The 57,671-nt window shown below is 49.9% G+C and carries 55 protein-coding genes (2 of these 55 cut by a window edge); all 55 read left to right on the top strand.

Annotated features, from left to right (window positions below; genetic code table 11):
• Positions 1–324: the 3' portion of a chemotaxis protein CheW gene (locus IEX98_RS21090; RefSeq protein WP_188891184.1), read on the top strand. Its footprint begins 138 nt before the window's first position; 324 of the gene's 462 nt are visible here — the last part of the coding sequence; the start codon falls outside the window, past its left edge; it ends in the stop codon at positions 322–324.
• Position 325: 1 nt separating this feature from the next.
• Positions 326–946, top strand: a complete 621-nt coding sequence (locus IEX98_RS21085; RefSeq protein WP_188891183.1) for a chemotaxis protein CheC — start codon at positions 326–328, stop codon at positions 944–946.
• Positions 943–1,437: a chemotaxis protein CheD gene (locus IEX98_RS21080; protein ID WP_188891182.1), complete on the top strand. Its 495-nt coding sequence runs from the start codon at positions 943–945 to the stop codon at positions 1,435–1,437. Before IEX98_RS21085 ends, IEX98_RS21080 begins: the two co-directional genes overlap by 4 nt.
• Positions 1,438–1,443: 6 nt before the next feature.
• A complete protein-coding gene (locus IEX98_RS21075) occupies positions 1,444–1,911 on the top strand; it encodes a hypothetical protein (RefSeq protein WP_188891181.1) in 468 nt (155 codons plus the stop codon).
• 4 nt (positions 1,912–1,915) lie between these two features.
• The gene (locus IEX98_RS21070; RefSeq protein WP_188891180.1) at positions 1,916–2,686 is read left to right on the top strand and encodes a FliA/WhiG family RNA polymerase sigma factor; all 771 of its coding nucleotides are present in this window, start codon (positions 1,916–1,918) and stop codon (positions 2,684–2,686) included.
• Positions 2,687–2,701: 15 nt separating this feature from the next.
• Positions 2,702–4,108, top strand: a complete 1,407-nt coding sequence (locus tag IEX98_RS21065) for a DUF342 domain-containing protein (protein WP_188891179.1) — start codon at positions 2,702–2,704, stop codon at positions 4,106–4,108.
• Positions 4,109–4,137: 29 nt separating this feature from the next.
• The gene (locus IEX98_RS21060; RefSeq protein ID WP_188891178.1) at positions 4,138–4,452 is read left to right on the top strand and encodes a hypothetical protein; all 315 of its coding nucleotides are present in this window, start codon (positions 4,138–4,140) and stop codon (positions 4,450–4,452) included.
• 35 nt (positions 4,453–4,487) lie between these two features.
• A complete protein-coding gene (locus tag IEX98_RS21055) occupies positions 4,488–5,069 on the top strand; it encodes a DUF6115 domain-containing protein (protein WP_188891177.1) in 582 nt (193 codons plus the stop codon).
• Positions 5,062–5,646 carry a hypothetical protein gene (locus tag IEX98_RS21050; protein ID WP_188891176.1) on the top strand — a complete coding sequence of 195 codons (585 nt, stop codon included), beginning with the start codon at positions 5,062–5,064 and terminating at the stop codon, positions 5,644–5,646. Before IEX98_RS21055 ends, IEX98_RS21050 begins: the two co-directional genes overlap by 8 nt.
• 202 nt (positions 5,647–5,848) lie before the next feature.
• Positions 5,849–6,547 (top strand): 30S ribosomal protein S2, encoded by a 699-nt coding sequence (rpsB, locus tag IEX98_RS21045; protein WP_042160518.1) that lies wholly within the window; start codon positions 5,849–5,851, stop codon positions 6,545–6,547.
• A 213-nt stretch (positions 6,548–6,760) separates the two neighbouring features.
• Positions 6,761–7,411 (top strand): translation elongation factor Ts, encoded by a 651-nt coding sequence (tsf, locus tag IEX98_RS21040; RefSeq protein ID WP_188891175.1) that lies wholly within the window; start codon positions 6,761–6,763, stop codon positions 7,409–7,411.
• 124 nt (positions 7,412–7,535) lie between these two features.
• Positions 7,536–8,264 (top strand): UMP kinase, encoded by a 729-nt coding sequence (pyrH, locus tag IEX98_RS21035; protein WP_229692300.1) that lies wholly within the window; start codon positions 7,536–7,538, stop codon positions 8,262–8,264.
• Positions 8,264–8,818 (top strand): ribosome recycling factor, encoded by a 555-nt coding sequence (gene frr, locus IEX98_RS21030; protein ID WP_188891174.1) that lies wholly within the window; start codon positions 8,264–8,266, stop codon positions 8,816–8,818. The genes pyrH and frr overlap by 1 nt, the downstream gene beginning before the upstream one ends.
• A gap of 58 nt (positions 8,819–8,876) precedes the next feature.
• Positions 8,877–9,638 carry an isoprenyl transferase gene (locus IEX98_RS21025; RefSeq protein ID WP_188891173.1) on the top strand — a complete coding sequence of 254 codons (762 nt, stop codon included), beginning with the start codon at positions 8,877–8,879 and terminating at the stop codon, positions 9,636–9,638.
• A 25-nt stretch (positions 9,639–9,663) separates the two neighbouring features.
• Complete coding sequence (locus IEX98_RS21020; RefSeq protein WP_188891172.1) at positions 9,664–10,458, top strand: phosphatidate cytidylyltransferase; 795 nt, start codon at positions 9,664–9,666, stop codon at positions 10,456–10,458.
• A 99-nt stretch (positions 10,459–10,557) separates the two neighbouring features.
• Complete coding sequence (locus IEX98_RS21015; RefSeq protein ID WP_188891171.1) at positions 10,558–11,694, top strand: 1-deoxy-D-xylulose-5-phosphate reductoisomerase; 1,137 nt, start codon at positions 10,558–10,560, stop codon at positions 11,692–11,694.
• A gap of 86 nt (positions 11,695–11,780) precedes the next feature.
• Positions 11,781–13,058, top strand: coding sequence for an RIP metalloprotease RseP (gene rseP, locus IEX98_RS21010; RefSeq protein ID WP_188891170.1), 1,278 nt, complete (start codon positions 11,781–11,783; stop codon positions 13,056–13,058).
• A 7-nt stretch (positions 13,059–13,065) separates the two neighbouring features.
• Positions 13,066–14,514 carry a proline--tRNA ligase gene (gene proS / locus IEX98_RS21005; protein ID WP_188891169.1) on the top strand — a complete coding sequence of 483 codons (1,449 nt, stop codon included), beginning with the start codon at positions 13,066–13,068 and terminating at the stop codon, positions 14,512–14,514.
• A gap of 51 nt (positions 14,515–14,565) precedes the next feature.
• Positions 14,566–18,888 (top strand): PolC-type DNA polymerase III, encoded by a 4,323-nt coding sequence (locus tag IEX98_RS21000; RefSeq protein ID WP_188891168.1) that lies wholly within the window; start codon positions 14,566–14,568, stop codon positions 18,886–18,888.
• 183 nt (positions 18,889–19,071) lie between these two features.
• Positions 19,072–19,533 carry a ribosome maturation factor RimP gene (rimP, locus tag IEX98_RS20995; RefSeq protein ID WP_188891167.1) on the top strand — a complete coding sequence of 154 codons (462 nt, stop codon included), beginning with the start codon at positions 19,072–19,074 and terminating at the stop codon, positions 19,531–19,533.
• 49 nt (positions 19,534–19,582) lie between these two features.
• Complete coding sequence (gene nusA / locus IEX98_RS20990) at positions 19,583–20,683, top strand: transcription termination factor NusA (RefSeq protein WP_188891166.1); 1,101 nt, start codon at positions 19,583–19,585, stop codon at positions 20,681–20,683.
• A 46-nt stretch (positions 20,684–20,729) separates the two neighbouring features.
• Positions 20,730–21,044, top strand: a complete 315-nt coding sequence (gene rnpM / locus IEX98_RS20985; RefSeq protein ID WP_188891165.1) for an RNase P modulator RnpM — start codon at positions 20,730–20,732, stop codon at positions 21,042–21,044.
• Positions 21,031–21,384 carry a L7Ae/L30e/S12e/Gadd45 family ribosomal protein gene (locus tag IEX98_RS20980; protein ID WP_188891164.1) on the top strand — a complete coding sequence of 118 codons (354 nt, stop codon included), beginning with the start codon at positions 21,031–21,033 and terminating at the stop codon, positions 21,382–21,384. Before rnpM ends, IEX98_RS20980 begins: the two co-directional genes overlap by 14 nt.
• Entirely contained in the window at positions 21,353–24,133 is a 2,781-nt protein-coding gene (gene infB, locus IEX98_RS20975; RefSeq protein ID WP_188891163.1) for a translation initiation factor IF-2, read from the top strand. The genes IEX98_RS20980 and infB overlap by 32 nt, the downstream gene beginning before the upstream one ends.
• Positions 24,134–24,140: 7 nt before the next feature.
• A complete protein-coding gene (rbfA, locus tag IEX98_RS20970; RefSeq protein WP_188891162.1) occupies positions 24,141–24,494 on the top strand; it encodes a 30S ribosome-binding factor RbfA in 354 nt (117 codons plus the stop codon).
• On the top strand, positions 24,494–25,480 hold the full coding sequence (locus IEX98_RS20965) for a DHH family phosphoesterase (protein ID WP_188891161.1): 987 nt from the start codon (positions 24,494–24,496) through the stop codon (positions 25,478–25,480). Before rbfA ends, IEX98_RS20965 begins: the two co-directional genes overlap by 1 nt.
• Positions 25,481–25,482: 2 nt before the next feature.
• Complete coding sequence (gene truB / locus IEX98_RS20960; protein ID WP_188891160.1) at positions 25,483–26,385, top strand: tRNA pseudouridine(55) synthase TruB; 903 nt, start codon at positions 25,483–25,485, stop codon at positions 26,383–26,385.
• Between the two features lie 67 nt (positions 26,386–26,452).
• Complete coding sequence (locus IEX98_RS20955; RefSeq protein ID WP_229692303.1) at positions 26,453–27,394, top strand: bifunctional riboflavin kinase/FAD synthetase; 942 nt, start codon at positions 26,453–26,455, stop codon at positions 27,392–27,394.
• 165 nt (positions 27,395–27,559) lie between these two features.
• Positions 27,560–27,829, top strand: coding sequence for a 30S ribosomal protein S15 (rpsO, locus tag IEX98_RS20950; protein ID WP_042160574.1), 270 nt, complete (start codon positions 27,560–27,562; stop codon positions 27,827–27,829).
• A 182-nt stretch (positions 27,830–28,011) separates the two neighbouring features.
• A complete protein-coding gene (gene pnp / locus IEX98_RS20945) occupies positions 28,012–30,093 on the top strand; it encodes a polyribonucleotide nucleotidyltransferase (RefSeq protein ID WP_188891255.1) in 2,082 nt (693 codons plus the stop codon).
• A gap of 203 nt (positions 30,094–30,296) precedes the next feature.
• Positions 30,297–31,301 carry a polysaccharide deacetylase family protein gene (locus IEX98_RS20940; RefSeq protein ID WP_188891158.1) on the top strand — a complete coding sequence of 335 codons (1,005 nt, stop codon included), beginning with the start codon at positions 30,297–30,299 and terminating at the stop codon, positions 31,299–31,301.
• A gap of 91 nt (positions 31,302–31,392) precedes the next feature.
• Complete coding sequence (locus tag IEX98_RS20935; RefSeq protein WP_188891157.1) at positions 31,393–32,658, top strand: M16 family metallopeptidase; 1,266 nt, start codon at positions 31,393–31,395, stop codon at positions 32,656–32,658.
• Positions 32,639–33,082: a dUTP diphosphatase gene (gene dut, locus IEX98_RS20930; RefSeq protein ID WP_081735083.1), complete on the top strand. Its 444-nt coding sequence runs from the start codon at positions 32,639–32,641 to the stop codon at positions 33,080–33,082. The genes IEX98_RS20935 and dut overlap by 20 nt, the downstream gene beginning before the upstream one ends.
• 334 nt (positions 33,083–33,416) lie before the next feature.
• Positions 33,417–34,316, top strand: a complete 900-nt coding sequence (gene dpsA / locus IEX98_RS20925; protein WP_188891156.1) for a dipicolinate synthase subunit DpsA — start codon at positions 33,417–33,419, stop codon at positions 34,314–34,316.
• Positions 34,313–34,906, top strand: coding sequence for a dipicolinate synthase subunit B (locus tag IEX98_RS20920; RefSeq protein WP_188891155.1), 594 nt, complete (start codon positions 34,313–34,315; stop codon positions 34,904–34,906). Before dpsA ends, IEX98_RS20920 begins: the two co-directional genes overlap by 4 nt.
• A gap of 64 nt (positions 34,907–34,970) precedes the next feature.
• A complete protein-coding gene (locus IEX98_RS20915; protein WP_188891154.1) occupies positions 34,971–36,005 on the top strand; it encodes an aspartate-semialdehyde dehydrogenase in 1,035 nt (344 codons plus the stop codon).
• 58 nt (positions 36,006–36,063) lie between these two features.
• Complete coding sequence (gene dapG / locus IEX98_RS20910; RefSeq protein WP_188891153.1) at positions 36,064–37,275, top strand: aspartate kinase; 1,212 nt, start codon at positions 36,064–36,066, stop codon at positions 37,273–37,275.
• Positions 37,276–37,323: 48 nt separating this feature from the next.
• Entirely contained in the window at positions 37,324–38,196 is an 873-nt protein-coding gene (gene dapA / locus IEX98_RS20905; RefSeq protein WP_188891152.1) for a 4-hydroxy-tetrahydrodipicolinate synthase, read from the top strand.
• Between the two features lie 1,189 nt (positions 38,197–39,385).
• Positions 39,386–41,065 carry a ribonuclease J gene (locus tag IEX98_RS20900; RefSeq protein WP_188891151.1) on the top strand — a complete coding sequence of 560 codons (1,680 nt, stop codon included), beginning with the start codon at positions 39,386–39,388 and terminating at the stop codon, positions 41,063–41,065.
• 151 nt (positions 41,066–41,216) lie between these two features.
• Positions 41,217–41,975, top strand: coding sequence for a ClpP family protease (locus IEX98_RS20895; protein WP_188891150.1), 759 nt, complete (start codon positions 41,217–41,219; stop codon positions 41,973–41,975).
• The gene (locus tag IEX98_RS20890) at positions 41,975–42,217 is read left to right on the top strand and encodes a YlzJ-like family protein (RefSeq protein ID WP_188891149.1); all 243 of its coding nucleotides are present in this window, start codon (positions 41,975–41,977) and stop codon (positions 42,215–42,217) included. The genes IEX98_RS20895 and IEX98_RS20890 overlap by 1 nt, the downstream gene beginning before the upstream one ends.
• Before the next feature lie 62 nt (positions 42,218–42,279).
• A complete protein-coding gene (locus IEX98_RS20885; RefSeq protein ID WP_188891148.1) occupies positions 42,280–45,048 on the top strand; it encodes an FtsK/SpoIIIE family DNA translocase in 2,769 nt (922 codons plus the stop codon).
• A gap of 133 nt (positions 45,049–45,181) precedes the next feature.
• Positions 45,182–45,991, top strand: coding sequence for a spore cortex-lytic enzyme (sleB, locus tag IEX98_RS20880; RefSeq protein ID WP_188891147.1), 810 nt, complete (start codon positions 45,182–45,184; stop codon positions 45,989–45,991).
• A 165-nt stretch (positions 45,992–46,156) separates the two neighbouring features.
• Positions 46,157–47,431, top strand: a complete 1,275-nt coding sequence (gene yfmF, locus IEX98_RS20875) for an EF-P 5-aminopentanol modification-associated protein YfmF (protein WP_188891146.1) — start codon at positions 46,157–46,159, stop codon at positions 47,429–47,431.
• Between the two features lie 5 nt (positions 47,432–47,436).
• On the top strand, positions 47,437–48,723 hold the full coding sequence (gene yfmH, locus IEX98_RS20870; protein ID WP_188891145.1) for an EF-P 5-aminopentanol modification-associated protein YfmH: 1,287 nt from the start codon (positions 47,437–47,439) through the stop codon (positions 48,721–48,723).
• Positions 48,720–49,466 (top strand): elongation factor P 5-aminopentanone reductase, encoded by a 747-nt coding sequence (gene ymfI / locus IEX98_RS20865; RefSeq protein WP_188891144.1) that lies wholly within the window; start codon positions 48,720–48,722, stop codon positions 49,464–49,466. The genes yfmH and ymfI overlap by 4 nt, the downstream gene beginning before the upstream one ends.
• 82 nt (positions 49,467–49,548) lie before the next feature.
• A complete protein-coding gene (locus tag IEX98_RS20860; RefSeq protein WP_188891143.1) occupies positions 49,549–49,794 on the top strand; it encodes a DUF3243 domain-containing protein in 246 nt (81 codons plus the stop codon).
• Positions 49,795–49,990: 196 nt separating this feature from the next.
• Complete coding sequence (locus IEX98_RS20855; protein WP_188891142.1) at positions 49,991–50,758, top strand: DUF3388 domain-containing protein; 768 nt, start codon at positions 49,991–49,993, stop codon at positions 50,756–50,758.
• Between the two features lie 18 nt (positions 50,759–50,776).
• Positions 50,777–51,688, top strand: coding sequence for a helix-turn-helix domain-containing protein (locus IEX98_RS20850; protein WP_188891141.1), 912 nt, complete (start codon positions 50,777–50,779; stop codon positions 51,686–51,688).
• A gap of 64 nt (positions 51,689–51,752) precedes the next feature.
• Positions 51,753–52,244 (top strand): YajQ family cyclic di-GMP-binding protein, encoded by a 492-nt coding sequence (locus tag IEX98_RS20845; RefSeq protein ID WP_188891140.1) that lies wholly within the window; start codon positions 51,753–51,755, stop codon positions 52,242–52,244.
• Between the two features lie 229 nt (positions 52,245–52,473).
• Positions 52,474–53,049, top strand: a complete 576-nt coding sequence (gene pgsA / locus IEX98_RS20840; RefSeq protein ID WP_188891139.1) for a CDP-diacylglycerol--glycerol-3-phosphate 3-phosphatidyltransferase — start codon at positions 52,474–52,476, stop codon at positions 53,047–53,049.
• Between the two features lie 89 nt (positions 53,050–53,138).
• Positions 53,139–54,395 carry a competence/damage-inducible protein A gene (locus IEX98_RS20835; protein ID WP_188891138.1) on the top strand — a complete coding sequence of 419 codons (1,257 nt, stop codon included), beginning with the start codon at positions 53,139–53,141 and terminating at the stop codon, positions 54,393–54,395.
• Positions 54,396–54,621: 226 nt separating this feature from the next.
• Positions 54,622–55,677 (top strand): recombinase RecA, encoded by a 1,056-nt coding sequence (recA, locus tag IEX98_RS20830; RefSeq protein ID WP_188891137.1) that lies wholly within the window; start codon positions 54,622–54,624, stop codon positions 55,675–55,677.
• Positions 55,678–55,750: 73 nt separating this feature from the next.
• On the top strand, positions 55,751–56,425 hold the full coding sequence (locus IEX98_RS20825; protein ID WP_229692298.1) for a regulatory protein RecX: 675 nt from the start codon (positions 55,751–55,753) through the stop codon (positions 56,423–56,425).
• Positions 56,426–56,606: 181 nt separating this feature from the next.
• On the top strand, positions 56,607–57,671 hold the 5' portion of the coding sequence (gene rny / locus IEX98_RS20820) for a ribonuclease Y (RefSeq protein ID WP_188891135.1). 477 nt of this gene lie beyond the right edge of the window; 1,065 of the gene's 1,542 nt are visible here — the first part of the coding sequence; it begins with the start codon at positions 56,607–56,609; its stop codon lies off the right edge, out of view.

Here is a 57,671-nt window from a genome sequence, read left to right as displayed (position 1 = left end):
ATCAATTTGCGCGGCATCGTCGTTCCGGTTATTGATCTTCGCGGCAGGTTCGGACTTGGTGAGACGGAACCGACTGAAAATTCCCGGATTATCGTAGTAGCGGCTGGGGAACTGGAGGTTGGCTTTATCGTCGACGCAGCGAATGACGTTATTGATATCGATACGGATACGATCGATTCTCCGCCAGAGATCGTTGGCGGCATTAAAGCGAAATATTTGCGAGGAATTGCTAGACTAGGCGACAGCAGACTGCTTATAATGCTCAATTTGTCAGAGGTTCTGAACAAAAATGAAATTATTCAACTAGAACAGCTAGAGGTGTAAGGTGAGTTTATTTAGCCGCTTTGAAGCTTTTGAATTGGACGTGCTGAAGGAAGTTGGCAATATTGGAGCGGGCAATGCCGCAACCGCGCTGTCGAGACTGCTCGACAAGCCGGTTGACATGGCGGTTCCAAAAGTCAGTTTGCTTCCCTTCGAGGAAGTTGCGAATCGTGTTGGCGGCTCCGAGCAGGTTGTTATTGCGGTTTTCCTTCGTGTTGAGGGGGAAGCCCCTGGCAATATGTTTTTCATCATTCAGGAACAATCGGCAAAGTCGCTGCTTAGTCAGCTGCTTGCCCTGAGACCTGAAGAGCAAGAAGGATATTCGGAAATGGAGCTGTCCGCGCTTTGCGAAATCGGCAACATACTTGCCGGCTCTTATCTTTCTTCGCTTGCGGATTTCACTCATTTGACGATGGCGCCATCGGTGCCGTCCGTTGCTCTGGATATGGCCGGTGCTATTTTAAGCTATGGCTTGGTCCAATACGGGGAGATGGGCGATTCCGCTTTGCTGATTGAAACGACGTTTTTGGAAGACCGGCAGGAACTTGAAGGCCACTTCTTTCTCATACCCGACCCGGAATCTTTCAATAAAATATTTAAAGCTTTGGGAGTAACTACCGAATGATAGAGCAAAATTTGGTCAAGGTCGGCATGGCGGATTTGAATATCGCCGTGGACGGGGCAGTTCTTCGAACGACGGGTCTAGGCTCCTGTGTCGGGTTAACGCTATATGACCCCGTATCGAAGGTTGCCGGAATGGCGCATGTGATGCTTCCAACATCGGATATTGCACGCGAATCTGCCATTAACGTCGCCAAATATGCCGATACTGCCATTCCAGAGCTAATCGGCCGGATGAAAGATGCCGGTGCGAATATGCGGCGCGCCATTGCGAAGATGGCGGGAGGAGCGCAAATGTTTGCGTTCAGCGGACAGTCCGATTCGATGAGAATCGGTCCGCGCAACGTGGAGTCCTGCTTGGATATGCTGGCGAAGAACATGATTACGGTCATCGCTCAGGATGTCGGCGGCAACTATGGACGCACGATCGAAATTGACAGCAGCACTGGCATTTTAACGATAAAAAGCGTACAGCTTGGTATAAAGGAGATTTGAGCACGAATGATCGGAACCTGGCGATGGAATTTAGTGATGGGACTTGTCGGAGCGGCGCTGACGATGCTTTTCTCGATTGGCAAAAACCCGCTGGATGTCATGCTTCTGCGCAGCTTATACGCTTTCATCGCCTTTGTCGTTCTCGCGTTTATTCTACGAGCGGCGATTTCTATCATCCTGCAGCCCCCGGCGATGAATGCCGGATCTGAGCTCGCTCAGGCTGCAAACGAAGAGGGCAAAGGAACGGCGCTTGATTTGTATACACCGGATGAGGGCGATGACATCAATGAACTGTTGAAGGCCCAGCTTGGAGAGGGGAGCCATTCAACGGCGGAGAGAACGGAGAAAGCTGACCAAGAGCAACAGCAGGCAGCGGAGCAATTCCGTCCGCTGAACCCTCCGCAACTGTTATCGACAGAGAACAAGGATCCCGAACAATTAGTAAAAGCAATACGTCACCTGACGGGAGGTTGAGGCGATGATTGCGTCAGTGAACATCGAGATGTGGCAAGCATGGAAGGACGAAGGCGATCTTGAGGCGAAGAAACGTTTGATCGAGCAATATTTGCCGCTCGTCGACTACGTCACGAACCGCATGGCTATAGGCTTGCCGAAAAACGTTTCCCGCGACGATCTTGCCAGCAATGGCGTAATGGGCCTCATAGATGCAATTGAAAAATTCGATTACAGCCGCGGTCTGCAATTCGAAACGTATGCCTCGTGGCGTATACGAGGCGCAATTATTGACGGTCTTCGCCAAGGAGACTGGGTGCCCCGTTCTATTCGCGAGAAGGCAAAAAGAGTAGAAGAGGCGTATCAAAAGCTGGAGCAGCAATATTTGCGTTCCGTGACAGATGCCGAAATAAGCAAGTATCTGGAAATTAGTGAAAAAGAGTTTACGACGATGCTCCACGAAATTGCAATAACGACTGTATGTTCGCTGGAGGACCCCATTCGGGAAGAAGAAACGGAGACGAGGATGAGCCTGCTCGTTGACGAAAGGGTGAAAAATCCCGACCATAAGGTTCATGAGTTTTTTTTGAAAGAATCCCTCGTAAGCGGGATCGAAAAACTGACGGAGAAAGAGCGTACCGTCGTGTCGCTATTTTATTACGATGAGCTTTCATTAAGCGAGATTGCTGAAGTGATGTCGCTATCACCATCGCGAATTTCCCAGCTCCACTCCAAGGCGATTTTGCGCCTTCGCGGAGCGTTGGCTAAGCATAAAGATCAATTAACACAGCACTAGAAAGGGGGTATAAAGGTGGACGATCAATTACTAGATTCGTTCCTGCGCATTCAAACATCTGCCGATAAGCTGTCTGCCTTTTTGATATTTAATCGGATTACGGATGAGTTTGATTGCACGCCGAATCAGCTGGAACGATTCTTAATTAGCAAGGGCATTACGAGCGGAATCCGAACCGAACTGCTTACCGAAATATGCAACAATGTACTGGCTTATTGCAAAGAGCAGACACTCGTCGCCGTAGGGCAGCAGGCAACGACCGGCAAAGACGGCTATATCCGTTTCATTTATGACATGAAGGAGCGGGATCAGCGCCCAGCAGAGCTTGAAGACGGTACGGTTGACTTCAAGGAGGTCAATCAACTGAAGAACGTCCAGCGTGGTCAGCTTATCGCCGAACGGGTGGAAGCGGAATATGGATTGCCTGGGAAAATGGTTACCGGGGAGACGATTGCCGCCAAGCTTGGCAAGCAAGCGAGGTTTAAGGTAGGGAAAAACGTCGTTGTCAGCGGCGAGCAGACCGCGATGTATGCGACGATCGACGGTCTTATTACGTTAACGGATAAGGAAAAGATCAACGTATTTCCGGTATATGAGGTTAATGGCGATGTCGATTACAAAACAGGTAATATTGATTTCATCGGTACGGTCGTCATTCGCGGCAACGTGTTGAGCGGTTTCAAGATCAAAGCGGCCGGTGACATTCGAATTATCGGTGGTGTAGAGGGCGCGGAGCTGGAATCGGAAGGCTCCATAGAAATTATCGGCGGAATCATGGCAGGCAATAAAGGCCATGTCAGAGCGAATAAGACGATTAAAAGCTCCTTTATTCAAGACGGCAACGTAAGCGCAGGGGAAGACGTTCTCGTCTCGCAAAGTATTATGCATTCTATCGTGCGCGCCGGCCGCAGCGTCATATGCTCAGGTTCCAAAGGATTGATCGTTGGCGGTACAGTTCAAGCGGCCGATCTCGTCTCAGCGAGGGTAGTCGGCAATACGATGTCAACTGCTACTGCTATAGAGGTCGGCGTTCGTCCGGAGCAGCGCGCAGAGCTCAGCGAATTGCGTCTTAAACTTCGGCAAACACAGGACAGTTTGGATAAATCGGAGAAAGCGCTGACGATTCTCGATCAGCTGGCAGCATCAGGTCAATTGACAGAGGATAAGATGTCGCTGCGGATTAAACTGGGAGCGACTAAGAGAGTGTCGATAGGCGAGATGGAGGAAATGCGGGATCGGATTCTCGAAATCGAGAAGACACTGGAAGATACGGACCGGGCAAGAGTCGATGTCAGCCATACGATATACGGCGGCATTAAAATTGTAATTGGCAGGTATACCCGCTATCTTAAAGATCCAATCCAGCACGTGTCGTTCCGTTACATGGATGGCGATATCGTCAACGTACCGATTTTTCCTTAACAATACCGCATTAATAAGGAGGACGGGGAATGACGTTTAGACCGATTGATTTGCAGCATTCTATTCCTAGAACACCGGAACTCGGCGGTACACAAGGAGCGCTTAATCAGCGCCCTGCCATAGAGCAAACAAAGCTTGGGGAGCAGCAATCGCGTCAAGACGAGCTTGCCCGTACTCGAAGTGAGGGCCTCGAGCAGGCGATTGGCCTTAACATCAGGAAAGACCAGGAAGGCTCCAAGGGCGGAAAACGGGACAAGCAGCGTGCCCCTTCCGCAGAGGAAGCCGAGGATGAGAAGCAGCCGATTCATCCGTATAAAGGCCATCGCTTTGATATGAAGCTTTAAAGTTATCTACTCGTTAGTTTAGGCAGGTGCAGCAGATGGATACATGGACATATGTCGTACTGGTGGGAGCTGTCGTACTCGTGCTCGCTTTATTAATTCCTAAAGCGAAGCAAGAACAGGCGAACGCTGGTATAGCGACAAGCAATATGGAAATTGCGCTGGAACAGTTTATGGAGAATACGGAGCTGGACCATAAGGAGCTCGTGCAGCTCGTTACGCAATTCCGTGAGCAAAGCCATGCGCAGGCCGAAGCAAAAGAGCAGCGCATTGCAGAGTTGGAGCGAAGACTGGCTCTGCTGGAGAAGCAGGCAGGGGAAGCAGCCGCCCAAACACAAGCAAGGCTGCAAGAGGGCTCCTATCAAGCAGCCGAAGCAAGTGTTGTGCAAGCGGTTGCTGACGCTCCGGCAGCTCAATCAAAGCCGCAAGTACAGGAGCCTGATCCGATTCCAGCAGCAGCGCCAGCGCCGACTACGATTCAGGCGCGGTATGCCGAGCTGTTAGAGCTTTACAACCAAGGCAAATCAATTGAGTTGATCGCGAAAAAGCTCGGGATGAACAAAGGGGAAGTCCAGCTTATTCTGCAGCTGGCGAAGCAGGAGGAGGGTGCTCGTGCTTAAAAACCGCATGTTTTTGACGGGGCTTGGTATGGGCATCATCGTCGGTGCTTTGTTGCTTCAGCTGTTGCAGATTGGAGAGCAAAGTCAGGCGAAGCTGGGCGAGAGCCTGTTTTCTGGGGATGAAAAGCAATATTCCCAGCAGGAACTGGATGCTGCCGTTGCTGCAGCTCGTCAGGAGAAAACGCCAGATAAGCCTGCTATTAGCCCTGCTGGTACTGAGGCGACAGCGGTGCCTTCAGCGACACCAGTTACTACGACTCAGCCTGAGAAGGAGCCGCCAAGCACGGAGAAGCCTAAGCAGAATGAAGAACCGGAAGCTCCGGTTCAAGAGCTTATACTTCAGATTAAAGGCGGCATGAATTTGACAGGGACAGCCAAGCTGCTGGCCGACAACGGTCTGATCGAGGATGAAGCGGCGTTTATCGCGGCCATGAAACGATCTAAGAAACCCACCGTTCGCGCCGGTTATTTTTTGTTTAAAGGCAAGCCCCAGCTGCAAGAGATCATTTCGATTATTAAGAGCGACCCTTTAACGAAAGAAGAACGGGCAGAATTGAAAGCAAGAGGCATCGAATAATTGCTGAAAATAGCGAAATCCATAATTGAATCACAAAGTTTGTTGCACCGTGCATACGGATATGGTATATTAATGGACGGTGTTAAAAACACACGCCGATTAATTTCGCTAACGGTGCTTCCGGCTGCCGGAAGTTTTAGCGAAAGATGATATTGGCGGCGGAGCACTACAAAACAAAACCACTATAGGAGGTGTTGGAGAAATGGCGGTTATTTCCATGAAACAGCTTCTTGAAGCTGGGGTACACTTCGGTCACCAGACTCGTCGCTGGAACCCTAAGATGGATCGTTATATCTTCACCGAAAGAAACGGAATTTACATCATCGACTTGCAAAAAACAGTGAAAAAAGTTGAGGAAGCTTACAACTTTGTTCGCTCGATCGCAGCTGAAGGCGGCACTATGCTGTTCGTCGGCACGAAAAAACAAGCTCAAGATTCTGTTAAAGAAGAAGCTGAGCGTTGCGGCAACTTCTACATCAACCAACGTTGGTTGGGTGGAACGCTGACTAACTTCCAAACCATTCAAAAGCGTATCGATCGTCTTCGCACGCTGGAGAAATGGTCGGAGGACGGAACTTTTGAAGTTCTTCCAAAGAAAGAAGTTATCATCCTTAACAAAGAAAAAGACCGTTTGGAAAAATTCCTCGGCGGCATTAAAGGCATGAAACGCCTGCCAAGCGCTTTGTTCATCATCGATCCACGCAAAGAGCGTATCGCTGTTGCCGAAGCTCGTAAGCTTGGTATCCCAATCGTAGGTATCGTTGATACAAACTGCGATCCAGACGAAATCGATTATGTCATTCCAGGCAATGACGACGCGATTCGCGCGGTGAAATTGCTTACGTCCAAAATGGCTGACGCAATTGTTGAAGCTAACCAAGGCGAGCAAACAACTGCTTAATCTTCATTACGCTTGCTAGTTCAACAAAGGGTGGTCAGAAGGTGAAAGCCTCTCACCGCCCTTTTTTTGAAATATAAGAGTTTTATATGTTCTCCATATAAATTTGCTTTTATTTCACCGCGAAACTTTGGCTTCGCCATTAAGAACGGCGGAGCCGTTTCTGCTTGACCGGATGATATTAAATAACAATGTACATTATCAGGAGGGCTAAATATGGCAGTTAGTGCTAGCGCAGTTAAAGAACTTCGTGAAAGAACCGGAGCAGGGATGCTTGATTGTAAGAAAGCTCTGGATGAAACAAATGGTGATATCACGAAAGCAATCGAATTGCTTCGTGAGAAAGGCCTTTCCGCGGCAGCTAACAAAGCCGGCCGTATCGCAACGGAAGGCGTTGTTGAATCTTACATTCATGCAGGCGGCCGTATTGGCGTCCTCGTTGAAATCAACTGCGAAACTGACTTCGTAGCAAAAACGGATCAATTCCGTTCGTTTGCAAAAGATATCGCGATGCACATCGCAGCTTCCAACCCTAAATTTGTTCGCCGTGAAGAAGTACCTTCCGACGAGCTTGAGAAAGAACGCGAAATCCTTCGCGCACAAGCTTTGAACGAAGGCAAGCCTGAGAAAATCGTTGATAAAATGGTTGAAGGCCGCATTTCGAAATACTATGAAGAGTATTGCTTGCTTGAGCAATCCTTCGTTAAAGATCCAGACAAAACTATCTCCGCATTGCTGAATGAAAAAGTAAGCGCAATCGGCGAAAACATTTCGATCCGTCGTTTCGTTCGTTATGAACTGGGCGAAGGCTTGGAGAAAAAAGTAGATAACTTCGTTGAAGAAGTTATGGCTCAAGCAAAACTGTAATCCGAACGCACAGGCGGGGCGGGGCGTCCGCCCCGCCTGCTTTTTATATGGAAGCCTTTTTAGAGTGACAGTCGACTAGTCAATAGCGCAACAAAATAGCAATACAATGATGGAGGTAGTGACGTTGGGACAGCCAGTGTTTAAAAGGATCGTATTGAAGGTCAGCGGAGAATCGCTGTCCGGGAATCTTGGCTACGGCATCGAAGCCTCTGTAATATCGGAAATTGCCGAACAAGTGAAAGAAGTTATCGCGCTTGGCGTGGAAGTTGCGATCGTCGTAGGCGGGGGCAACATTTGGCGCGGAATCGCGGGAACGGAAAAAGGGATTGATCGTGCGACTGCCGATTATATGGGCATGCTGGCAACGGTGATGAACTCTCTGGCGCTGCAAGACGCATTGGAGCAAATCGAAGTGCCGACTCGCGTACAAACATCGATTGCGATGCAGCAAATCGCGGAGCCGTACATTCGCCGCCGGGCGATTCGCCACTTGGAGAAGGGCCGCGTCGTTATTTTCGCAGCAGGCACAGGCAATCCGTTCTTCTCCACGGATACGACCGCAGCATTGCGTGCAGCGGAGATCGAAGCGGAAGTGATTCTGATGGCGAAGAACAAAGTTGACGGTGTATATTCCGCCGATCCGTTCAAAGATTCGTCTGCAGAGAAATATGAAGAGCTTACGTACATGGACGTGATAAGCAAAAACCTGGGTGTTATGGATTCAACCGCATCCTCGCTTTGCATGGACAACAATATTCCGCTGGTCGTGTTCGCGATAACCGAAAAAGGGAATATTAAGAAAGTTGTGCTTGGCGAGAAAATCGGAACCATTGTGAGAGGGAGTGCTAAATAATGCCACAAGCTGTTAAGAAAAACGCTGAAGAGCGGATGGAAAAAGCGATTGGCGCACTAAAGCGTGATTTGGCTACTTTGCGCGCAGGCCGTGCAACACCTGCATTGCTGGATCGCATTCAAGTTGAATATTACGGTGCACTGACGCCTGTATCCCAATTGGCTAACGTAAATACGCCGGATTCCCGCACGCTGTTCATTCAGCCGTGGGATAAAACGTCGATTAGCGCGATTGAGAAAGCGATTATGAAATCGGATCTTGGCTTGACACCTTCGAATGACGGTGCAGCCATTCGGATTACAATCCCGCCGCTTACGGAAGAGCGCCGCGCGGATTTGGTGAAAATGACGAAGAAATTCGGCGAGGAAGCCAAAGTTGCGATCCGCAACATTCGCCGCGATGCAAATGATGATGTGAAAAAGATGGAGAAAACGGACATTTCCGAAGATGAATCCCGTCGCCATCAAGAAGATATTCAAAAGGCGACAGATCGTTTCATCGCTGAAGTAGATAAAGTATTGGTCGTTAAAGAGAAGGAAATCATGGAAGTTTAATTGCGCTTCGAGCCCTTCTTCAAAGAGGGGTTTGCAATTCCGGGTGGGAGGAACGTAGATGATCAGTCGACTTTGGGCCAAACTAGGCAAATCGTCCCCAAAGGCTGAGATGCCTCAGCTAGATAAGGTGCCTGATCATGTCGCCATCATCATGGACGGCAACGGGCGCTGGGCCAAAGATCGCGGATTGCCGCGTATTGCGGGTCATCATACCGGTATGAAGGCGGTCAAACGCGTCGTCAGGGAAGCCGATCGGCTCGGCGTCAAGTATTTGACGCTGTATGCTTTTTCAACGGAAAACTGGAAGCGTCCGAAGGACGAGGTTGATTTTCTGATGCGGCTCCCTCAGCAGTTTTTGGAGATCGAGCTGGAGGAACTCATTGAGAACAATGTCCAGGTTCGTATGATGGGGATCAAATCCGATTTGCCTTCCTATACGATTGACGCGCTGGAAGAAGCGATGGAGCGGACGGCGGACAATACCGGTCTCGTCCTTAACTTTGCGCTTAACTACGGCAGTCGGAAGGAAATGATCGATGCGATCCAGGCGATAGCCGGAGACGTGGCTGATGGTCGTTTGACGCCGGATCAGATTGACGAGCAATTGATGTCCGAGCGTTTGTTAAGCCGCGACATCCCCGATCCGGACCTGCTGATTCGAACGAGCGGCGAATTGCGGCTCAGCAATTTTATGCTTTGGCAGCTTGCTTACAGTGAGCTGTGGTTTACCGATGTATATTGGCCGGAGTTCAACGAGGCTCATTTTCAAGAAGCGGTGCTGCAGTATCAGAGCCGCAAGCGGCGATTCGGCGGCTTGTAAGCTTCCATAACGGAGAGTGACTGGAATGAAACAAAGAATCGTGACAGGCGTTCTCGCGGCCGCGGGTTTCATCGCTTTTGCGCTGGCCGGAGGCTGGTTTTTTGCCGGCTTGCTCGTGCTCATGGCTATAATTGGCTTCTCCGAATATGTGCGTATGAATGGATTCGCTTGGCATCATCCTGCTTCTCTTATCGGTTTCGCGGGCATGCTTACGTTCGTGCTGCCTTGGTCCTTATGGGACATGGAAGCTCCTTCCGCGTTGATGGTGATGTGGATTGCAGCGTTTCTTTTATTGGCTGTAACGGTTGTTAGTAAAAACAAAACAACGATTGACGGCGCTGCACTTATGCTGCTTGGCGCTTTATACGTAGGCTATGGGTTTGGCGCCCTGGATACGGTAAGACAGATGGAAGAGCATGGCTTGTTCTGGACCTTCCTTGTTCTCGGTTGCATTATAGCGTCGGATGTCGGCGCTTATTTCGCCGGACGAGCTTTAGGCAAGCATAAGCTATGGCCTTCGATCAGTCCGAATAAGACGATCGAGGGAGCGGCAGGCGGTGTCATTTTGTCGCTCATTACGGCTGTTGCTTTTGCACTGGCTATGCCCGACGTCGTGAGCTTGCCGAGAGCGCTCGGCATTGGCTTGATTGCCGCGGTTGCCGGACAGCTCGGGGATTTAATTCAATCCGCTTATAAGCGCGTTCGCGACATTAAGGATACCGGTGCGATCCTTCCGGGGCATGGCGGCATACTGGACCGCTGCGACAGCTGGATTATCGTCTTCCCGCTCGTGCTTCTTTCCGGCTTGCTGCCTACATAAACGGTTCCATAGAGGAAGCGGGCGGAGCGTCGTGGAGGCGCAGCGCCCGCTTTTTTTCGTTTATTAAATTATTTGCTGTATGGCGAGAGAGGGTTAACGATGAAATTAACGATTCTTGGCTCGACCGGCTCAATCGGTACGCAAACACTCGATGTAGTCGCAAGCGATCCCGATCGCTATGAGATCATTGGCTTATCAGCTGGCAGCAACGTTTCACTGCTGGTCGAGCAAGCTTTGCGCTTCCGTCCTGCAATCGTCTGCCTGGCGACCAAGGAACTGGCTGAAGAAGCGAAGGCTTTGCTTCCTGCGGCAATCCGGGTCGTTTACGGCGAAGAGGGGCTCATAGAAACCGCTGCAGACAATGATGCCGATGTCGTCGTTACTGCCATTATGGGCAGCCGCGGGTTACCGGCAACTCTGGCTGCAATTGAAGCGGGTAAAAACATCGGACTTGCCAATAAAGAAACACTTGTTACGGCTGGTCATATCGTCATGGAAAGGGCAAAGGCTAAGGGAGTGTCTATCATTCCCGTAGACAGCGAGCATTCGGCTATTTTCCAATGCCTGAACGGTGAAGACCGCAAGTCGCTAAGCCGCATTACAATAACGGCTTCCGGCGGATCATTCCGTGATCGGACACGAGAACAGCTTGTTGGTGTAACGGTGCAAGAGGCGCTTAATCATCCAAATTGGTCGATGGGTGCAAAAATTACGATCGATTCGGCAACAATGGTAAATAAAGGGCTTGAAGTGATTGAAGCCAAATGGCTGTTCGGTATCAACTACGATCAGATTGATGTGCTCATCCATCCGGAGAGCATTATCCATTCCTATGTCGAGTTTGCCGATAATAGCGTTATTGCACAGATGGGATTGCCGGATATGCGCGTACCGATTCAATACGCGCTTACCTATCCGGAGCGTCAGCCTTCACTATGCGGAAGACTGGATTTGGCTGCGATCGGAAAGCTGCATTTTCGCGAAATGGATTACGAACGCTACCCTTGCTTGCGAATGGCTTTTGAATGCGGTAGAGCAGGGCAATCGGCGCCTACGGTATTCAATGCCGCGAACGAAGTGGCGGTTGCAAGATTCCTAAATGGTGAAATCGACTTCCTGGCTATCGAAAGAGTGTTAGAGAAAGTGCTGGAGAAGCATTCGGTAACCGACGTCAATGATGTAGAAACGATCGCGGCGATCGACGCCTGGGCGCGCCAAGCTGCAGCCGCAATCTAGCTTCCGCGGCAACCTGTGGTTCTCTTGTATCGAACGGGAGAATAATGATAATCTATGTACAGGCCGTTACGAACAGGAGGCTCGTTATGGAGATGATTCAGGTCGTTTTTTTGACCGTGCTCGTATTTTTTGTGATTGTGACTATTCATGAATGGGGTCACTATTACTTTGCGAAGCGGGCCGGTATTTTGGTTAGAGAGTTTGCGATCGGCTTTGGTCCGAAGTTATTCTCGATCAAACGCGGGGAAACCCGCTTCACGTTGCGTCTTATACCGGCCGGTGGATTTGTCCGGATGGCGGGCGAAGACCCGGAAATCGTCGACGTTGGCGAAGGGCAGACGATTGCAGTCCGGGTGAAGGACGGCAAGGTTACAAGGTTGTATTTGGATCGTCTGGATGAGCGAAGCGGCGTTATTCGCGGCGAGGTTACCGCTATCGATTTGGAGCGGGCATTGTTTGTCACTCTTGATATCGACGGCGAAGCAGAACGGTTTTCGGTACATCCGCAAGCGTTGATGATCGCCAAAGGCAAGGAAACGCAAATCGCTCCGGTTGACCGCCAATTTGGCAGCAAATCGGTTGGCGCGCGGGCGTTGTCGATTTTTGCCGGGCCATTGATGAATTTTGTACTGGCATTTGTCTTGTTTGCCGCGTATATTCAAATGGCGGGCATTCCGCAAGAAAATCCCGATAAGCTATTTGTCGGAACGATTCAGGACAACACACCGGCGGCAAACTCCGATCTCCGCAAAGGCGATACGATCGATGCTGTGAACGGGACGAAGATTGGCGGAGATTTCGATCGGATGATCGATATTATCGGCAAATCGGCTAACGTGCCTGTGAAGTTCGACATCGTTCGCGAAGGTGTAAAGCATACGATTGAAATTACGCCGAAGCCTAATGCCGAAGGAGTCGGTAAAGTGGGTATTTCCGCATCGCTTCCTACGCGATCGGCTACGTTTACAGAGACGATTACGGGTGCAGGCAAGCTGATGAAAGTTATGACTGTCAGCATTTTTGAAGGTTTCAAGAAGATTATTATGGGTGAATTCAAGCTCGATGATCTGGGCGGACCAGTAAGAACGGCGGAATATACGAGTCAAATTGCGCAGCAGGGCATTACACAGCTGACCTCATGGACAGCGCTGCTTAGTCTCTATTTAGGCATTTTCAATTTGCTGCCTGTACCGGCACTTGACGGAAGCCGGCTTATCTTCCTCGGTCTGGAAGCAGTGCGAGGACGTCCTGTCGATCCGAACCGGGAAAGTATGGTTCATTTTATCGGGTTCGCGATGATTATGCTGTTGATGGTAGTAGTAACTTATAACGATATTTTGCGATTGGTGCGAGGGGAGCAGTAAACCGGTTATGTCGAAGGATAAACAGTTTGTAACCGAAATTACGCCGCAGGGCGAGGATTTCTCAAGATGGTATATCGATGTTATTAAAAAAGCGGAGCTCATGGACTATTCGCCGGTTCGCGGATGCATCGTGTTCCGTCCCGAAGGCTACGAGCTTTGGGAAAATATCCAGCGCGATCTGGACCGCCGTTTCAAAGAAACCGGGCACCGCAACGCTTACTTCCCGCTATTCATCCCAGAGAGCTTTTTCCAGAAGGAAAAGGATCATGTCGAGGGCTTTAATCCGGAGCTGCCGTGGGTAACGGAAGCGGCTGGCGAACAGTTGGAAGAACGGCTCGCAATCCGTCCGACATCAGAGACGATGATTGGGCATATGTACTCGAAGTGGATTCAATCGTACCGCGACTTGCCAGTGCTCATTAACCAATGGGCGAACGTAGTCCGCTGGGAGAAGCGGACGCTGCCTTTCCTTCGTACAAGTGAGTTCCTATGGCAGGAAGGCCACACGGCTCATGAGAACGAAGAAGAAGCACGCGAAGAAACGATGAAAATGCTGGATGTTTACCGCCAGTTCGTTGAAGAGTTTCTGGCGATTCCGGTTATCGTGGGCGAGAAAACGCCTTCGGAACGTTTTGCCGGCGCAATCAATACTTATTCGATCGAAGCGATGATGAAGGACGGCCGTGCGGTTCAAGCCGGCACTTCTCATTATCTCGGCACGAAATTTGCCGTGGCATTCGATATTAAATATTTGGACCGTGAAAACACGCTGCAGTTTGCACATACGACCTCATGGGGGGTAAGTACAAGACTAATCGGTGCTTTGATTATGGTTCATGGCGACGACCGCGGCTTGGCATTGCCTCCTAAGGTAGCGCCAACGCAAGTTATCATGATTCCGATTGGTCCAGCGAAAACGCGTGAGCAGGTAGTCGGCCGCGTAGACGAGCTGTTTGCCGAGCTGAAGCAGGCAGGCGTCCGCGTTCGTGTTGACGACCGTTCTGATGTAAGCCCGGGCTGGAAGTTCAACGAATACGAAATGCGCGGCGTGCCGCTTCGTCTCGAGCTTGGACCGCGTGACATGGAGAATGGACAAGTCGTACTCGTCTCCCGGGTAACTGGCGAGAAGAAGATTGTTCGTCAGGACAATCTGACCCAGGAAGTTCAAACGATGCTGGAAGAAATCCAGGCGGCGATGTTTGAGAAAGCGAAACAGTTCCGTGAGGACAACTTCTATGATGTCGAGACGCTGGATGAGATGAAAGCTTCGATGGAAGAGAAGCGCGGTTTCGTACTCGCAGGCTGGTGCGGTTCAGCGGCATGCGAGAAGCAAGTGAAGGAAGAGACAGGCGCAACGAGCCGGAACATTCCGTTCGAGCCTGAGAAGAAGAAATCGAATTGTCTCGTATGCGGTGAGCATGCGGAGCATACAGTCGTTTTTGCACGCGCCTACTAAATTCTGGCTCGGATTGAATCGATAGGAGTTTGTTGGGAGTGATGATTAACCATGAGTCAAACCGGAGATAAGAGGCAACGCTTCGAATTGCTGCTTCAGCAATCGGAGCTGCCTCAGGAACTTATCCATTCTTATTATAAAGACGGGTATATTGATCAGGTAATCGTCCGCAAAAGCAACCGCAAATGGACGTTTTGCATTCGCAAAGCGTCCTTAGTGCCTTCTAGGGCCTACAGCGGGCTTTTGCAGGCGGTTCATCTGAAATTCGCCCATATTGCGGAGACCGATTTTCAGTTCCACTATGAAGACAGTGTCGGATCTGCGGACATCGCCCGGGAATATTGGGGTCTGTTTATCGAATGGGCGCAGCAGGAAATCGCTTCGGTCAACGGCTGGCTGGCGAAAGCCGGCATGGATGCGGAAGGCGATCTCATTACAATCTCGCTGCTTGACGGCATGGGCCTCGAGCTTGCCCGCAAGAAACGGATCGACGAGGAAATCGTACGCTTCTACAGCCGCTGTTTTGCCCGCAACTACAGGGTGAAGCTAGAGGTCGGATCAGGCGGCGCGTCCAGGCAAGAGGTGTACGATGAGTTTCAACAGAAGATCGTGCAGGAGGAACGGGAAGCCGTTCTTCAAATCATGGAAAGCGCAGCAACCGATTCCGATTCGGATGAAGGCGATGACCAGCCTTCCAAATTGTCTGTAGGCTATGATATTCGGGACGAGCCGGTTCCGATTATGAACATCCGTGAAGAAGAGAAGAAGATTACGGTACAAGGTACGATTTTCGGACTTGAAGTGAAAGAGCTGCGGAACGGCATGACGCTATATACGTTCAACGTTACCGACTTCTCCGATTCCATGGCGATGAAGATGTTTGCCAAAACGAAGGACGACTTGAAAATGTTCAGCCTGATAGCGAACGGCAAATGGGTAAAGGCGAGAGGCCGGGTTGATTACGACCGGTTTATGCAAGAGCCTGAGCTCGTCATGATGCCAAGCGATCTGAATGAAATCGGATCACCGCCGGATCGCAAGGATAAGGCAGAAGAGAAGCGGGTCGAGTTCCACCTTCATACGACGATGAGCGCGATGGATGCAGTAACGCCAATCGATGCTTATGTGAAAACGGCCGCGAAGTGGGGACATAAGGCGATTGCGGTGACGGATCACAGCAATATTCATTGCTATCCCGACGCTTTCAAGGCAGCGAAGAAGAACGGCATTCAAGTGCTGTTCGGACTCGAGGCTAATGTCGTCAACGATGCGGTGCCGATGGTGCTGAACCCTCGCGAGGAACAGCTGGCAACTACCGAATATATCGTATTTGATATCGAGACGACGGGCCTTTCCGTCGTGAACAACAAAATCATCGAGCTTGCCGGTGTTCGCATGAAGGATGGCAAAGAAATTAACCGTTTCTCGACTTTCATTAATCCACATGAAAAAATTCCTTATCACATTCAGCAGCTAACGAGCATCAACGACGATATGGTCAAGGATGCACCGGAGCTTGAGCCTATGCTGCGTGAATTTGTTGAATTCATTGGCGATTCGGTACTCGTCGCGCATAACGCCAGATTCGATATCGGTTTTATTCAAGCCAACTGCAAGTCGCTCGGTATGCCTGAGGTAACGAATCCGGTACTCGATACGCTTGAGCTTGCACGATTTATTCATCCTTCACTAAAGAATCACCGTCTGAACACACTGGCGGCCAAGTATAAAGTCAGTCTGGAGAACCATCACCGGGCGGTCGACGACTCCTTGGCGCTTGGCGGCGTATTATATGGCTTGATTAGCGACGCGGCGGAACGTAATATTACCGGACTTCATCAATTAAATGATTATGTAGGACTGGACTTATCCAATTCCCGGCCTTTTCACTGCAATATTTACGCGTTGAACGCTGTCGGCAAAAAAAATCTGTTCAAGCTCATTTCGATCTCTCATACCGAACATTTCAAACGGGTAGCGACGATTCCTAAAAGCAAGCTCGTTGAGCTTCGCGAAGGCATACTCGTCATATCCGGCTGTGAGAAGGGTGAGTTTTTCGAGACGGTGCTTAATAAATCGTACGAGGAAGCGCTGGAGGTTGCCCGCTTCTACGATGTGCTGGAAATCCAGCCAATCGATTTTTATATGCATCTGGTCGAGAAGGGACTGGTTGGCAGCCGTGCTGAGATTGAACAGGCTCACCGTTATATTTGTCAGATCGGCGATGAGCTTGGCAAGCCGGTCATTGCAACGGGCAACGTGCATTACTTGAATCCGAGGGACAAGCTGTTCCGGGACATCGCCATTCATGGCATTACCGGCTTTAGTCCGCTTAAGGATATCCGTAAGCCGGAGGCCCATCTTCGTACAACGGATGAAATGCTTGCCGAGTTCGCTTTTCTGGGAGAGGCACGCGCCTATGAAGTTGTTGTAACGAATACAATTCAGCTTGCCGAACGGTTTGAACCGTTCGAGATGTTCCCAGAACAATTGTTCACGCCGATTATTGAAGGCGCAGACGAGGAAATCCGTGAAACGTGTTATAACACGGCCAAATCGTTTTATGGGGAAGAGCTTCCACAGGTTGTAATCGATCGTTTGGAGAAGGAGCTTGTGCCGATTATTAAATTTGGCTTCTCGGCCAACTATTTGATTTCGGAGCGGCTTGTGAAGAAGTCCAATCGGGATGGTTACCTCGTAGGTTCCCGGGGGTCCGTTGGCTCCTCTGTGGTTGCAACCTTCCTTGGCATTTCCGAGGTTAATCCGCTGCCGCCTCATTATATGTGCTTGAATCCCGATTGCAGGCACAGCGAATGGTTTCTCGACGGCAGCATCATGAGCGGCTTTGACTTGCCGGTCAAAAGCTGTGCGAAATGCGGGCAACTGACAAAAGGCGAAGGGCAGGACATTCCGTTCGAAACGTTCCTTGGATTTAAAGGCGATAAAGTTCCCGATATCGACTTGAACTTCTCGGGCGAATACCAGCCGACGGCTCATAATTTCACAAAAGAAATGTTTGGTCCGAAAAACGTATTCCGGGCCGGCACGATTGGTACGGTTGCGGAGAAAACTGGCTTTGGTTTTGCCAAAAAATACGAGGAAGACCACGGGAAGAAGTGGCGGGGCGCGGAGCTGTCGAGGCTCGCTGCCGGCGTTACCGGAGTAAAGCGCAGCACCGGGCAGCATCCCGGCGGCATCGTCGTTGTACCGGATTATATAGAGGTGGAGGATGTAACACCTGTCCAATATCCGGCGGATGATGTCAATGCGGAGTGGAAAACTACGCATTTCGATTATCATGCTTTTGAGATGAACTTGCTGAAGCTCGATATTCTGGGACATGACGATCCGACAATGATGCGGATGCTGCAGGATTTGACGGGTGTCGATCCTACGACGATTCCGATGAATGATCCGAAAGTAATGAGCATGTTCAACTCGACGAAGGCGCTCGGTGTGGCGCCGGAGAAGATTCGGACGCCAGTCGCAACGTTTGGCGTTCCGGAGATGGGAACGAAATTCGTTCGTCAGATGCTTCAGGAGACGCAGCCTTCCTCCTTTGCCGATTTGCTGCAAATTTCGGGATTGTCCCACGGCACGGGCGTATGGCTCGGCAATGCCCAGGAATTAATTAAGAAGGGTACTTGTAACATCAAGACCGTAATCGGCTGTCGTGACGATATTATGTTATACTTGATTTATAAAGCAGGAATGGATGCCGGACTCGCTTTCAAAATTACGGAAAGCGTACGGAAAGGCCGGGGTCTGACGCCGGAATGGATCGATGAGATGAAAAACTGCAAAGTACCGCAGTGGTATATCGACTCCTGCCTGCGCATCGAGTATATGTTTCCGAAGGCGCATGCCGCGGCTTATGTTATTTCGGCTGTTCGCACCGCCTACTTCAAACTGTATTATCCGATTGAATATTACGCGACGTACTTCACGGTTCGCGCCGAGGATTTTGATCTGGAAATACTCTGTCAAGGTTATGACGCGATTCTTAAGAAATTGCTAGAGATCGAAGAAAAAGGCTTCAGCGCGACGACGAAGGAGAAGAACAGCATCTCCTTGCTGGAAATGGCGCTGGAAATGACGGCAAGAGGACTCTCTTTCAAGCCGATTGATCTCTATCGATCGCATGCTACGAAATTTATTGTAGACGGGGAATCGCTTATCCCGCCGTTTGCGGCTATCGCCGGTATCGGCGACAACGCGGCCCGGAACATTGCAGCTTCGCGTGAAGAAGGCGAGTTCTTGTCTATCGAGGATTTCCAGCAGAAATCGAAGGCCAGCAAGACGATTGTCGAGGTTCTGAACGGCATGGGCTGCTTCCGCGGCTTGCCGGAATCGAATCAGCTATCCCTCTTCTAACTGTCAGCACATGAAAAGATTTCTTGTCACTCTTCATGCGGTTATGATATAATTTTTGTGGCAATGATGTGGATAGAGACTTTGAAGCAGAAGAGTGGGGAAACCCACTCTTTACGTTTTGTATTTGGGCTTTTTCCATGGATCAAGCCCATTTCGAACGTACAAACGGGAGGTTAAAGCAATTTGAGCACATCCAAAATCAAATCCGTCGTTGAAGAAATGGTAGCTCCGTTTCTCGACAGCAATGGCTTTGAGCTTGTTGATATTGAGTATGTGAAAGAGGGCAGCCACTACTTCCTGCGTGTATTCGTAGACAAGGAAGGCGGCATCGATATCGATGAATGCGGTCGGATCAGCGAATATCTCAGCGAGCAGCTCGACAAGAATGATCCGGTCAGCGACAACTATTTTCTCGAAGTATCCTCACCGGGGGCCGAACGGCCGCTCAAGAAACCGGAAGATGTGCGCAAAGCGGTCGGCAAGCATGTCTACATAACGACATATGAGCCGATTGACGGTTTGAAAGAGTTCGAGGGTCAGCTTCTCGCTTTTGACGGCGAACAGCTTCAAGTGAAAGCGGGCAAGAAAGAGCATGCGATTCCGTATGCGAAAGTGGCAGGCGCTCGGCTAGCCATCGTATTCTAGAGATTGCAGAGCAGAAGCTTTTATTTTTGAAAGGGGGAACTCCATTCCAATGAGCATGGATTTTATTGAAGCGTTATCGGAAATCGAGAGGGAAAAGGGAATTACGAAAGATGTGTTGCTTGAAGCGATAGAGGCTGCTCTAATCTCCAGCTACAAGCGCAATTTCAATACGGCGCAAAACGTGCGTGTCGATATTAACCGCCACACCGGCGTTATTAAAGTATATGCACGTAAAACAGTCGTTGATGAAGTGCTCGATCCGCGTCTTGAAATTACTATAGATGCGTCGAGGGAGATCAACCCGCATTATCAATTGGACGATATTGCAGACATCGAAGTAACGCCGCGTGATTTCGGACGGATTGCGGCACAAACGGCTAAGCAGGTCGTTACGCAACGGATTCGCGAAGCGGAACGCGGACTTATCTACAATGCTTTTATCGATAAAGAGGAAGATATCGTCAATGGCATCGTTCAACGCCAGGACGTTCGCAATCTGTTTATTGATCTTGGCAAAGTTGAGGCGGTGCTGCCGCTGACTGAACTTATGCCGACTGACAAGTTCAAGCACGGCGACCGTGTTAAATCGTATATCACGAAGGTTGAGAACACGACAAAAGGTCCGCAAATCATCCTTTCGCGTACGCATCCGGGCTTGCTTAAGCGTCTGTTCGAGCTGGAAGTTCCCGAAATTTATGACGGTGTCGTCGAAATTCGTTCCGTAGCGCGTGAAGCGGGCTTCCGTTCGAAAATTGCCGTTCATTCACGCAATGAAGAAGTAGATCCAGTCGGCTCATGCGTAGGACCAAAAGGACTGCGTGTACAAACGATTGTAACCGAGTTGACGGGCGAGAAGATCGATATTGTTCGTTGGTCGGATAGCGTTGAGGAATATGTGGCGAATGCGCTAAGCCCTTCCAAAGTGCTGGAAGTTATCGTATTTGAGCAGGAAAAACTGGCTCGCGTCATCGTTCCTGATTACCAGCTTTCACTCGCTATCGGCATTAAAGGCCAAAACGCTCGCCTTGCAGCTAAGCTGACGGGCTGGAAAATCGATATTAAGAGTGAAACGCAAGCGGAGCAGGAATACGGCCGCCCGAGAACTTTGACAGGCACGATGCATCAGGATTCCGTCTCGATCGATTCCTAGCCGGCTTCAGCTGCTGCGTCCATAATCGGCAGAGGAGGGATGTACGGTGAGACCGAGAAAAGTGCCGCTGCGCAAATGCGTAGCTTGCCAAGAAATGAAACCAAAAAAAGAATTAATCCGCGTTGTTCGGACACCTGAAGAAGAAGTGTTGATAGACCTTACAGGTAAAAAAGCCGGTCGAGGCGCCTATTTATGCGGTAAAGTCAGCTGCTTTAAGCTGGCGAAGAAATCGAGGGCGCTTGACCGGGCCTTGAAGCAAACAGTCGGCAATGAAATTTACGACCAGCTTGAACAGGATTTCATCTCGGTTGAGGAACAGTTTCTAGCCAATAAGGAGCTGATAAGCGATGAAGACGAATAAATGCTTATCCTCTCTGGGCATGGCCATGAGGGCCGGGAAACTGATTACAGGCGATGAAATCGTGCTCAAGGCGGTACGTAAAGGAGATGCGCATCTCGTTATTATTGCGGGAGACGCTTCCCCGAATACGAAGAAGAAATTTCGCGACAAATGCAGCACCTACGGGATACAACTCGCCGAAGCATTTGACCGCGATCAGCTTGGAAAGGCCATAGGAAAGCCGGAACGAGTCGTACTGGCGGTAACTGACGCAAAGTTCGGAAAAATGATTGCAGGTCATCTGAGTCAAAATTCGGAGGTGGATCATATTGAGCAACCAACAGGACGGCAAGGACAATAAAGATAAAACACGCGTATACGAATACGCCAAATCGCTAAACATGAGCAGTAAAGAAATTATAACTATTCTTAAACGGCTGAATCTGCCCGTTAATAACCATATGAGTGTTATGGAAAATGCAATGGTGCAGAAAGTGGAAGGTTTTTTCCGCGATATTAAAGCCAATGCCGCGGCAAAACGCGCGCAGGAAACTTCAGGCGCGACGGTATCGGCTGCTTCGCAGACAGCGGGCAAACCGCAGTCTCAGCCAGCCAACAAAAATATATCTCAGGACAGACAGGGGCCTATGAATTCTATTAAAACGAATACGCAAACAAACCAAACGCAAACAACTCCAACGCAACCAAGTCAATCACAACCAAGCGCGGCGCAGCAAGAACAACGCCCGGCGCAAACGCAATCTCAGCCAAGCAGCAGCTCTAACAATCGTCCTAGCGGCCAGGGTCAAGGCAATCGTCCATCCGGCGGCGGCTATCAGGGCAACCGCCCTAGCGGCCAAGGTCAAGGCAATCGTCCATCTGGCGGCGGTTATCAAGGCAATCGTCCGGCAGGCAGCGGCCAAGGCGGACAGGGCGGCAACCGTCCATCCGGCGGCGGTCAAGGCGGACAGGGCGGCAACCGTCCGGCAGGCAGCGGTCAAGGCGGACAAGGCGGCAACCGTCCATCCGGCGGTTATCAAGGCAATCGTCCAGCAGGTGCGGGCCAAGGCGGACAGGGCGGCAACCGTCCATCCGGCGGTGGTCAAGGCGGCGGTCAAACCCGCAGCTTCGATTCGCGTCCGGCGCAACCGGCTTCGCGTTCGACAGCTGCTGATTCGAACCGCAACAGCAAGCCAGGTTTGAACAAATCCAAATCGGGCGGTCCTAACAGCAATCACGGACAAAGACGCTTTGATGACGGCAAACCGGGCGGATTCAGAGGCGGCAACAACCGTGGGGGCAAAGGACGCAATCAGCGCAACCAGCCGCAACAGGAACGCCGCGAAAAAATCGACAATACGCCTAAAAAAATCATTGTACGCGGTACGATGACAGTAGGCGAATTGGCGAAGCTGCTTCATAAAGATGCTTCCGAAGTCATTAAAAAGCTGATTTTCCTCGGCGTAATGGCAACAATCAACCAAGAGCTTGAAATGGATGCTATCTTGCTGCTCTCCTCGGAGTACGGCGTAGAGGTTGAAGTGAAAATCCCGGTTGAGGAAGATTCCTTCGAAACTGTAGAAGAGACCGATGTAGATGAAGATTTGGTGGCTCGTCCGCCAGTCGTTACGATCATGGGTCACGTTGACCATGGTAAAACGACTTTGCTCGACGCCATTCGTCAAACGAATGTAACAGGCGGCGAAGCAGGCGGCATTACGCAGCATATCGGCGCTTACCAAGTTGAAATCAAACAAAAGAAAATTACGTTCCTGGATACACCGGGTCACGAAGCGTTTACGCTTATGCGTGCCCGTGGTGCGCAGGTTACCGATATTACGATTATTGTCGTAGCAGCGGATGACGGCGTTATGCCGCAAACGGTAGAAGCAGTTAACCATGCGAAAGCTGCAGGCGTACCAATCATCGTTGCCGTCAACAAAATCGATAAACCGGACGCTGATCCGGACAAAATTAAGCAAGCTCTGACTGAATATGAGCTCGTTCCGGAAGAGTGGGGCGGAGATACGATCTTCGTTAACGTTTCTGCGAAACAGCGCATTGGTCTTGAAGACTTGCTGGAGATGATTCTTCTCGTAGCGGAAGTGAATGATTATAAAGCGAACCCGGACAAACGCGCCCGCGGTACTGTGCTTGAGGCCGAGCTGGACAAAGGCAAAGGCCCAGTAGCTCGTATTCTCGTTCAACACGGTACGCTGAAAATCGGCGATGCATTCGTTGCCGGCAACTGCTTCGGCCGCGTTCGTGCGATGGTCAACGACAAAGGCCGCAGACTGAAAGAAGTAGGTCCTTCTACACCAGTGGAAATTACGGGTCTTACAGAAGTACCGCAAGCCGGCGATCCGTTTATGGTATTCGAGGATGAGCGCAAAGCGAGAGCGATCTCCGATCGCCGCTCCATCAAGCAGCGTCAATCCGAGCTGGGTGCGAATACTCGCGTCACGCTGGATGATCTGTATAAACACATCAAAGAAGGCGAAATTAAAGATCTGAACGTTATTATTAAATCTGACGTTCAAGGCTCTGCGGAAGCACTCAAAGGCTCCCTCGCCAAAATCGATATCGAAGGTGTACGTGTTAAAATCATTCACAGCGGCGTCGGTGCGATCAATGAGTCCGATATCAACCTGGCTTCGGCATCCAATGCCATCGTTGTCGGTTTCAACGTTCGTCCAGAGCCGCAGGCTGATCTGGCTGCGCAGCAAGAGAAAGTCGATGTTCGTATGCACCGCGTCATCTATAACGTGATCGAGGAAATCGAACAGGCGATGAAAGGGATGCTTGATCCGATCTTCAAGGAAGTTGTTATCGGTCAAGCGGAAGTCCGCAACGTCTTTAAAGTTAGCAAAGTTGGGGCAATTGCAGGCTGTATGATTACGTCCGGCAAAGTGACCCGTTCCGCTGAAGCGCGTATCGTACGCGAAGGCATCGTTATTTTTGAAGGCAAGGTTGATACGTTGAAACGCTTCAAGGATGACGTCAAAGAAGTTGCGCAAGGCTATGAGTGTGGGATTACGCTGGAGCGGTTTAACGACTTCAAAGAAGGGGACATTATTGAAGCCTTCGTGATGGAATCGGTAGAGAGGTGATTAATCGATGGCTAAAATACGTGTCGGCCGTGTAGGCGAACAGATTAAGAAAGAACTGAGCCAAATTATTCAAACTGAGCTGAAGGATCCGCGAATTGGCTTTATCACCGTAACAGGTGTGGAAGCGTCTGGCGATCTGTCCCAAGCGCGTGTTTACTTGAGCGTGCTTGGCAGCGAAGAGCAAAAGGAAGAGACGCTTAAAGCGCTCGGACGGGCAAACGGTTTTATTCGCACCGAGCTCGGCAAGCGGATGCGTCTGCGTCATACGCCAGAAATTTTGTTCAAGTTCGATAGTTCGATTGAATACGGCAGCCGGATTGAAGGGCTGCTGGAGGAAATCAACCGCGGGAATAAGTCGTGATGACGACTGCGGAATATACGCGGCAACTTGATGCTGCACTTGCTTTTATGAACGAGGGGGACGACTTTTTAGTCGTCTCCCATGTTCAGCCTGATGGGGATGCTATTAGTTCGACAGCAGTTGTTGGCTGGCTGCTAGACAAATTGGGTAAATCCTTCGTATTGATGAACGAAGGCGAATCTCCTTCACGGTTAAGCTATCTTGTGCATTATGACGCTATTATCAATTATCGCAAATCGCAGCCCACTGCGGCTTATAAGCATATTATTACGGTAGATTGCGCTGACTATCAAAGAATCGGCGAGGTCTCCAGTTTGTTTGCGGAAGATGCCGGCTTGCTTAATATCGACCATCATCCGACGAACAATGGTTTCGGTACGGTTAATATTATTCGGGCTGACGCAGCAGCTACGGTAGAAGTTTTATATGATCTTATCGAAAGAGCCGGCTTTGACTTTGACAAGGACTGCGCAACGGCTATTTATACCGGCCTCTTAACCGATACGGGCGGCTTTCGCTACTCCAACACGAGCTCCAAAGTGATGGGGATCGCTTCGCGTATGCTGGACAAAGGTGTCAGCGGTCACCAGCTGGCAGATCATTTGCTTGAAAAAATGACGATGCCGAAGTTGAAACTGCTGCAACGCAGTTTAAGCAGACTTACTTTCAGTGAAGATCAGCAGATCGGCTGGCTCTATGTCGCTAAGGATGATATGAAGGAAACCGGCGCCGTATCCGAAGATTTCGAGGGCATCGTCAACTATGCTTTGAATATTGATGGTGTTGAAGTCGGAATTTTGTTCAAGGAAACCGAAGACGGTCATGTGAAAGCAAGCCTTCGTTCCTCGGGCAAAGCAGACGTAGCGGCTATCGCGCAAAATTTCGGCGGCGGCGGCCATGTTCGCGCTGCCGGCTGCCGGCTGAGCGGTTCGCTCCCGGATGCGATTGAATCTTTGGTTGATGCGGTTAGAAAGGCGTTGAATTAACGATGGACGGTATTATCGCGATCTGGAAGCCTGCGGGTTGGACTTCGCATGATGTAGTGGCGAAGGTGCGCCGGCTGACCAAGATGAAGCGGATCGGCCATGCGGGAACGCTGGATCCTATGGTGACGGGCGTATTGCCTCTCTGTTTGGGCCGTTCTACGCGTATGGTTGAATATTTGCAAGAACGTCCGAAAGCCTATGAAGCTGTCATTCAGCTTGGCATTGCTACCGATACGGAAGACTTAACCGGTAATGTTGTTGAGGAGATAAGCGGCATTGTAGTGACCGAGGAAGAGGTTATTCGGGTTCTTAGGAGCTTTGTCGGCGAGATCGAACAGATTCCCCCGATGTTCTCCGCTGTTAAAGTGGACGGCAAGCGTCTCTATGAGCTGGCGCGGGAAGGCAAGACGGTAGAACGGAAAGCAAGAAAAGCGACGATCCACCAAATCGAGCTGCAAGGCCTCAATTTATCGTCAGACAAGCCAACGTTTTCCTTTTCAGTCGTGTGCTCGAAAGGCACGTATATTCGGACACTTTGCGTCGATATTGGACGGGAGCTTGGCGTTCCTGCCGCAATGGCGCAGTTGACCCGTACGATGTCTGGAGGCATTACGAAGGAACAATGCGTAACGCTGGAGCAGGTGGAAGAGCTTCAGGAGGCAGGAGAGCTCGAATCGCGCTTGTTATCGGCAGAAATGGCGATTTCGCATTTGGAACTTGTTCAGGTGTCGTCAGTGATTGCTGACATGGCGCTTAAAGGACAAAAAATTCCGCTGCGCATGCTTGCCGAACGTCCGAGCGGGGATCGGCTGATCCGGCTTTACGGCGAAGGCAATCAGTTTATCGGGATTTTTGAATGGGACACCGGGGCGGAAATTCTGAAACCGGTAAAAGTATTTTCATAGCATCACTACCACATCGGCTCGCAAAAGCGAAAGTCTGAACAGAAATGCAGGTGTATCCAAGTTGGAAATGATTTCACTCAAGTATCCGTTAACGGAGATTCCGGAAGTGCTCCGGGATCATTCGCTTTCGATCGCGATCGGCCATTTCGACGGTGTGCATCGCGGGCATCAGAACGTCATTAAAAAGGCAGTAACGCTTGCCAAAAGCAAAGGTTTGCTGTCCGCTGTCATGACGTTTAACCCGCATCCCAAAGAAGTGCTGGGTCAGGGCGAACGTTATTTCAATAGTCTTACGCCGTTTGAGTCCAAAGCTTCCTTGTTCGAGGAGCTTGGCGTAGACCTTGTGTTCGTATTGGAATTCGATAAAACGTTTGCGGCCATTTCGCCGCAGCAATTTGTCGACGAGGTGCTCCGGCCGCTGAGAGCGCGTCAAATTGTCGTTGGCTTTGACTTTATGTTTGGCTTCAAGGGTCAAGGCAATGCCGAAATGATGCGCAGCTTGGGTGCGCCGGACATTGATGTCGAAATTATTGAGCCGCTGTTCGAGAACGGCATAAAGGTGAGCAGTACTTATGTACGTGAGGCGCTAGAGCAGGGCGGCATCGAATTGGCCGCCAACTTGCTCAGTCGTCCTTATGAACTTAAAGGTATAGTCGTTCATGGTGATGGCCGCGGCCGGACCATTGGTTTTCCGACCGCCAACCTTGAAATATCTGACCGTTATGTAGCTCCCCGACTCGGTGTCTTTGCCGTTTCGGGTGAAGTAGCGGGAAAGCCATTTTACGGCGTTCTGAACCACGGAATGAAGCCAACCTTTAATAAAGAAGAGATCCGGCCGGTTATGGAAGTGCATCTTTTCGATTTTAACCAGGACATTTATGGAGAATCGATTACCGTGCGGTTCCATGATTTTATCCGTCCGGAGCAAAGATTCGGTTCCGTACAAGAACTGATTGCGCAAATTGGCCAGGATTCGGATAAAGTCAAACAACGGTTCAACCTCGGTTAAAACGGCAGCATTTACTTGCCTATGCTGTTGTGTTATACTGAATAACGTTGCGGACCGGCCCATTTATGGACGAACGCGATAAGAACCTTAGCTTGGATGTCTGCTCTCACCGGCGGTACCTGGGCTAACGGCGATTATTTTAATTTTTCAAGGAGGTGAACGAGGATGGCAATTACACAAGAGCGTAAACAAGAACTGATCGAAACGCACAAAACACATGCGAGCGATACAGGATCACCGGAAGTTCAAGTCGCTATCCTGACTGAAAACATCGTGAACTTGACTCAACACTTGCGGGAGCACAAGAAAGATCACCACTCCCGTCGTGGTTTGCTCAAGATGGTAGGTCAACGCCGTAAGCTGTTGGCATACCTGAAAAACAAAGATGTTAGACGTTATAGCGCATTGATCGAAAAACTCGGCCTTCGCCGCTAGAATCTGTTACATGAAAAGCAACCTGGCTGTTTTGCCGTCCGGGCTTCCCGGAGCCGGCATTCGCGGGTTGCTTTTTGTAATATCAAAAGGTACAGCAGGATATGCCAACGCTGTTGGCGAATGGTATGAATGCCAACTGTTACATTACAAACTAGGAGGGATTACATTTGCAACAAGTCGAAATGTTGTTGGGCGGCAGAAAGCTTGTCCTTGAGACAGGCCGTCTCGCCAAGCAAGCAAATGCCGCTGTAACGGTACGTTACGGGGATACCGTTATTTTGTGTACGGTTACGGCTTCAACGGGACCAAAGGATCTGGATTTCTTCCCGCTGACAGTTAACTATGAAGAGCGCATGTACGCAGTCGGTAAAATTCCCGGCGGCTTCATTAAACGCGAAGGACGTCCAAGTGAAAAAGCGATTCTGTCGAGCCGGTTGACTGACCGCCCGATTCGTCCGTTGTTCCCTGAAGGCTTCCGCAACGATGTGCAAATCGCGAACATCGTCATGAGCGTGGATCAGGATTGCCCGCCTGAAATTGCGGCAATGATTGGTACATCTGCAGCACTTGCTATCTCTGACGTTCCATTTGACGGTCCGATCGGCGGCGTAAGCGTTGGCCGTGTCAATGGCCAATTCGTTATTAATCCGACTGTCGAGCAAGGGCAGCAGACGGATATTTTCGTCGTTGTCGCAGGTACGAAAGATGCGATCATGATGGTAGAAGCGGAAGGCAATGAAGTCGGTGAAGACGTCATGCTGGAAGCTATCATGTTCGGTCATGATGAAATCAAAAAAATCGTTGCGTCGATTGAAGAGCTCGTTGCAGCAGCTGGCAAGCCGAAGATGGAAGTGAAGCTTCATGCTGTGGATGCTTCCGTTAACGAAGCGGTTCGCGCATATGCATCCGAACGCCTTGTAGAAGCTATTCGCATCGAGGAGAAGCATGCACGCCAGGAAGCAATTGACGCAGTCAACAGCGACACTGTTGCTCACTTCGAAGAAGTGTATGCAGAAACGCCTGAGCTTATTGGCGATGTGAAAGAAGTGCTGTACGACATCGTGAAAGAAGAAGTTCGCCGCTTGATTACGCATGACAAAGTTCGTCCCGATGGACGCGGCCTTGCCGAAATTCGTCCGATCGAATGCGACGTCGCTTTGTTGCCGCGTACACATGGCTCCGGCTTATTCACACGCGGTCAGACACAAGCACTTAGCATCTGTACACTTGGCGCGCTTGGCGACGTTCAAATTTTGGATGGTGTCAGCCCTGAAGAAACGAAACGTTTCATGCATCATTACAACTTCCCGCCATTCAGCGTTGGCGAAGCAAGACCGCTCCGTCCTCCGGGCCGCCGCGAGATTGGTCACGGTGCACTTGGCGAACGCGCATTGTCGAAGGTTATTCCTTCTGAAGCTGAATTCCCATATGCCATCCGTCTCGTTTCCGAAGTTTTGGAATCAAACGGTTCGACTTCCCAAGCAAGCATTTGCGCAAGTACACTTGCCATGATGGATGCGGGCGTTCCGATTAAAGCTCCAGTAGCAGGTATCGCAATGGGCTTGATCAAGGACGGCGAACATTTCTCCATCTTGTCCGACATTCAAGGGATGGAAGATCATCTCGGCGATATGGACTTTAAAGTTGCAGGTACGGCGCAAGGCGTAACGGCAATTCAAATGGATATTAAAATCAACGGTATCGACCGTGCGATTTTGTCCCAGGCGCTTGAGCAAGCACGCGAAGGCCGGTTGCATATTTTGGGCAAAATGAACGAAGTAATGACCGAGTCGCGTAAAAACCTGTCGCAATATGCTCCGAAAATTTTGACGCTTCGTATCCATCCGGACAAAATCCGTGATGTTATCGGCTCCGGCGGCAAAATCATCAATAAAATCATTGAGGAAACCGGCGTGAAAATCGATATCGAGCAAGACGGCATGGTCTACATCGCTTCTTCGAACGAAGAGATGAACCAACGTGCGAAAGCGATTATCGAAGGTATCGTCAAAGAGGTTGTCATCGGTGAAATCTATCTCGGAACCGTTAAACGGATCGAGAAATTCGGCGCCTTCGTTGAAATTTTGCCGAACAAAGATGGTCTTGTCCACATCTCCCAGCTTGCTAACGAACGCGTAGCTAAAGTTGAAGATGTTCTGGCAATTGGCGACCAAATTACGGTAAAAGTAACCGAGATCGATCAGCAGGGCCGCATCAACCTGTCCCGCAAAGCCGTTCTTGCACCTCAAGTACCAGCGCAGTAAGTTTAGCTTCTGCGCTTTCTATATCGTTTGAATGCAAAGAGTCAGAGTGAATCTGTCTCTTTTTGTTTTTTTGCCGGAATTGGCTTTCGGCTTGCATAATCTCGTCCATTTCTTCATACATTTTGAGCAAGCGTCTTGTCTGCATATTGCATGGGCCGGATTCGGCAAAGACGCTAACCGATGATGAAGGTGGAGCTAAACCTATGAACTTGCGAACAAAAATCGGTTGGATAGGCGTGTGCATGGCAGCGTTTATTGCAGCCTTTAGTTTGAATCTTGGCGGAATAGGCGACTATGTGGCATCGGTCAAAGCGAACGGTGCGACTAAGGCTGCCGTAAAGCCACTGTTTAGTGAGCAGGAGCTGAGTGAGCTGCGGCAAACGATTGCCAACGAGGCAGAAAAACAGCGAATCGAGCCTATAAACGCACAAATAGACCGGGTATGGAAAGCTATTCCCGGGTATAATGGCGTGGAAGTCGATATCGACAAAAGCTTTGAAAAAACAGTTGCAACAGGGACACTGTCTCCGATTCAATTCGTATATAAGGAAGTCAATCCGGAAATTTCGCTGCGGGACTTGGGCAAATATCCGATTTTTAGAGGCAATCCTGAGAAGAAAATGATCGCTTTTATGATCAATGTCGCTTGGGGCAACGAATACATACAACCGATTCTCGATACGCTGGAGAAGGAGCAGGTGAAGGCTACCTTTTTCTTGGATGGTTCCTGGTTGAAGAAATATCCGGATGTTGCCATGCAAATTCAAGCGAAGGGCCATGAAATGTCCAATCATGCCTATTCGCATCCGAATATGAGCGAACTGGGCAGACAGGCCGCTTATACGCAAATATCCAAAACAGAAGAGCTGTTAAAATCGACGCTTGCGGTTGACAACAAGTGGTTTGCACCGCCTTCGGGTGACTATAACCAGATGACGATACAAGTAGCGGCAGAGCAAGGGCTAATGACTGTACTGTGGACCATCGATACAATCGATTGGCAGAAACCTTCTCCTGATACGATTATTCGCCGGATTTCGTCAAAGCTGGAGCCAGGATCGCTTATTCTCATGCATCCGACAGCCTCATCCCGTGATGCGCTGCCAGGCATGATCCGTATTGCAAAACAGAAGGGGTATGCAATCGGTACGGTAAGCGAGCTGCTGTCGACGGATCGGGTGCCGCCGGTTGTTGAGCCGGGGCCTTAATTTTGATAAACTGATTGGAAGCAGGGGCTTCTGATTAGCGGAAATCTATGCTTATCGCAGAATTACATTCAGCTTGCTAAGGAGGACGATTGTGAATAAGTATACGCTCAGCAACGGTCTCAGAGTCGTTGTGGAATATATTCCTACATTTCGGTCGGTCGCATTCGGTATATGGGTAAAAACAGGCTCGCGGAATGAAACGCCGGATAACAACGGCATTTCTCATTTTGTCGAACATATGCTCTTCAAAGGAACGAATAAACGATCGGCTAAAGATATCGCAGACTTGTTCGACGGAATTGGCGGCAATGTCAACGCCTTTACTTCGAAGGAGTATACCTGCTATTTCGCCAAAGTGCTCGATCAGCATTTGCCTATAGCGGTTGATGCATTGGCCGATATGTTTTTCGAATCACGGCTGGATGCAGAGGAACTGGCGAAAGAGAAAAACGTGATTTTGGAAGAAATCTCGATGTATGAGGATACGCCGGACGACAAGGTGCATGACGAGGCTTCCCGCGCTGCTTACGGCGATCATCCGCTTGCGTATTCCATTCTGGGTTTGGAAGAGCGTCTGACGGCGATGAATTCCGATTCACTTCGTGATTATATGAATGATACATATACCATTGAAAATACGGTGATCAGCGTTGCAGGCAACGTAGAAGAGAGCGCGCTGCTGGAACTGCTGGAGAGCCAGTTTGGCCGATTCAGCGTTAGAGGAAGCTCAGCTCCAGTACAAGCGCCGGGCTTTCATGGCGATTATATTTTCTTTAAGAAAAAAACAGAGCAGAATCACATCTGCCTCTCTTTCCCCGGCTGTTCGATTAGCGATCCGCAGCTGTATGCGATGATTTTGCTTAACAATGCGCTCGGCGGCGGCATGAGCTCCCGCTTGTTCCAAGAAATTCGGGAGAAACGCGGCTTGGCTTATTCCGTCTATTCTTATCATACGTCCTATGCGGACACCGGTTTGTTCACGATCTATGCCGGAACGGCACCGAAGCAAACGAAGGAAGTGCTCGATCTGACGATGGAGCAGCTAGAGGAGCTTGCGGTGAAAGGGCTTGGCGAGGATGAGCTGCACCGGGGTAAAGAGCAGCTTAAAGGCAGCCTGATTTTAAGTCTGGAGAGCACGAGCAGCCGGATGAACCGGTTAGGTAAAAACGAGCTTATGCTTGGGCGTCATTATACGCTTGACGAATTGCTGAAACGAATCGATAATGTGACGATGACCGACTTGCGTCAAGTAACGGAACGGATGCTTTCCGTACCGTTCGCAGTCGCGATGGTCGGTTCGAACGATAAAGCAGCGGCACAATTGGGGAGGAATCGTTTTGTTTCAGGTACTATTTAAACGGCTTGAAGGCAATGAAGATATTCAATTGCCGAATAAAATGTCGGAATGGGCGGCAGGCTTTGACCTTCAAGCGGCAGTCGGTGAACCGGTTATTCTTGCGCCGGGAGAGCGCAAGCTCATTCCAACCGGATTTGCAATGGCAATGCCTGCGCAGCTCGAGGCGCAAATCCGCCCAAGAAGCGGGCTGGCTTACAAGCACGGCATTACCTGCTTGAATTCCCCAGGGACGATTGATGCGGATTACCGGGGTGAAGTGAAGGTTCTGCTTGTCAATTTAGGTCAAGAGCCATTTACGATTACACGCGGCGAGCGAATTGCGCAAATGGTGTTCCAGCAAATTCCGGCCATTGAGATCGCATTGGCTGATGAGCTGCCGGATACCGTTCGCGGAGCCGGAGGCTTTGGCCATACAGGCGTTTAGGTTTGAAAGAGAGAGAGCCGGTTCTTCCTGCTATATTGCAGGGGGAACCGGCTCTTTTTTTTAGGAACAGCAGCATGCAATGTGATTAATTATAAAACCTTAATGACATTGTCAGCAGTCTGCAATGTCATTAATGAAGCGACCTTAATGACATTGTCAACGGTTTGCAATGTGATTATTGATGTTGCCTTAATGACATTGACAGCAGTCTGCAATGTGATTATTGATGTTGCCTTAATCACATTGCAGAGGGCAGGAGTCTTTTTTTTTCACCCATTCTGGGCGCTGGCATAAGATGATTTATAACTCGTGCGCAGAAAGGAGTGATAGCTGCATGTTAACAGGCATTCAAGTGCTGCTGCTTGGCGGCGATGCAAGGCAGCTCGAGGTGATTCGCAAGCTGGCGGAGTTGGATGCGTCGGTGACAGTATCGGGCTTCGAGGGGCTTCATTCATCGCTGGATGGCGCAGTACATGCCGAGTTTGACGAGCAACTGTTCGATAACATCGACGCGCTGCTGCTGCCTGCGGTCGGTACTGACGACCAGGGCTTGATTCATACCGTGTTCAGCGATCGCGAGATTCGGCTCCTGGATCAGCATCTCGCCCGTGCACCTAAGCACTGCAAAGTGTATACAGGGATGGCTAAGACGTATTTGAGGGAGATTTGCCAGCAGAATGGGCTGGAGCTTATCGAATTTTTCGAACGGGATGACGTTGCGATTTACAATTCCATTCCAACGGCCGAGGGCGCGATTATGCTAGCCATTCAGAATACGGATATTACGATTCATGGCTCAACTTCAATGGTGCTTGGCTTTGGCCGAACCGGCTTTACAATGGCTCGCACCCTTCAGGGATTAGGTGCAGATGTACTCGTTGGCGTAAGGCGCGGAGAGCATTTTGCAAGGGCTGCCGAAATGGGCTTCAAGCCTTTCTACACCAGCAAACTACTGGAGTATACAGGCAATATTGACTTGCTTTTTAATACAATTCCGACTATGATAGTCACAGCGCAAATTATAGCGAATTTACCTTCGCGGGCCGTTATTATTGACCTCGCTTCCAAGCCTGGCGGAACAGATTTCCGCTTTGCCGAGAAACGGGGAATCAAGGCGATGCTCGCGCCCGGCCTGCCCGGTATCGTTGCACCCAAAACAGCTGGACGAATCATAGCCGATTGTTTGTCTCAATTGATTATGGACGATTCGATTAAGCGGGGGAATGGGCAATGAATTGGTCGGGATTAACGGTAGGATACGCATTATCAGGGTCGCACTGCACGCTTGCCGAAATTATGCCGCAAATCGCGAGATTTGTTGATGCGGGAGCGAATGTCATTCCGATCGTCTCCAATACAATTATGACGACGGATACTCGCTTCGGCACTTCGCAAGAATGGCAAACGCAGCTAAAGGCGATAACGGGCAATGAGATTATTTCTACGATTGTGCAAGCGGAGCCGCTTGGACCATCGAAACAGATCGACGTGCTATTGATTGCGCCATGCACGGGCAATACAACAAGCAGACTTGCAAATGCGCTGACAGACAGCGCCGTATTAATGGCGGCCAAAGCGCAAATGAGGAATGGAAGACCAGTCGTGCTTGCTATTTCTACAAATGACGGACTTGGGTTGAATGCCGCCAACATCGCAAAGCTGTTAGTGGCTAAACATATCTATTTTGTGCCTTTTGGCCAAGATAATCCCGTTCAAAAACCGAACTCGCTAGTTGCCAGAATGGATTTGGCGCTGGAGACGTGCGAAGCAGCACTGCAAGGAAAACAACTGCAGCCGCTGCTCATTGAGCGGTTTAATTACTAGTCTTATTTGTTTTTATTTTATTTTTTTATTTGCTGTTCAAAGATAGAGGGGAGAATTACGACAGATGTCCAATCAGAAATTGTTTAACGTTGCGGTAGTAGGCGCAACAGGCGCAGTAGGGGAACAAATACTGAACTTGCTCGAGACGAGAAATTTTCCTATCCGTGAATTGAAGTTATTGTCCTCGCCGCGTTCTGCCGGCACCAAATTAACTTTCAAAGGCCAAGAAGTAACCGTAGAGGAAGCAACTCCGGACAGCTTCAAGGGCGTTGATATAGCATTGTTCAGCGCCGGGGGCGACGTTACTAAAGCGCTCGCTCCACATGCGGTGAAGCATGGCACAATCTGCATCGACAACACGAACGCTTACCGGATGGATCCGAATACGCCGCTTGTAGTTCCGGAAGTGAACATTGAGAAAGTAAGCGAGCACCAAGGGATCATTGCGAATCCGAACTGCTCGACTATTCAAATGGTCGCTGCGCTGAAACCTCTGCAAGACCAATACGGCATCAGCCGCATTATTGTCTCGACTTACCAAGCGGTTTCGGGAGCTGGCGCTCGTGCAATCGATGAGTTGCTTCGCCAAACCCGCGCTTCGCTGCAAGGCGAGCCGGTTAATCCGGACATTTTGCCAGTGGGCGGCTTGCCTGTCAAGCATCAAATTGCGTTCAACGCAATTCCGCAAATTGATAAATTCCAAGATAACGGCTATACGCTGGAAGAAATGAAAATGGTCCGCGAAACGAAAAAGATTATGAACGACGAATCGATCGAAGTAACCGCTACTTGCGTTCGTATTCCGGTCGTTTACGGCCATTCCGAATCCGTATATGTAGAACTTAAAAATAATTATGACCTGGAAGATGTCAAACAGCTGCTCGCGAACGCTCCGGGCATAACGCTGGTAGATGATCCGGCGAATCAGCAATACCCATTGGCGACAGACGCTGCAGGCAAGCCAGACGTATTTGTCGGCCGCTTGAGACGAGATCTGGGCCATGAGCGCGGACTGAACCTGTGGATCGTTTCCGATAATCTGTTGAAGGGCGCCGCTTGGAACGCCGTTCAAATTGCAGAGCATATCGCAAAAGGCTAAAGGTAAAGGTTGACGGCAATGTTGACATCTTGCTATCGGTACCGGAGGATAACCATCCATGCGCATCCTGGTTCAGAAATTCGGGGGCACTTCACTTTCGTCCGATAAAGCTAGAAATCACTGTGTAGAACATATTGCCAGAGAGCTGAAGAACGGTTTCCGTATCGTCGTAGTCGTTTCGGCGATGGGTCGCAAAGGCGACCCGTACGCTACGGATACCCTGCTTCAGCTCATTCGCGATAACGGCGACCGTTTACCGCCCCGCGAGCGGGATATGCTGCTAGGCTGCGGAGAAATTATTGCCGCTTCTGCCTTATGCAGCCTGCTCTGCTCGCGGGGCATTGCTGCAATTGTGCTTAATGGAGGCCAGGCGGGCATCCGGACCGATGAGCAATTCGGCCATGCACGCATCAAAGAGCTACATCCCGACCGTATGCTGTCTCATTTACGGGATGGCGAGGTTGTGATTGTAACTGGTTTTCAAGGCAGTACCGAGGATGGTGATATGACTACGCTTGGCCGTGGAGGAAGCGATACCTCGGCAACAGCGATTGGCGCAGCCCTTCGCGCAGACTGTGTAGACATTTATACCGATGTGAACGGTATTTTGACGGCCGATCCTCGTCTGGTTAAAGACGCCAAACCGCTTCTTGTCGTTGGCTATGCTGAAATATGCAACATGGCGCGCCAGGGAGCAAAGGTCATCCATCCCCGTGCTGTCGAAATCGCGCAGCAAGCCCGTATCCCGATTCGGGTACGCTCAACTTTTTCCGATGATGAAGGAACGCTTGTAACCGACAGGCCAGAGCAGGCCAAAGGTTATGTAAGCGATCGTCATGTAACGGGCATTGCCCACGTATCCGGCATTACGCAAATTTCGGTTCAAGCAATAGAAGGCCGTTCGGATGTGCAATTGCAAGTGTTTCAGACGATGGCCCGCAATCATATAAGCGTTGATTTTATTAACGTAACGCCAAGCGGCGCGGTGTACACTGTGTTTGATCACGATGCCGACCGCGCTGTTCGTTTACTTCAAGATATCGGATATTTACCAACTGCAATTAATGGCTGTGCGAAAGTGTCGGTCATCGGCGGGGGCATGAACGGTGTGCCCGGCGTCATGGCGCGAATCGTCGAGGCATTGACGGAACAAGGCATTACAATTATGCAATCGGCGGATTCGAACACGACGATATGGGTACTTGTGAAGGAGCCGGATATGGCCCCTGCGCTACAAGCGCTTCACGCCAAGTTTGGACTTCATTTATAATAGTAACAGTGCATAGTTGCTCGTAAAGTTTTGTAGGAGGTTTTTTGGATGGATTATGGAAGATTAATGACGGCAATGGTCACACCATTTGACGCAAATGGTCAGATTGACTGGGAAGTTACCGGACGTCTGATCGATTATCTAATTGAAGAACAGCTCAGCGATACTCTGGTCGTATCGGGAACGACAGGCGAATCGCCTACGTTGACGGACGAGGAGAAATTGGCATTGTTCCGCTTTTCGGTTGAACGCGCGGGCGGACGCTGCAAAATTATTGCAGGAACGGGCAGCAACAATACAGCGCATTCCATCCACTTAACGAAGGAAGCGGAAGCTTGCGGCGTAGACGGCGTTCTGCTCGTAACTCCTTACTATAACAAACCGAACCAAGAAGGACTCTATCAGCATTTCAAAGCGATTGCAGAGTCTACGATTTTGCCGGTCGTTCTCTATAACGTCCCTGGACGTACTGGTATTAACCTGTCGGCTGAAACGACCATTCGTCTGGCTCAACTAGACAATGTCGTAGCGACAAAAGATTGCGCGAGCCCCGATCAGTTGACGCAAATTGTGACTGGCGCTCCGTCAACATTCCGAGTTTATAGCGGAGACGACAGTGCAACGTTGACGACGCTTGCAGTTGGCGGACACGGCATTATCAGTGTAGCCAGCCATGTTATCGGCGCAAAAATGAAGCAGCTGATCGAAGCCTACTTGAGCGGAGACGTTCGTAAGGCTGCTGTACTTCATCAGGAATGCCATCCGGTATTCAAAGGGCTGTTCGAGAGCCCGCATCCGGTTCCAAATCCGGTTGCTGTCAAGTATGCTCTTACTTTGAAAGGCATTCCGGTCGGCAGTGTGAGACTCCCGCTTGTTCCAGCGACGGAAGCTGAAAAAGAATTTATCAGTAAATTAATATAGGCGTGATTACGGAGGCGGTGCAGGGTTATCCCTGAACCGCCTCCGTTTTTCTATGCAAATGGCAGCATTGCCTCTAGCCCCGGGCTCGCTGCGCGTTTTGGTTCATGATGTCGTTCTTGATTCCATTGTTTATCTTGCTTTACGCCGAACAATGGATTTGAATCTTCAAAATGCCAGCCTGAACTCAAAACGCTCCGCTCACCCAAAATGCATATTGTAAGTCACTTTGAGAGCAAAACCGGGCTCGCTGCGCGTTTTGGTTCATGCTGTCGTTCTTGATTCCATTGTTTATCTCGCTTTACGCCGAACAATGGATTCGAATCTTCAAAATGCCAGCCTGAACTCAAAACGCTCCGCTCACCCACTGCGTGCAAACTGATGCGATCATACTGCAGCGTACTGTGTAGCCTTGCGGAGGACGCGGCTTTTGGAATCAAAATGTAAAAATACATGTTGTAAGGTGATTTTTCGACGAATTATCGCATCAAAATGCAAATGTGCATTTTGATTGGCTCATTTAGCTTCTATATCGTGAATTATAGCGATCTGAACTGCACTTTTACATTTTGATGGACATTTTGGTGCCTTTAGGTACTTATCAACCTGTACTTTTACATTTTGTTTTGTGCTTTAGCTTGGAAGGCTAGTAGGCGTAGGTTGTGCATCATAGGAGAGGCGCGTTACATGGTCAAAGCAGGTTACCTTTAAAGGCGGGGCAGGGACATACTGCATCGCCTTTTTTGATGCGAGTTTGGTTAGCTGGTGCTCGACATTTCATGTACCTGCTGATGCGATTGCTTTAACATGTGTTTGCTTGCCGACCTGTATAAGAGGGGGAGGCAAGTCCCGCCGTTCTTCTATAAAAAAGAAACATATCATGATAACAAGAGACGGAGTAAGCGAATGATTCTGGAGAAGCGGCAGCGCTCGCCTTTGTATCCGGATTCCAACCTTTAGATAAATATAAGGAATCTGGATACAACAGCGATCGGAAGAACATTCGCTTACGCAGGCGGCCACTGTATACGTGTAAAACGGACAAGCTCAAGAAGGGAAATTGTTTGTGTTCTCTCAATTTTTTCCTGTATAATGGGTTCAAACAACGGTTCGGCAATGATTGGCATTTCGGCATCTCACCGGAGTTCGTCCCAGGCAGGTACGACTGCGGTCATAAAAGGGAGGGAATCGCTTGTCAAAGAAGAACGATACGGATAAATTGCTTGTTTTTGCGCTGGGCGGAGTCGGAGAGATCGGTAAAAATATGTATGTCGTCCAATACGCAGACGATATTGTCGTCGTGGACGCCGGGCTGAAATTTCCGGAGGAGGACATGCTAGGCATCGATATCGTCATTCCCGATATTTCGTATTTGCTCGAAAATCGGGATAAAGTTCGGGGCATCGTCATCACGCATGGTCACGAGGATCATATCGGCGGTCTCTCTTATGTGCTGAAGGAGCTTAACGTGCCTGTGTATGGTACGAAGCTAACGCTGGGTCTCATTGAAGGCAAGCTGAAGGAAGCGGGATTGCTAGGTGAAACAAGGCGTGAATTGATTAATGCCGACTCGCAGATCGAATTAGGTAATATTCAGGTCTCCTTCTTCAAGACAAATCACAGCATTCCTGATTCAGTAGGTGTTTGCCTCGATACACCGGAAGGCAGCGTCGTCCATACTGGTGATTTTAAATTTGATTATACGCCAGTGAACGGGCAATATGCGGATTTGCAGCGAATCGCCGGCATCGGTCAACGAGGGGTTCTCGTGCTGCTGTCCGACAGTACTAATGCAGAACGGCCGGGCTACACCCCTTCAGAGAAAAATGTGGGCGAGGCGCTTGAAGACTTGTTCTACAAAGCGCCGCAGCGGGTTGTCGTCGCGACATTTGCCTCCAATGTCCATCGCGTTCAGCAAGTTATTCATGCTGCGGAAGCAACGAATCGCAAGATCGCGGTTGTCGGCCGAAGTATGGTGAATGTCGTCAGCATCGCCTCTGAGCTTGGTTACTTGCATGTGCCGGAAGGGATGCTGATTGAACCGGAGGAAGTGAATAAACTGGCGGCAGACCGCGTCGTCATTTTATGTACGGGAAGCCAAGGGGAGCCAATGTCCGCCTTAACCCGGATGGCCCGCTCTACACATCGGAAAGTCGATATTTTACCGGGCGACACAGTTATTATTGCTGCTACGCCGATTCCTGGCAATGAGCGTTATGTTGGACGAACGGTAGATGAATTATTCCGGCTTGGTGCACATGTCGTTTATGGACCCGGCTCGGTATCCGGCGTTCATGTTTCCGGTCATGGCAGTCAAGAAGAGTTAAAGCTAATGCTGAATTTAATTAAGCCGAAGTATTTTATCCCGATTCACGGTGAGTATCGCATGCTTCGTTTGCACGCTCAGTTGGGTGAAGATGTCGGTATTGATCGGAGTCATATTTTCGTACTGGAAAATGGGGAAACGGTTGAGTTTCGTGACGGCGATGCGAGAAGAGGCTCGAAGGTACAGGCAGGAAATGTGCTGATCGACGGTCTTGGTGTCGGGGATGTCGGCAATATCGTACTCCGGGATCGGAAGCTCCTGTCTCAGGATGGTATTCTAGTCGTCGTCGTTACGCTGAGTAAGCAGGAAGGAATGATTTTGTCGGGGCCCGATATTATTTCCCGCGGTTTCGTATATGTCCGCGAAGCGGAAGGGCTGTTGGATGAAGCAGGGAAAATCGTCACTGGAACGCTAAATCGTCTAATGAATGATAAGGTCAACGAATGGGCTTCCTTAAAAACGAGCGTGAAGGACGCGCTAGGGCGCTATCTCTATGAACAGACGAGGCGGCGTCCTATGATCTTGCCTATTATTATGGAAGTTTGACATAGACGTAAGAAGAGACCGGATGCTGGGCGGGAAACTGCCTACGACCGGTCTCTTTTGTTGTGCCCCCGTATAAATTCAGCAGTCGACCTCATACTATGACAAGCCGCAGAAATTTCAGCAACATTGTTGACGAGGGGGACTTAATGTCATGTGGAGCCATTCCATTCCATTAACAAATGAGCAGCCTGATCCGGCTGCCGATGAGAAGAAAAAGAACAGTACCATCGTAGAAACGATTCAGCAGCTTGGACAAACGGCGACGCCTGTTGCCGAGTCCAACATTCATTGCATGACGATCATTGGTCAAATCGAGGGTCATATCGTGTTACCTCCGCAAAATAAGACGACCAAATACGAGCATTTGATTCCAATGCTGGTGGCAGCAGAGCAGAACGCCAAAATCGAAGGCATTCTAATCGTGCTGAATACGGTTGGCGGCGATGTAGAGGCAGGTCTTGCGATTGCTGAAATTATCGCTTCCTTGTCCAAACCGACCGTGACGCTCGTTCTGGGAGGCGGGCACTCTATCGGTGTTCCGATCGCCGTAGCCGGGGATATGTCCTTCATTGCCGCAACGGCGACGATGACGATCCACCCGATACGCTTGAACGGACTCGTTATCGGCGTACCGCAAACTTTTGAATATTTGGATAAAATGCAGGAGCGGGTCGTTCGGTTTGTGACGATGCACTCCAACATTACGGAAGAAACATTTAAGGATCTCATGTTCAAAACAGGTGAATTGACCCGCGATATAGGAACGACGGTTATCGGATCTGATGCTGTCAAACACGGATTAATCGATGCCGTTGGCGGACTGGGAGAAGCGCTGAAGGAGCTGAATCGCCGAATTGCAGAACGCAAGCCTGCAGCGGCAGGTCAGCCGGGCCCGGGGGTGTATAATTAATGACGCTTTATACGATTATGCCCTTGGAGACTGTTTTGGATGGTATGACTGGCGCTGCTGAAACGGCTCAAACCCCGTCGCAGCAAATATGGCTTCACGGGATTCATATGGAAGTGATTCCAGTTGCACCTGGTATGGTGAGAATCGTCAGACTGCTGCAATGCCAGCTGAATGATTATTTAAATCCACAGCTTGCACCTGGGTCTATCATGATGTACGGGCAAAATGATGTACAAAACTAAAAAGAGAAAATAGGAACATTTGTCCACCTATGGTATAATGTTAAACCAGAGGTGACAAAAAGTTGGCTAAAAAGAGAAGAAAAAAGAAATCGATTGCATCCAATTTAAAATATGAAGTCTATGGTATTTTACTTATAACAGTATCTGTAATCGCCTTATCAGGCGGAGCGACGGTTGGCCGGTCTTTGTCCAAGCTGTTTGGCCTGTTTTTGGGCAAATTTTATTTCGTGCTGGCATTAGTCGGCATTTATGTCGGACTTACCGTCATGGTCAAGCGCGCTTGGCCGAAGGGCTGGTCGCATCGTCGTACTGGCGTGCTGATCTGCGTACTGGCATTAGCGTTGTGGAGCTCAGTTGCGATGATCGACAAATCGCTGGCGCCTTCATCGGAGCTCTCTGGCGGACTAATCTTTGAACAGTTAAGCTCTGCGATCAGGCTGGAGCTTCTTACCTTTGACGGAGCGGACGACCGTCCGATGAATGAAAAGGACATTAGCGGCGGATATATCGGCGCCATCGAGTATTCGATGCTGTTCATGCTATTCGGCTATTTCGGGGCCAAGCTCGTCATGTGGGTCATGTTTGCGATTTCGCTTATGCTGATGACTGGCAAATCCTATGTTGAAATGGGCCGTCTTGTAAAAGGCAAGCTAATTCGGCTGTTCAAGCTGTTTGCAGCAAAGTGGAACCAGAGAGCTGCGCTTAGGGCGGCAACCGCCGCCGCTGCTGCGAAAGCGCCTCGTGCCGCCGACCCCCAAGGTTATGCTCAGGATGATGACGCCATCGACGAGGACGAAGACTTTCCGCTTACACCTCGAAAGAAGAAACGCTCCCTCTTCTTCTCTTGGCTGCAACAGGATAAAAGCGAGCAAACCGTCAAGCAAGACGACTGGTCTCTCGATGATGAGGATGATGATGGGCATCAGTTGAACGGAATGAGTCCGCATTGGGCTAAGAACGGTGAAGCAATAGCAGGAGAGTGGGATCGCAACGGCGATCCGAACGAACAGCAGATGCCCGTACAGGTGCAGGAGCAACAGGAACAAGAACAAGAAGAAGCTTTACATAACTCGCCCGATCAAGTACCTTGGGAAACGGTCCCGACGATCCAAGAACCGATTGTTGAGCAGCATCTGGAAGCAATTCATGACGGGCAAACCTATCCGCCTTCGTCTCCTTATGCAGAAGAAGAAGAACAACCGGCTGAGGAGTGGACGGGGACTTGGCCGCAGCAATCCACTGAGGATGAACAGCAAATGGAGGAACCTATTGCCGAGTTGCCGGATCATGCAGAGCTGCCTTCAGCAGTTAACGATGATGAAGCGGAACCATCCGACAGTGCAGTTCTAGTCAAAGAAGCATCTGAACCGGCTGCTACAATTTCGGTTCCGGCAGAGCCTCAACCGAAGCCTTATGTGCTTCCGCCATTTTCCTTGCTAACCAAGCCAAGCTTATTGGCAAGGGGAGGGGACGGAGCGGATTCCATCGATGCGAAGAGAAAGCTGGAAGCTACGCTGGAAAGCTTCGGTGTTCGAGCCAAAGTGCTCGACGTCGTTCGCGGGCCAGCCGTTACCCGCTATGAAGTTCAGCCGGCTACGGGAGTGAAGGTAAGCCGAATTGTCAGCCTGACCGACGATATTGCACTTGCACTTGCCGCGAAGGATATACGGATGGAAGCTCCGATTCCGGGCAAATCTGCGATCGGCATCGAAGTGCCGAATATGGAAGTATCCGTCGTTACGATGCGGGAAGTGATGGAGACACCAGCATTTCATAATGCACCGTCTAAATTGTCTATCGCGTTTGGCCGGGACATTTCCGGCCAGCCGATTATCGGCAATCTTGCCCGCATGCCCCATTTGCTCGTAGCAGGGGCAACCGGATCAGGCAAGTCGGTCTGCATCAACGGCATCATTACAAGCATTCTGTACAAAGCGAAGCCGGACGAAGTGAAGTTTCTGATGGTCGATCCGAAAATGGTCGAACTGAATGTATACAACGGTATCCCGCATTTGCTTGCTCCTGTTGTAACAGATCCGCGCAGAGCTTCTCTGGCATTGAAGAAGATCGTTGTCGAGATGGAGAAGCGTTATGAGCTGTTCTCCAAGTCCGCAACAAGAAATATTGAAGGCTATAACAATTTAATGGCGGATAATCCGAAAGCGGTGCTGCCGTACATCGTCGTCATCGTCGATGAGCTTGCGGACTTGATGATGGTCGCTGCTGGCGACGTAGAGGATTCCATTGCCCGTCTGGCTCAAATGGCCCGTGCGGCAGGCATCCATCTTATTATCGCAACGCAGCGTCCGTCTGTAGACGTCATTACGGGCGTCATCAAAGCCAACATTCCTTCCCGGATTGCGTTTGGCGTATCGTCGCAAGTGGATTCGCGGACGATTCTCGACATGGTCGGGGCAGAGAAGCTGTTAGGCCGCGGTGATATGCTGTTCCTGCCTGTAGGCATGTCCAAGCCGCTTCGTGTGCAAGGCGCATTCCTCTCAGATCAAGAAGTGGAAGCGCTCGTTGAATACTCGAGGGGACAGGCGGAAGCGGAATATAAAGAGGATCTTGTTCCTGAGGTTGAGGAAGAATCCAATGATCCGAATGACATTGTAGATGAACTGTATGATCAAGCGGTGCAAATTGTTGTTGAAGCGAAACAGGCTTCTGTATCGCTGTTACAGCGCCGGATGCGTATCGGATATACGAGAGCAGCCCGATTGATCGACCAAATGGAAGCCCGCTCTATCGTTGGCCCTTATGAGGGCAGCAAACCTCGTGAGGTTATGCTCACAATAGAGCAATATCAGGCAGGAAGGATATCGTCCTAGGACGATATCCTTTTTTGTATGGAGATGCTACAGTTTCCATTCGATGCATAGAACGAAAGCTCCTTTCTCATACTAGTGCTAGGCAACGCTGCATGAAGCTAACTAACTTGCTATGAGAAAGGCAGATCCCTAGATGAGAAACCGTTTAATTGTAATGACCGCGTTAATCGTCATGCTCGTATTCGGAACGTTCTCGTTACAGCATTTGATGAACGGCAAGGCGGAAGAAACATTCAGTAACGCAACGTTGAAAGTCGGCTCCTCCGGCAAGGATGTTTATGAGCTGCAAGGAAGACTTAAATTTTTGGGGTACTTCAACGGCAAGATTGACGGCCAATTCGGTACGACCACGAAAAACGCTGTTACCTGGTTCCAGTGGAAGTTCGGCATGAAGTCGGATGGCATCGTTGGTGCCAAAACGAAGCTCAAGCTTTGGGAAGCCACGAAAAGCTGGAAGCCGAGTGCTGAGGAGTCCGGCAATGCCGGAGCGGGAGCTGGCAGCGGCACAGGTTCAGAAAGCGGATCTGGCGGTTCTGGAGGGGGCTCTGGGAGCGGCTCTGCCTTGGATAAATCCAACAAGCTGGGCCTTTCCAAAGGCGATTTGCAAATTATGGCCAACGCCGTTTACGGCGAGGCGCGAGGCGAGCCTTATGAAGGCCAGGTAGCCGTTGCAGCGGTTATCATTAACCGTCTGAAATCGCCGAGCTTTCCAAATTCGATCTCGGGTGTTATTTTTCAACCCGGTGCATTTACAGCTGTGGCCGACGGTCAAATTTATTTGACGCCAAACGAGAAAGCGGCGCAAGCGGTTCAAGATGCCATCAACGGCTGGGACCCTAGCGGCGGCTGCCTGTACTATTTCAACCCGGTTACGGCTACCTCCAAATGGATTTGGACTAGGCCGCAAGTGAAGACGATCGGCAAACACATTTTCTGCATGTAAAAGCAAATTGCGACTCCGAAGAAGCAGCCGGCCTTGCCCTTGCGCAGGCCCAGGTTGCTTCTTCCATTTCGGTTAAGTTAGAATGGTATAGGCAACGTGTAATTGGAATACATTTACTCCAGCAGAACCAAATTTGCAGGTTTATACAAGGAAGGAGCTAACGGAGTGACCTTATTTGAGAGAGGGCAGCTGGGCCGGATTCGGCTTCATGTACTGCCGACCAAACGATTTAAAACTTTTGCGATTTCGTTATTCGCAGGCGTTCCGTTATCGGAGGATACAGTGACCGAGACGGCGCTCGCTCCCTTCGTACTGCGTCGAGGCACGGCTTCCACGCCAGAGACGAAAGCATTTCGCGAACGGCTTGACGATTTGTATGGGGCCGGATTTGGCTTTGACGTATATAAAAGAGGCGATTCACAGATCGTCCAGTTTCGAATGGATGTCATTAACGACAAATTCGTCGCATCCAGCAGTCCGCTTCTAGACGCTTCGTTAAAGCTGTTAGGGGAGGTTGTAACCGACCCTTGCACAGAAGATGGAGCTTTTCGCGCGAAATATGTGGAGGCCGAGAAGCAGACGCTAACGAAACGGCTTGAATCGATCGTTAACGATAAAATCCGGTATGCGGCCGAGCGTTGTCTGGAGGAAATGTGCGAGGATGAGCCTTATCGTCTCCATCCTCTTGGCAAGCTTGAAGATATAGCTGCTATTACTGCGGACTCTCTCTATCGCAGGTACGAGCAATGGCTGGAGGAAGCGGTCTTTGACCTATATGTCGTGGGTGATACGACGCTTGATGAGGTAACTGCGCTCGTCCAGCAATATTTCCGTCCTAAAGCAGGTGTGCCTGGCGTTTATGCAGTGACGAATGTCCGTCAAGAGAGAGGCGATGTGAAAACGGTCGTCGAAGAAATGGATGTCAGTCAAGGTAAGCTGAATCTTGGTCTTCGCACCGGTATCCTGTACGGAGATGACGACTATGCGGCATCGCTGATGTACAACGGCATCTTGGGCGGTTACCCGCATTCGAAGCTTTTCCTGAACGTTAGGGAGAAGGAGAGCCTTGCCTACTACGCTTCATCGAGGCTTGACGGACATAAAGGACTTTGCACGATTCAATCTGGCATTGAGATCCAAAACTACGACCGCGCCGTCGTCATCATCAAGGAACAGCTTGAAAGCATGAAACGCGGAGAGCTTACGGAGCTGGAGATCAGCCAGACGAAAGCGATGATCTCCAATCATTTGCGGGAGCTGCAGGACAGCGCTTATGAGATGATTGCTTATGACTTTAATGCGGTATTGTCCGGTAAAGACCGCAGCGCGCAGCAGCTCCTTGACCAGATCCAATCGGTCGGGCCAGAGGATATCGTTCGTGTGGCTAACCGGGTTCAACTGGATACGATCTATTACTTGCGAGACCGGAAGGAGGCTTAACAGACATGGAAACGCTTGAGTACAACAATGTGCAGGAGACGCTATACCGCGAAGTGCTGGACAACGGACTTGAAGTGATCGTGCTGCCGAAGCCCGGTTTTCAAAAAACGTATGCCACATTTGCTACCAAATACGGTTCTGTTGACAACCGTTTCGCCGTTGAGGGAGAAGAGCCGTCTAAAGTGCCTGACGGCATCGCCCATTTTCTCGAGCATAAAATGTTCGAGGAGCCAACCGGCGACATTTTCGCCACGTTTGCATCGCAAGGCGCCTCGGCTAATGCTTTTACAAGCTTTGACCGGACCGTATATTTGTTCTCCGCAACGGAGCAAATAACGGCTAACTTGGAGACGCTGATCAATTTTGTGCAAAATCCTTATTTTACCGACGAAAATGTCAATAAGGAAAAGGGTATCATCGAGCAGGAAATTAATATGTACAAGGATAATCCTGACTGGCAGGTTTATTTCGGGCTTATCGATGCGATGTACCATAACCATCCGATTCACATCGATATTGCCGGTACGGTGGAGTCGATCTACCAAATCGATAAGGAAACGCTGTATCGCTGCTACGAAAACTTTTACCATCCGTCCAATATGCTGCTGTTCGTCGTAGGCGGTGTCGATGCGGCAGAGGTGTTCGAGCTGGTGCGGGCCAACCAAGCGAGTAAAAACTTCAAACCGCAAGGTGAAATTCACCGTTATTTCGAAGATGAGCCGGCTAGTGTCAAAATTCCGCGTAAAGTAACGAAGCTTCCGGTCTCGCTGCCTAAAGTGATGTTTGGCTTTAAGGAGAAGCGCGTCGGCTTGCCGCCTGCGGAGCTGCTGGAGCAGGAAGTATTGTCGAAGCTGATGCTGGATGCTTTGTTCGGGGCGAGCTCTTCGCTTTATCAGGATCTATATGAGGAAAATTTAATCTCCGACTCGTTTGGATCGGAATTTAATTCAAGCGACAACTACGCTTTTTCGGTTATCGGAGGCGACAGCCCTGACCCTGAAGCGCTGCTTGGCAAAGTTCGGGCGGCGGTAGAGGAAGCGGTGAAAACCGGCATTTCTGAAGAAGCCTTCGAGCGCTCGAAGCGGAAAAAAATCGGCAGTTATTTGCGAATGCTTAATTCCCCTGAAGCGATCGCCAGCGAATTTACGCGTTACCGGTTTCGCGACAGCGATATGTTCGATCTGCTTCCGCTGTACGAGAACAGCACGCTGGAGCAGGTCAACGCACGGCTTCGCGAGCATTTCGACTTCGGCCAAGTGGCTGTATCGATCGTGGAAAAAGCAGGGGAATGACGGTTATACGTCAATCGACGGTATTGGTTACCGGGGGAAGCCGGGGAATTGGCGCTGCCATTGCGCAGCGCTTTGCCGCGGAAGGCGCCAATATCGTCATTCATTATTTAGAGTCGCATGAGGCGGCTAATCAAACGGCGCGAGCCTGCATGAGGCTTGGCGCCAACGTAATGACGATAACTGCGGATTTACGCTCCAAGGAACAGCTGCTGCGAATGCGGGATAAGCTGGAAGCAAACGGCATGCTGCCTGACATACTAGTCAATAACGGCGGCATTTCCCATTACGGCATGCTAATGGACGTGACCGAGCAGGAGTGGGACGATGTCATGTCCGTTAATTTGAAGGGCATGTTCCTTTGCAGTCAAATCTTTATGTCCTCAATGATCGCCAACCGTTACGGGCGGATCATTAACGTTTCTTCTGTCTGGGGAATGTCAGGCGCCTCTTGCGAAGTGCTGTATTCCACGACAAAAGGCGGAATGAATGCCTTTACGAAAGCGCTGGCGAAGGAATTGGCCCCTACCGGTATTACTGTTAACGCCGTTGCTCCGGGGGCGGTCGACACGATGATGATGGACGGGTTCGACGCTGAGGAGAAGGCTGCGCTTGAACAGGAAATTCCGCTTGGCCGGTTCGGCCAGCCAGATGAGATCGCTTCGCTCGTCTATTTCCTGGCGCTGCCGGAATCCTCCTACATAACCGGGCAAATTATTAGCCCGAACGGCGGCTGGCACACCTAATCTGCATATTTCCGCAAACGTTGCGGCACAATAATGACTGTTGTTCATTCTCTTCATTTACACTCAGGAGGCGAAGAAACGAATGTCAGTGCTCAGCAATTTTGCGAACTTTAAGCAGTTTTTGGCTGAACGTGTAGACCAGGCGAAGGCTTCGGGTATGACCGAAGAAATGATTACAAATCTAGCCTATGAGATTGGCTCTTTTCTCGATGAGAAAGTCGATCCCAAAAACGAACAACAGCGTGTGCTGAAAGAGCTTTGGGATGCAGGCGACGAGTCGGAGAAAAAGACGATTGCTAACTTGATGGTGAAGCTTGTCAATCATTAACAAGGCCGGATAGGATTCCTCTCAGAAAAGCCTCCAATCGGAGGCTTTTCTGCAATGTTTCCGATGGAGGTTGCAGGATTGTAGCGAAAATTGTAGAATAAGCTTTTAGTAAGCGGCATTTTTCGCAAATAGCAATGATTAATGATTGTAGCGTTGCGCAATACTGACATCAACAGGCTTGGGGCGGTGACCATTCATGGAAAGCAAGCAGTATTATATGGAGTACAAAATACATAAGAACAGGCCCGGGCTGCTAGGTGATATAGCATCCCTTCTTGGTATGCTGGAAGTAAACATTATGACGATCAACGGTGTAGAAGACCGGACAAGGGGCATGCTGCTGCAGACGGACGATGAAGAGAAAATCGTTTTGCTTGGCAAAATGCTTCAAAAAGTAGACAACATTACCGTTAACAAGCTTCGGACGCCTACGATTGTCGATATTTTGGCAGTTCGGCACGGCCGTTATATCGAACGAGATTCAGATGACCGCAAGACGTTCCGTTTTACGCGTGATGAGCTCGGTATTCTCGTCGATTTTCTCGGTGAAGTGTTCAAGCGGGACGGCAATCAAGTAATTGGCTTGCGAGGGATGCCTCGCGTTGGGAAGACAGAATCGATCATTGCCGGGAGCGTATGCTCGAACAAGCGATGGACGTTCGTATCGTCGACTTTATTGCGGCAGACGGTTAGAAGCCAGCTGTCGGAGGATGAGATGACGAACAACAATATTTTTATCATCGACGGCATTGTAAGCACGATTCGTTCCAATGAGAAGCATTATGCGCTGCTCCAAGAGATTATGGCGATGCCTTCGACGAAGGTTATCGAGCATCCGGATATTTTCATTAAGGAATCTCATTATGATTACAGCCATTTTGATATGATTATCGAGCTTCGCAATACGCCGGACGAAGAAATTACCTATGAATCGTTCACGGCTAACTACACGGACGAATTCTAAAGAGAGGAGAACGAACAAATGTCAGATTTGGGAGCATTGCTTCGGAAAGCAAGAGAAGAACACGGCTTATCACTTGAAGATGTTCAAGAGACCACCAAAATTCGCAAACGCTATCTCGAGGCTATAGAGAACGGCGATCACAGCATCCTGCCGGGAACTTTTTATTTAAGAGCGTTTGTGAAAAATTATTGCGAGGCCGTAGGCTTGGACGCTGATGAAGTGCTTCGCTTGTACCAGCATGAAGTGCCGGCCGCAACGATTACCGAGCAGGTGTCGGAGCCGGTAGCGGCAAGAGCGCCGAGAAGAGTGCAAACCCAAGCGTCGGAGCGGATTGGCAAGCTTGGCTTCAACGTGCTGATGTGGTCGTTTCTTATTCTTATTGTAGTCGTCGTCTGGTTTTACGTCGTCAGCCAAAAGGGCGATGATTCTAAAGGAATTGACGATCAAACAAAAATTACGGATCAAGCTTCTCCATTGCCTAGTGATAAAGGCCAGGCAGGCACAGGAACAGGCAATTCGACTGCGACACCAACGCCGACGCCTCCGCCAACAGAGGCAACCAGCTTGACCTTTACGGAGAAAAAAGGCAAGGTCGATCATTATGACATCGGACCTGCTAATGTTGTCCATAAGCTGGAGATTAAAATTACCGGAGGACCTAGCTGGACGGAAGTGCGTAAAGGCAGCTCCACCGGAGAGAAGCTGATTGCTGAGACGGTACAGGACGGCCAAACTGTGTCTTATGATATTACAGAGCCGCTTTATGTCAATGTCGGCCGTGCCGATCTGACCGTTATAACGGTGGATGGCATTACGGTTAACGATGGCGATCAAGCAAGATCCAAAAAAGTGCTGCTTAGCCCGTTGCAGGGCAATGCGACGGATTCGCCGATTCCTCCTGCAAATGGTGAGAGCACAGAAGCGCCTTAAGAACACCAGGGTCGTATATCGGCCCTGTATGATTCGAATTACAGGATAGAGGAGAGCTGTGTACATGAGTTCCGAAAGTTCATTTGATATTATTTCCAAGGTCGATATGCAAGAGTTGAACAATGCGATTCAGCAAGCGGAGCGTGAGATCGAGACTCGCTTCGATTTCAAGGGAAGCAAGAGCAGCATTGCGCTAGAAAAAGAAGAGCTAGTTATTATATCGGACGACGAGTTCAAATTGAATAGCGTACTTGATATTTTGCAATCGAAGATGGTCAAGCGCGGTGTGCCTATTAAAAATATGGATTACGGCAAAGTCGAATCCGCATCGGCACATACGGTTCGCCAGCGCATCAAGCTGCGCCAGGGCATCGATCAGGAGCATTCCAAAAAAATTAATATATTGATCCGGGACTCCAAGCTGAAAGTGAAAAGCCTTATCCAAGGCGACCAGATTCGCGTATCCGGAAAAAGCAGGGATGACCTGCAAGCTGTAATGGCGCTGCTTCGCGGTGCTGATTTGAAGGTGGAGCTGCAATTTACGAACTACCGCTAAGGGCACTTCGGGAGAGGGCATGAGCGGACGAAAAGCGAGAGACAACGGGCGTTCTTAACGCAGGTGCTCTCGCTTTTGACATGCGGATTAAGGGTGTATTATACTTGACTATAGCTTTTCGGATATGGCTGGGGGACGCACAGATGAAAGTACAGTTACAGTTAGGTCACACAAACAAGATGAACAGCGGTATGAGCTGGCAAGCGGCTTTTGCCCGGGAGGTATCCGCATGAACCTGGCAAACAAAATTACAATTCTTAGAATTTGTCTGGTACCGATTATTATGGTGTTTTTGCTCGTTAATTTCAATTTGCCGCATTTCGCATTCAGTGATTACCAAATTACATACAATCAGATTATAGCGGCAATTATTTTTATCGTGGCGGCAAGTACAGACGGACTAGACGGTTATATTGCGAGAAAGAACAAAATTGTAACGAACTTGGGCAAGCTGCTTGATCCACTGGCAGACAAGCTGCTCGTTGCAGCTGTACTGATCTCGCTCGTACAAATGGATAAGCTGGCCGCTTGGATGGCTATCATCATTATTAGCCGTGAATTTGCGGTTACCGGCTTGCGGCAAATTGCACTGCTCGAAGGAAGTGTAATGGCAGCGAGCAAATGGGGCAAATGGAAGACGGCCATCCAGATTACGATGATCATCTCCTTGCTTCTGAACAATTTCCCGTTCCATTTCATCGATTTTCCGTTTGACATGATTTCAAGCTGGGTAGCGGTTGCGATCACTGTCTACTCTGGAATAGACTATTTTGTTAAGAATAAGCACTTGATACCGGTTCAATAACACATACTGTGGCATTCGCAAAATCCAAAGCATCTTCCCATGAAGGGAGGATGCTTTTCCATTCAAATAACGGGCAGGGGGCATTTTTCATGAAAGCAGAAATTATCGCAGTCGGCACGGAGCTTCTACTGGGACAGATCGTAAATACGAACGCTCAATTTTTATCGCAGGAGCTCGCTGCGCTTGGCATCGACGTCTATTATCAGACCGTAGTGGGCGATAATCCGGGCCGTATTCAGTCAGCCATCGAAACAGCCCGCTCGAGAGCGGATCTGCTTGTGTTTACCGGCGGTCTCGGACCGACTCAGGATGATCTGACTAAAGATGTGCTGGCTGCTTATTTGAACCGCGGCATGTCCATTCACGGCCCCTCCATGGAGCAAATCGAGAAGCTGTTCAGTTCGCGAGGCATTCACATGGTGGAAAGCAATAAGCGGCAAGCCCATACAATCGACGGCGCTGAACCTTTATTTAATGAAGCCGGACTCGCAGTTGGCAACGGTCTAAGCGTTGACGGCACCCATTATCTGCTGCTTCCGGGACCTCCCCGGGAGATGAAGCCGATGATGGAAGGAGCCGGGCGGCAGTGGATTCGTCAAGCGCTGGGCGAGAGCCAGCCTCTCTATTCGCGTGTGCTTCGCTTTGCCGGTATTGGGGAATCCAATCTGGAAGCAAAGCTTCTGGATCTGATTGACGGGCAGAGCGATCCGACTCTGGCCCCTTATGCAAAAGAAGGCGAGGTCGCCATCCGGGTATCAACTAAGGCGGCTACGGAGCAGGAGGCTGTACGAAAAATCGACGCTACCGTTCAGGCGGTCAAGGATCGCGTAGGCGAGCATTTGTATGCGCAGGAGGATATTCCGCTGGAGGAGGCTGTCGTGAGGCTTCTGAGGGCAACCAGACGCACCATGGTTAGTGCAGAGAGCTGCAGCGGCGGATTGTTTGCGGAGCTTGTGACAAATGTACCGGGCAGCAGCGGAGAATTTGCGGGCGGGGTCGTCACGTATACGAACGTCATGAAACATCAATTGCTGGGAATACCGATGACGCAGCTCGAGGGGGAAGGGGCGCCGGGCGCGATCAGCGAATCGACAGCGGCGCTGATGGCTGAACGTATCCGCGAACTCGCCGACAGTGACTTCGGGATTTCACTTACTGGAGTTGCCGGCCCAGCCGAATCGGAAGGAAAACCTGTCGGACTCGTCTATTTCGCCATTGCGGAAAGAGGCAAGCCGACGGATGTCCATACAACCCATCTCAGCGGCAGCCGTTCGATTATTCGCGTAAGGGCGGTTAAGGCAGCGCTCTATCGGTTGTGGCAGGCTTTGTCACATAGCGAAGCATAACAACATTACAAAAAAACGATTGTTTTCATCAGAGATATTGTCTATAATTGTAAATATGACGGAAGAACCGTGGCGAAGATGACTTTGCTGCGGTTCTTTTTTTGTTTATTTTCAGCGGGAGGGGGAAGCCGGACAAAAAAAGACGAATGTATGTTCGAAAAAAGACTTGGCAACGGGAAAGAAACAAGGTATCATTACATTATAAATGAAGAAGGATGTGAGTAGCTTGTCGGATCGTCGCGCTGCTTTAGAAATGGCTTTACGTCAAATTGAGAAACAGTTTGGTAAAGGCTCTATCATGAAATTAGGGGAATCCACCCATATGCAAGTAGAGATCGTGCCTAGCGGTTCGCTTGCTTTAGATATTGCTCTTGGTATCGGCGGATTGCCAAGAGGCCGTGTAATTGAAGTTTATGGACCAGAATCATCCGGTAAGACGACAGTGGCGCTTCATGCTATTGCTGAAGTGCAACGCGTTGGCGGACAAGCTGCCTTTATCGATGCTGAGCATGCGCTTGACCCTTTGTATGCGAGCAAGCTGGGCGTTAACATTGATGAGCTGCTTCTCTCGCAGCCGGATACGGGCGAGCAGGCGCTAGAAATTGCAGAAGCGCTTGTACGAAGCGGCGCAGTGGACATTATCGTTATTGACTCCGTGGCGGCGCTTGTGCCGAAAGCGGAAATTGAAGGTGACATGGGCGACTCTCACGTGGGCTTGCAAGCTCGTTTGATGTCTCAGGCGCTTCGTAAGCTGTCCGGTGCAATTAGCAAATCGAAGACGATTGCGATCTTTATCAACCAATTGCGTGAGAAAGTCGGCGTTATGTTCGGTAACCCGGAGACGACACCAGGCGGACGCGCATTGAAGTTCTATTCCAGTGTACGTCTTGATGTACGCCGGATTGAGACGATTAAACAAGGCAATGATATGGTCGGCAACCGTACCCGTATTAAAGTCGTGAAGAACAAAGTCGCTCCTCCGTTCAAGCAAGCGGAGATCGATATTATGTACGGCGAAGGCATTTCCAGAGAAGGCAGCCTTGTCGATATCGGTACGGAAATGGATATCGTACAGAAGAGCGGCGCATGGTTCTCCTATAACGGAGAGCGTCTCGGCCAAGGCCGGGAGAATGCGAAGCAGTTCCTGAAGGATCATAGTGAAATTGCAGCTGTTATCGAGAAGCAAATTCGCGAAGCGAGCAATTTGTCGGCAACAGCACAGCCAGTCGAAACGTTATCCCAAGACGATGACGATGATTTTGATGAATCCGAACTGGATTAATACCAAATAGCAGTGACCTACGCCGTCCTCCAGGGGACGGCGATGCTGTTTTAGAGGAAAAGTGAGGGATTTGATGATTGAGATTCAAGCGGTGAAGCAGGATCGTAAGGATCGCAGCCGCTATCATATACATGGGGAGGGCGAGGAGCCCCTTTTAACCGTTCATAAAGACATACTGATCAGACATGAACTGCTCAAGGGACATGCCTTCACAGAAGATGAACTGGCAGCGATTGGGGATGAGGACAGCCGATACCGTGCTTACATAAAGGCGGTTGCTTTCTTGGGCGCCAAGCCGCGAACTAGCAAGGAAATTGAACAATATTTGCAGCGTAAGGAGTTCGAGCCTGAGCATATTTCTTCGGCAGTCGAACGTTTAGAATCGGAGCATATTGTGGATGATGAAGAGTATGCGCGTAAATTTGCCGCGCAGCGAATCAAGTATGCGAACAAAGGCCGGCGCTGGATCAAGCAGGAGCTCCAGCAGCGAGGCGTATCGAAACAGGCGGCAGCCGATGCTGCAGATGCCATTGACAAAGAAGCTGAACGGGAAGCGGCAGTGAAAGCGGCAGGGAAAAAATGGCGCTCGCTGAAGGGCGACCCTATAGACCGAAAGCGCAAATTGATGGGATTTCTAATGCGAAGAGGTTTTCCAGGAGACATCGTTAAAGATGCGGTAAAATCGGTCATGGAACAAGCCGCGGCAGAGGCGGATGACGAGGAAGATGGGCTTTTGCTTGACAATTGATTTTATCAAAAGATAAAATGAACATGTATTCCTTCTATTTCAGATCAATTTTCCTTCCAAAAGTTGATTTGAAGCGATAATTTTCGTCAAATTGTTAGAAGATCAATCGGTTGAAAACCGGCTAAAACTTAATATCATCCCAAGCTTTTGCCTTGGTGAATGCAACGAGGAGGTGAACAAGATGGAACCTATCTGGACCGTGTTGATCTGTCTCGTTGTTGGCGTTATTTTCTTTGGGATTGGTTATTTTATTCGAAAGTCGATTGCCGAAGCCAAAATTTCCAGCGCTGAGCAAGCTGCTGTCGTCATTGTAGAAAATGCAAAGAAAGAAGCGGAAGCCCAGAAAAAGGAAACGGTGCTTGAAGCAAAAGACGAAATCCACAAACTCCGTACGGAAGCTGAGAGAGACATTCGCGAGCGTCGCAATGAAACGCAGCGTCAAGAAAGACGTTTGCTCCAAAAAGAGGAGTCGCTGGATAAAAAATTAGAAGCGCTAGAACGCAAAGAAGAGCTAGTTGCCAACAAAGAGAAACGGATCGATGAGACACAAGAGCAAATTGATTCCATCTACAAGCAGCAGCTTAGCGAGCTTGAACGCATTTCAAGCTTGACGATGGAAGATGCGAAATCGATCATTTTGTCTAATGTAGAGCAGGAAGTACGTCAGGAAACAGCTCAGATGATCAAAGAGATTGAGCAGCAGGCGAAGGAAGAAGCAGACAAGAAAGCGCGCAACATTATTTCTCTCGCTATCCAACGCTGTGCGGCTGACCATGTGGCTGAAACGACGGTATCGGTCGTTTCGTTGCCGAACGAAGAGATGAAGGGCCGCATTATTGGTCGCGAAGGACGGAATATCCGCGCGTTGGAAACATTGACCGGTATCGATCTCATTATCGACGATACACCGGAAGCGGTCATTCTGTCTGGTTTTGACCCTATTAGACGGGAGATTGCCCGTACTTCTCTTGAGAAGCTTGTGGCTGATGGACGAATTCATCCTGCACGCATTGAGGAAATGGTTGAGAAATCCCGTAAAGAAGTGGATGAGCGTATCCGCGAATACGGGGAGCAAGCTACGTTCGAGGTTGGCGTTCATGGTCTGCATCCAGACTTGATCAAAATTTTGGGCCGTTTGAAATATCGGACAAGTTATGGTCAAAACGTACTGAAGCATTCCATGGAAGTTGCTTACCTGACCGGATTGATGGCTGCCGAGCTGGGCGAGGACATTACGCTCGCGAAA

It is taken from the genome of Paenibacillus radicis (ex Gao et al. 2016) (assembly GCF_014641555.1).
Taxonomy (GTDB): Bacteria; Bacillota; Bacilli; order Paenibacillales; family Paenibacillaceae; genus Pristimantibacillus; species Pristimantibacillus radicis.
The sequence above is the reverse complement of the archived record's forward strand: the minus strand, read 5'-3'. Positions and strand labels throughout refer to the sequence as shown.

Excerpts from the sequence above, each read along its gene's own strand:
- IEX98_RS21080 (WP_188891182.1), top strand. The coding sequence starts at position 943 with ATGATAGAGCAAAATTTGGTCAAGGTCGGCATGGCGGATTTGAATATC.
- IEX98_RS21075 (WP_188891181.1), top strand. The coding sequence starts at position 1,444 with ATGATCGGAACCTGGCGATGGAATTTAGTGATGGGACTTGTCGGAGCG.
- IEX98_RS21070 (WP_188891180.1), top strand. The coding sequence starts at position 1,916 with ATGATTGCGTCAGTGAACATCGAGATGTGGCAAGCATGGAAGGACGAA.
- IEX98_RS21060 (WP_188891178.1), top strand. The coding sequence starts at position 4,138 with ATGACGTTTAGACCGATTGATTTGCAGCATTCTATTCCTAGAACACCG.
- IEX98_RS21055 (WP_188891177.1), top strand. The coding sequence starts at position 4,488 with ATGGATACATGGACATATGTCGTACTGGTGGGAGCTGTCGTACTCGTG.
- rpsB (WP_042160518.1), top strand. The coding sequence starts at position 5,849 with ATGGCGGTTATTTCCATGAAACAGCTTCTTGAAGCTGGGGTACACTTC.
- tsf (WP_188891175.1), top strand. The coding sequence starts at position 6,761 with ATGGCAGTTAGTGCTAGCGCAGTTAAAGAACTTCGTGAAAGAACCGGA.
- frr (WP_188891174.1), top strand. The coding sequence starts at position 8,264 with ATGCCACAAGCTGTTAAGAAAAACGCTGAAGAGCGGATGGAAAAAGCG.
- IEX98_RS21025 (WP_188891173.1), top strand. The coding sequence starts at position 8,877 with ATGATCAGTCGACTTTGGGCCAAACTAGGCAAATCGTCCCCAAAGGCT.
- IEX98_RS21020 (WP_188891172.1), top strand. The coding sequence starts at position 9,664 with ATGAAACAAAGAATCGTGACAGGCGTTCTCGCGGCCGCGGGTTTCATC.
- IEX98_RS21015 (WP_188891171.1), top strand. The coding sequence starts at position 10,558 with ATGAAATTAACGATTCTTGGCTCGACCGGCTCAATCGGTACGCAAACA.
- rseP (WP_188891170.1), top strand. The coding sequence starts at position 11,781 with ATGGAGATGATTCAGGTCGTTTTTTTGACCGTGCTCGTATTTTTTGTG.
- proS (WP_188891169.1), top strand. The coding sequence starts at position 13,066 with ATGTCGAAGGATAAACAGTTTGTAACCGAAATTACGCCGCAGGGCGAG.
- IEX98_RS21000 (WP_188891168.1), top strand. The coding sequence starts at position 14,566 with ATGAGTCAAACCGGAGATAAGAGGCAACGCTTCGAATTGCTGCTTCAG.
- nusA (WP_188891166.1), top strand. The coding sequence starts at position 19,583 with ATGAGCATGGATTTTATTGAAGCGTTATCGGAAATCGAGAGGGAAAAG.
- IEX98_RS20980 (WP_188891164.1), top strand. The coding sequence starts at position 21,031 with ATGAAGACGAATAAATGCTTATCCTCTCTGGGCATGGCCATGAGGGCC.
- rbfA (WP_188891162.1), top strand. The coding sequence starts at position 24,141 with ATGGCTAAAATACGTGTCGGCCGTGTAGGCGAACAGATTAAGAAAGAA.
- IEX98_RS20965 (WP_188891161.1), top strand. The coding sequence starts at position 24,494 with ATGACGACTGCGGAATATACGCGGCAACTTGATGCTGCACTTGCTTTT.
- truB (WP_188891160.1), top strand. The coding sequence starts at position 25,483 with ATGGACGGTATTATCGCGATCTGGAAGCCTGCGGGTTGGACTTCGCAT.
- IEX98_RS20955 (WP_229692303.1), top strand. The coding sequence starts at position 26,453 with ATGATTTCACTCAAGTATCCGTTAACGGAGATTCCGGAAGTGCTCCGG.
- rpsO (WP_042160574.1), top strand. The coding sequence starts at position 27,560 with ATGGCAATTACACAAGAGCGTAAACAAGAACTGATCGAAACGCACAAA.
- pnp (WP_188891255.1), top strand. The coding sequence starts at position 28,012 with ATGTTGTTGGGCGGCAGAAAGCTTGTCCTTGAGACAGGCCGTCTCGCC.
- IEX98_RS20940 (WP_188891158.1), top strand. The coding sequence starts at position 30,297 with ATGAACTTGCGAACAAAAATCGGTTGGATAGGCGTGTGCATGGCAGCG.
- dpsA (WP_188891156.1), top strand. The coding sequence starts at position 33,417 with ATGTTAACAGGCATTCAAGTGCTGCTGCTTGGCGGCGATGCAAGGCAG.
- IEX98_RS20920 (WP_188891155.1), top strand. The coding sequence starts at position 34,313 with ATGAATTGGTCGGGATTAACGGTAGGATACGCATTATCAGGGTCGCAC.
- IEX98_RS20915 (WP_188891154.1), top strand. The coding sequence starts at position 34,971 with ATGTCCAATCAGAAATTGTTTAACGTTGCGGTAGTAGGCGCAACAGGC.
- dapG (WP_188891153.1), top strand. The coding sequence starts at position 36,064 with ATGCGCATCCTGGTTCAGAAATTCGGGGGCACTTCACTTTCGTCCGAT.
- dapA (WP_188891152.1), top strand. The coding sequence starts at position 37,324 with ATGGATTATGGAAGATTAATGACGGCAATGGTCACACCATTTGACGCA.
- IEX98_RS20895 (WP_188891150.1), top strand. The coding sequence starts at position 41,217 with ATGTGGAGCCATTCCATTCCATTAACAAATGAGCAGCCTGATCCGGCT.
- IEX98_RS20890 (WP_188891149.1), top strand. The coding sequence starts at position 41,975 with ATGACGCTTTATACGATTATGCCCTTGGAGACTGTTTTGGATGGTATG.
- sleB (WP_188891147.1), top strand. The coding sequence starts at position 45,182 with ATGAGAAACCGTTTAATTGTAATGACCGCGTTAATCGTCATGCTCGTA.
- yfmH (WP_188891145.1), top strand. The coding sequence starts at position 47,437 with ATGGAAACGCTTGAGTACAACAATGTGCAGGAGACGCTATACCGCGAA.
- ymfI (WP_188891144.1), top strand. The coding sequence starts at position 48,720 with ATGACGGTTATACGTCAATCGACGGTATTGGTTACCGGGGGAAGCCGG.
- IEX98_RS20860 (WP_188891143.1), top strand. The coding sequence starts at position 49,549 with ATGTCAGTGCTCAGCAATTTTGCGAACTTTAAGCAGTTTTTGGCTGAA.
- IEX98_RS20855 (WP_188891142.1), top strand. The coding sequence starts at position 49,991 with ATGGAAAGCAAGCAGTATTATATGGAGTACAAAATACATAAGAACAGG.
- IEX98_RS20850 (WP_188891141.1), top strand. The coding sequence starts at position 50,777 with ATGTCAGATTTGGGAGCATTGCTTCGGAAAGCAAGAGAAGAACACGGC.
- IEX98_RS20845 (WP_188891140.1), top strand. The coding sequence starts at position 51,753 with ATGAGTTCCGAAAGTTCATTTGATATTATTTCCAAGGTCGATATGCAA.
- pgsA (WP_188891139.1), top strand. The coding sequence starts at position 52,474 with ATGAACCTGGCAAACAAAATTACAATTCTTAGAATTTGTCTGGTACCG.
- IEX98_RS20835 (WP_188891138.1), top strand. The coding sequence starts at position 53,139 with ATGAAAGCAGAAATTATCGCAGTCGGCACGGAGCTTCTACTGGGACAG.
- IEX98_RS20825 (WP_229692298.1), top strand. The coding sequence starts at position 55,751 with ATGATTGAGATTCAAGCGGTGAAGCAGGATCGTAAGGATCGCAGCCGC.